Below are 57,137 nucleotides of genomic sequence, written 5' to 3' on the forward strand. Positions count from 1 at the left end.
GTGTCAGTGGAACTTTGGCAGCAGTGCGTGGAGCTTTTGCGCGAAGAGCTGCCTGCCCAACAATTCAACACCTGGATCCGTCCACTACAGGTCGAAGCCGAAGGCGACGAGTTGCGCGTCTACGCACCGAACCGTTTTGTGCTGGACTGGGTAAACGAAAAGTACCTGGGACGTGTCCTTGAACTGCTGGATGAGCACGGCGATGGCGTGGCGCCTGCGCTTTCCTTATTAATAGGCAGCAAACGCAGCTCGGCACCGCGTGCCGCACCCAATGCGCCGCTGGCGGCAGCGCAAGCTTCCCAGGCGCAGACCAATGCTGCGCCGGTGAACACGCCCGCCCCTGCGCAGACATCCGCACCGACAGCCAAGCGCTCGACGCAAAAAAGTCCGGAAGTCAGCGATGAACCGTCTCGCGACAGCTTCGATCCGATGTCCGGCGCCGCTTCGCAACAGGCCCCGGTTCGCGCCGAACAGCGCACCGTGCAGGTCGAAGGTGCGCTCAAGCACACCAGTTACCTGAACCGCACTTTTACTTTCGAGAACTTCGTCGAAGGTAAGTCCAACCAGCTCGCCCGCGCAGCGGCCTGGCAGGTGGCGGACAATCCCAAGCACGGTTACAACCCACTCTTCCTTTATGGTGGCGTTGGCTTGGGTAAGACCCACTTGATGCACGCAGTGGGTAACCACCTATTAAAGAAGAACCCGAATGCCAAGGTTGTGTACCTGCATTCCGAGCGCTTCGTGGCCGACATGGTCAAGGCACTGCAACTGAACGCGATCAACGAGTTCAAGCGCTTCTACCGTTCGGTGGATGCTTTGCTGATCGACGACATTCAGTTCTTCGCCCGTAAAGAGCGTTCGCAGGAAGAGTTTTTCCACACCTTCAACGCCCTGCTTGAAGGTGGCCAGCAGGTCATTCTCACCAGTGACCGCTACCCGAAAGAAATCGAAGGCCTTGAAGAGCGCCTCAAATCCCGCTTCGGCTGGGGCCTGACGGTCGCCGTCGAGCCGCCGGAACTGGAAACCCGTGTGGCGATCTTGATGAAGAAGGCCGACCAGGCCAAGGTCGACTTGCCGCACGATGCCGCGTTCTTCATCGCCCAGCGTATTCGTTCCAACGTCCGTGAGCTGGAAGGCGCGCTGAAACGCGTGATCGCCCACTCGCACTTCATGGGTCGCGACATCACCATCGAGCTGATTCGCGAATCCCTGAAAGACCTGCTGGCGTTGCAGGACAAACTGGTCTCTGTGGATAACATTCAGCGCACCGTCGCCGAGTACTACAAGATCAAGATCTCCGACTTGCTGTCCAAACGCCGTTCGCGTTCGGTCGCTCGTCCGCGTCAGGTGGCCATGGCGTTGTCCAAGGAACTGACCAACCACAGCCTGCCGGAAATCGGCGACGTGTTTGGCGGCCGCGATCACACCACCGTGTTGCACGCCTGCCGCAAGATCAACGAACTTAAGGAATCCGACGCGGACATCCGCGAGGACTACAAGAACCTGCTGCGTACACTGACCACTTGATGAACTCCAGCGCAGCTTATTAAGGCAAGGGACTAGACCATGCATTTCACCATTCAACGCGAAGCCCTGTTGAAACCCCTGCAACTGGTCGCAGGCGTCGTCGAGCGCCGACAGACCTTGCCGGTACTCTCCAACGTGCTGTTGGTAGTTGAAGGCCAGCAACTGTCGCTGACCGGTACCGACCTTGAGGTCGAGCTGGTCGGTCGTGTGCAACTTGAAGAGCCGGCAGAAACAGGTTCCATCACCGTGCCTGCGCGCAAGCTGATGGACATCTGCAAAAGCCTGCCCAACGATGCGCTGATCGACATCAAGGTCGATGAGCAGAAGCTGGTGGTGAAGGCTGGTCGCAGCCGTTTCACCCTGTCGACTCTGCCAGCCAACGATTTCCCGACCGTTGAAGAAGGCCCGGGCTCGCTGACCTGCAGCCTTGAGCAAAGCAAACTGCGTCGTCTGATTGAACGCACCAGCTTCGCCATGGCTCAGCAGGACGTGCGTTACTACCTCAACGGCATGCTGCTGGAAGTGTCTGAAGGCATCATCCGCGCTGTCGCCACCGACGGTCACCGTCTGGCCATGTGCTCGATGAAAGCCGATATCGGCCAGCCGGATCGCCATCAGGTCATCGTGCCGCGCAAAGGTATCCTTGAACTGGCGCGCCTGCTCACTGAGCCGGACGGCAACGTCAGCATCGTGTTGGGCCAGCACCACATCCGCGCGACCACTGGTGAATTCACTTTCACCTCGAAACTGGTCGACGGTAAATTCCCGGACTACGAGCGCGTGCTGCCGAAGGGCGGCGACAAGTTGGTATTGGGCGATCGCCAAGCGTTGCGTGAAGCGTTCAGCCGTACTGCGATTCTGTCCAACGAGAAGTACCGTGGTATCCGTCTGCAACTGGCCAGCGGTCAGTTGAAGATCCAGGCCAACAACCCGGAGCAGGAAGAAGCGGAAGAAGAAGTCGGCGTTGAATACAACGGCGGCTCGCTGGAAATCGGTTTCAACGTGAGCTATTTGCTCGACGTGCTGGGCGTGATGACCACCGAGCAGGTTCGCCTGATCCTGTCCGACTCCAACAGCAGTGCGCTGGTGCAAGAGTCCGACAACGACGATTCGGCTTACGTTGTCATGCCGATGCGTCTGTAATCAGCTGACTCTGGATGTCCTTAAGTCGTGTTTCGGTCACCGCGGTGCGCAATCTGCACCCGGTGACCTTCTCCCCCTCCCCCCGCATCAACATTCTTTACGGCGCCAACGGCAGCGGCAAAACCAGTGTTCTGGAAGCCATTCATCTGCTGGGGCTTGCCCGTTCGTTTCGTAGCACGCGGCTTTTGCCGGTCATCCAGTACGAACAGCTCGCTTGTACCGTGTTCGGTCATGTCGAATTGGCCGAGGGTGGCCACAGCGCTTTGGGCATTTCCCGTGATCGCCAAGGCGAGTTCCAGATTCGCATCGACGGCCAGAACGCCCGTAGCGCTGCGCAACTGGCGGAGATCCTGCCGCTGCAGTTGATCAACCCCGATAGCTTCCGCTTGCTCGAAGGTGCGCCGAAGATTCGCCGACAGTTTCTCGACTGGGGCGTGTTCCACGTCGAGCCACGGTTCATGGCCACTTGGCAGCGTTTGCAGAAGGCCTTGCGCCAGAGAAACTCATGGCTGCGGCATGGTACACTTGACGCCGTTTCGCAAGCGGTTTGGGACAGGGAACTGTGCCAGGCCAGCGCTGAAATCGATGAATACCGCCGCGCTTACATCAAAGCCTTGAAACCAGTCTTTGAACAAACCTTGAGCGAACTGGTTGAGCTTGAAGGTTTGACGCTCAGCTATTACCGAGGCTGGGACAAAGACCGGGAATTGAGCGCCGTACTGGCCGGTTCCGTGCAACGGGACCAGCAAATGGGTCACACCCAGGCCGGACCGCAACGTGCTGATTTGCGTCTTAGATTGGGCGCACACAATGCCGCGGACATTTTGTCCCGGGGTCAGCAGAAGTTGGTGGTCTGTGCACTGCGGATTGCCCAAGGGCACCTGGTCAGTCAGGCCCGACGCGGTCAGTGTATTTATCTGGTGGATGACTTGCCGTCCGAGCTGGACGAGGGCCACCGTCGTGCGCTGTGCCGCTTGCTGGAAGACTTACGCTGCCAGGTGTTCATCACCTGTGTAGATCACGAATTATTGAGGGAAGGCTGGCAGACGGAAACGCCAGTCGCTCTGTTCCACGTGGAACAGGGCCGTATCACCCAGACCCACGACCATCGGGAGTGAAGGCATTGAGCGAAGAAAATACGTACGACTCAACGAGCATTAAAGTGCTGAAAGGCCTGGATGCCGTACGCAAACGTCCCGGTATGTACATTGGTGACACCGACGATGGCAGCGGTCTGCACCACATGGTGTTCGAAGTGGTCGACAACTCGATCGACGAAGCCCTCGCCGGCCACTGCGACGACATCAGCATCATCATCCACCCGGATGAGTCCATCACCGTTAAAGACAACGGTCGTGGCATCCCGGTAGACGTGCACAAAGAGGAAGGCGTTTCCGCTGCCGAGGTCATCATGACCGTCCTCCACGCTGGCGGTAAGTTCGACGACAACTCCTACAAAGTATCCGGCGGTCTGCACGGTGTAGGTGTGTCGGTAGTGAACGCACTGTCCGAAGAGCTGGTACTGACGGTTCGCCGCAGCGGCAAGATCTGGGAACAGACCTACGTCCACGGCGTACCGCAGGCACCGATGGCCATCGTTGGCGACAGCGAAACCACCGGTACCCAGATTCATTTCAAGGCTTCCAGCGAAACCTTCAAGAACATTCACTTCAGCTGGGACATCCTCGCCAAGCGCATTCGTGAACTGTCCTTCCTCAACTCCGGTGTCGGCATCGTCCTCAAGGATGAGCGCAGCGGCAAGGAAGAGCTGTTCAAGTACGAAGGCGGCCTGCGTGCGTTCGTTGAATATCTGAACACCAACAAGACTGCGGTCAATCAGGTGTTCCACTTCAACATCCAGCGTGAAGACGGCATCGGCGTGGAAATCGCCCTGCAGTGGAACGACAGCTTCAACGAGAACCTGTTGTGCTTCACCAACAACATTCCGCAGCGCGACGGCGGCACTCACCTGGTGGGCTTCCGTTCGGCACTGACGCGTAACCTGAACAACTACATCGAGCAGGAAGGTCTGGCGAAGAAGCACAAAGTCGCCACAACCGGTGACGATGCCCGTGAAGGCCTGACCGCGATCATTTCGGTGAAAGTGCCGGATCCGAAGTTCAGCTCGCAGACCAAAGACAAGCTGGTCTCTTCCGAAGTGAAGACCGCGGTCGAACAGGAAATGGGCAAGTACTTCTCCGACTTCCTCCTGGAAAACCCGAACGAAGCCAAGCTCGTTGTCGGCAAGATGATCGATGCTGCGCGTGCTCGTGAAGCGGCGCGCAAGGCCCGTGAGATGACCCGCCGCAAAGGCGCGCTGGACATCGCCGGCCTGCCGGGCAAGCTCGCTGACTGCCAGGAAAAAGACCCGGCGCTGTCCGAACTGTACCTCGTGGAAGGTGACTCCGCGGGCGGCTCTGCCAAGCAGGGACGTAACCGCAAAACCCAGGCGATCCTGCCGTTGAAGGGCAAGATCCTCAACGTCGAGAAAGCCCGTTTCGACAAGATGATCTCTTCCCAAGAAGTGGGCACCTTGATCACCGCGCTGGGCTGCGGTATCGGTCGCGACGAGTACAACATCGACAAGCTGCGCTATCACAACATCATCATCATGACCGATGCTGACGTCGACGGTTCGCACATCCGTACCCTGCTGCTGACCTTCTTCTTCCGTCAGTTGCCGGAGCTGATCGAGCGCGGCTACATCTATATCGCCCAGCCGCCGTTGTACAAGGTCAAGAAAGGCAAGCAAGAGCAATACATCAAAGACGACGACGCCATGGAAGAGTACATGACGCAGTCGGCCCTGGAAGATGCGAGCCTGCACCTGAACGAAGAAGCCCCGGGCATTTCCGGTGAAGCGCTCGAGCGTCTGGTGAACGACTTCCGCATGGTAATGAAGACCCTCAAGCGTCTGTCGCGCCTGTATCCGCAGGAACTCACCGAACACTTCATCTACCTGCCGGCCGTGAGCCTGGAAAAGCTCGGCGACCACGCAGCGATGCAAGAGTGGCTGGCCCAGTACGAAGCGCGTCTGCGTACCGTTGAGAAGTCCGGCCTGGTCTACAAGGCCAGCCTGCGTGAAGATCGTGAACGTGGCGTGTGGCTGCCAGAGGTCGAACTGATCTCCCACGGCCTGTCGAACTACGTCACTTTCAACCGCGACTTCTTCGGCAGCAACGACTACAAAACCGTCGTCACCCTCGGCGCTCAACTGAGCACGCTACTCGACGAAGGCGCGTACATCCAGCGCGGCGAGCGCAAGAAAGCGGTCACCGAGTTCAAGGAAGCACTGGACTGGCTGATGGCTGAAAGCACCAAGCGCCACACCATTCAGCGATACAAAGGTCTGGGCGAAATGAACCCGGATCAGCTGTGGGAAACCACCATGGACCCAAGCGTGCGCCGCATGCTGAAAGTCACCATCGAAGACGCCATTGGCGCAGACCAGATCTTCAACACCCTGATGGGTGATGCGGTCGAACCTCGTCGTGACTTCATCGAGAGCAATGCGTTGGCGGTTTCGAACCTGGATTTCTGATCCCGGTCTGCGTCAAACAAAAAAGGCCAACGCATTGCGTTGGCCTTTTTTAATGGCTGGGATCTTTGATTTTTATTCTGACGCCGTCGCCACACTCTCCAACCGATACCCATACCCATAAATCGTCAGCAACTGCCAACCCCGATCCGCCGTCAGCCCCAGCTTGTTGCGCAGACGATAGATATGCGTATCCAGCGGTCGTGACGAGGCGATTTCCTCGTGTGGCCAAAACCGCTCATACAGATAGTCCCGTGACAACGGCCGACCCAGATTGCTGAACAGGCACCGCGCCAGTCGATACTCGCGTTCAGTCATGACAATCGGCTTGCCTTCGCGAGTGACGGTCAGTTCGGCGTCGTCGAAGGTCAAGTCGTTGAAGCTCAGCACTTCCGTCGCCGCCGCACGTTGCTGGCTGTGTCGACGCAGTACCGCAGTCACCCGCGCCTTTAACTCATTCGGCCGAAACGGTTTGCTCACATAATCATCAGCCCCCGCATTCAACGCCTGCACGATGTCACTCTCACCATCGCGACTGGTAAGCATGATCGCCGCGGGTGGCGCTTCCATATGCTCGCGAGTCCAGCGCAGCAGGGCCAGGCCGGTGAGGTCGGGCAGTTGCCAATCGAGGATCAGCAGGTCGAAGGTTTCCCGACGCAATTGCCGCAGCAGATCCTCACCGCGTTCGAAGCTGTGCAGTGACCACGGCTGCTCGCCGGCATCGGCCATTTGCTGCAGGGTTTGCTCGACCCGGCGCAGTTCGGCGGGTTCGTCGTCCAGTATCGCAACGCGCATTCGCGGTGATTCCTTGTTGCTTGGGCAGTTGGGCGTCAACCATAGTCGCTTGATCATCGCCTTGAAAGTAAGCAGCCCGCCATTGGTCGACGTCCGCTATGATTCTTCGGTCTACGTCTCAGACCTGTGGCCTATGAAACCATTCACACTGCCCTGCCCTTTTTCCTCATGAACCATGATCGTCGGCGGGAAAGCCGAGAACCGAGTCAGGTGCAGCGCCTGTTTCGTCAGTTGGTGCGCGAGTGGTTGTGGATAAGTCTAGTGCTGTTGCCACTGACTGCACTGCTGTCTTATCGCGCGCAGATCAACTTGCATGATGCGACGCCGCCAGCGGGCGCTCTGTTGTCGGTGGTGCTGGTTGCCGGGATTCTCGGGCTACTGCTCTGGCGCCCGCGCTGGGCGCTGTGGATTACATTGATCGGCATGGCCTGCGCGCTGCTCGCCAGTGCCGGCTTAGCAGAGATGCGCCTATGGTGGTCGCCGACGCCGGCGGTGCTGGGCATGTTGTTCGGTTATCTGATCTGGAACTGGCGGCGCTTGAGTGTGGTGCTGACCTATTTCGGTTGGGAGCTGGCACGGCTCGACAGCGAACCGAAGGTATTCCCTGAACGCCGTCGCTCGCAATTCACCGGCGCTGATCGTTTGCAGGGCCAGATCATGGCGCTCGAGCAGGCCATGAGCCGAACCCGTGATACCCGGCGTTTCATCGCAGATGGTCTGGAGTACTTGCCTGTCGCCACGCTGATCAGTGATCCCAAAGGCCAGATCCTGCTGGGCAACCGCAAGGCTCGCGCGCTGTTCGATGACCCTCTGGTGGGCGACGATGTGCTGGGTCAACTCGCCCGTCTCGGCTATCCGGAATTATCCACAGAGCAGCGCCCGCCACTGTCAGCCCTGCCGCTATTGGAGTTTCGCGATTACAAGGAACGCAGTCTGCGTCTGGAACGTGCTGCGCTGCTGCCGGTTGACGGCGACACGCCGATTGGCTGGCTGTTGAGCCTGACCGACCTCAGCGCTGAACGTGCGGCCGAGGAACAACGCAGCGTTTTGCTGCGCTTTCTCTCTCATGATTTGCGTGCACCGCACTCGGCAATCCTCGCTTTGCTCGATGTGCATCGGCATCAGGCCGGCGCCGACGCACCGCTGTTCGAACAGATCGAACGGCAGGTACGCCGCGCGCTGGATCTGACCGACGGGTTTGTTCTGCTGGCACGGGCCGAATCCGAGGCGTACCACTTTCAGCCGACGCTGTTCGCGATGCTGGTGCTGGACGTGTTGGATCAGGCGTTGCCGATTGCCCAGCAAAAACGCATCGAGCTGTCGCATGACATGGACGAGCCATCCCAGGAGCGCCTGATCAATGCTGACCAAGGTTTGCTGACCCGCGCCCTGTTCAACCTGCTGGAAAACGCGATCAAGTACAGCCCGCCTGACACCACGATAGAGCTGCGTGTCAGCTGCGGTGAAGAATGGCTGCGCTGTGAACTGACCGATGAGGGTAAAGGCATCGCTGCCGAAGAACTGCCTGACCTGTTCACCCAGTACCGGCGCTTTTCCTCTGCCCAAGGCATCGATGGCGTGGGGCTGGGTCTGTCGATGGTCAAAGCGGTGGTTGATCACCATGGCGGCGTCATCGAATGCCGCAGCGTGGTTGATCAGGGCACCACGTTCCTGCTCGAATTACCGCTGATCCCCGAGTGAACAGGCACAAAAAAACCGGCTATATCAGCCGGTTTTTTTACATCCGAAAAAAACTTATGCACGTTTTACAAGGTTTTATGAGCTTGAGAAATATATAAGCAGATCAATCACTTAAGATAAAAACTCAAGCCTATTCAACAAAACCGTACACAGGTTATCCACAAAATGTCAGGCCGGCACTTGCTCATCTGCAACGGGGGCCTGCGGGGTCGGTGGCAGCGAGCCCATTTCACGCTGAGTCTTCTCGTTCCAGGCTTGTACCCGGTCGTTCAACTCGGCGATGGCGCGCGGGCCCGTGCCTTCGGCATACATCGGCTCACCGATCACCACGGTGATCACTCCGGACTTCTTGCCCCAGCCGACTTTCGGCCAGAACTTGCCGGCATTGTGTGCAATCGGCAGTACCGGAAGCGCCGCATTTACCGCCAAAGCGCTGCCACTGCGGGAGAACTTGCCGACAGTGCCGAAAGGAACGCGTGTGCCTTCCGGAAAGATCAGCACCCAGACATTGTCCTTGAGCAGCTCATCACCTTTGGCCGCGACTTGTTTCAACGCAGCCTTCGGGTTGTCGCGGTCAATTGCGATCGGCCGCAGCATGGCCATGGCCCAGCCGAAGAACGGCACGTACAGCAGTTCGCGTTTGAGCACTTGGCTCAACGGCGAGAAATAAGCGGAGAGAAAGAACGTCTCCCAGGTGCTCTGGTGGTTCGATTGAATCACGCAGGGCCGGTCAGGCACGTTTTCCGCGCCTTTGATTTCGTAACGGATACCGAGAAACACCTTGGTCAACCACAAGGCGCAGCGGCACCAGTACACGTTGATAAACCGATAACGCGCCTTGAACGGCAGAAACGGCGCGATAAAAAAACTCAAGCTGCACCACAGCAGGGAGGTGGTGCCCAGCAGCAGGTAAAAGAGAAAAATTCTGATGGCCCGCAGTATCGACATAGTGACGTTTACCGTTACGGGGCAATGCCCGAGTGTTCAAGCGCACTCCCGATCAATCCCTGGTCAGGAATTTCAGAAGTACTCTAGTTGTGGATAAGTTCTGCGGCAATCGCCGCCAGATCGTCAAAAATCAGAGTGCCAACCGGCAGGGTTTTGCCCTGAGTCTTTTCGCCTTTTCCGGTCTTTACCAAAACTGGCTGTGAGTCGACGGCTTTGGCGGCCTCCAGGTCACCAAGGCTGTCGCCGACGAACCAGACATTGGCCAGCTCAACGTGGTAATGCGCCGCGATGGTTTTCAACATCCCCGGTTTCGGCTTGCGGCAATCGCAGCCTTCGTCCGGCCCATGCGGGCAATACACGATCAGCCCGACCTCACCGCCCTGTTCCGCCACCAGCTCGCGCAAGCGCGTGTGCATGGCATCGAGGGTGGCGAGGTCGTAATAGCCGCGAGCAATCCCCGACTGGTTGGTGGCGACCGCCACCGTCCAGCCGGCCTTGCTCAACTGCGCAATCGCTTCGATCGAGCCGGGCAACGGAATCCACTCCGCCACTGACTTGATGTAAGCGTCGGAGTCGTAATTGATCACTCCGTCCCGATCGAGAATCAGCAGTTTCAACAGCAGTCCCTCAACCCAGCAGCGAAATGTCGGCAACACCGAGGAACAGACCACGCAGACGCGCCAGCAGCGCGTAACGGTTGGCCCGCACATTGGCGTCGTCGGCATTGACCATTACCGCGTCGAAGAACGCATCCACCGGCTCACGCAATGCCGCCAGGCGTGCCAGCGATTCGTTGTACTGACGCGCTGCCGCCATCGGCTGTACAGCCTGATCCGCTTGCTGGATCGCCGAGTACAGCGAGAACTCGTTGGCGTTGTCGAAGTACTTGGCTTGGACCTCGGTCGGCACCGCGCCTTCGACTTTGCTCAACAGGTTCGATACACGCTTGTTCACGGCGGCCAACGCTGCCGCTTCCGGCAGTTTGCGGAAGGCTTGCACCGCTTGCACACGCTGATCGAAGTCCAGCGCCGAACCCGGCTTCAGGGCACGTACCGACAGGTAAGTGGCCACTTCAACGCCTTCGTCTTCGTAACGCGCACGCAGACGGTCGAAGATGAATTCCAGCACGGCTTCGTTGAGGCCGGCAGCCTTGACCTTGGCACCGAACGCGGCCACGGCGAAAGCCACGGCGTCGTTCAGGTCCAGATCGAGTTTCTTCTCGATCAGGATACGCAGCACGCCGAGTGCCGCACGGCGCAGGGCATACGGGTCTTTGCTGCCGGTTGGCAGCATGCCGATACCGAAGATGCCGACCAGGGTGTCGAGCTTGTCAGCGATCGCAACGGCTGCGCCGGTCAGGGTCGCCGGCAGTTCTGCACCGGCACCGCGAGGCATGTACTGCTCGTTCAGCGCCAGCGCGACGTCTTCCGGCTCGCCGTCATTGAGGGCGTAGTAATAACCGGCGACACCTTGCATCTCCGGGAACTCGCCGACCATTTCGGTGGCCAGGTCGCACTTCGACAGCAGGCCCGCGCGGGCAGCCCACGAAGCGTTGCCGCCAATGCGTGCGGCGATGTACGCAGCCAGTTTCGATACGCGTTCGGCCTTGTCGTAGACGCTGCCGAGTTTTTCCTGGAACACCACGTTCTTCAGGCGATCGTTGAACGCTTCGAGCTTCTGCTTCTTGTCTTGCTTGAAGAAGAACTCGGCGTCGGTCAGGCGTGGGCGAACCACTTTCTCGTTACCGGCGATGATCTGCTGCGGGTCTTTGCTTTCGATGTTGGCCACAGTGATGAAACGTGGCAGCAACTTGCCGTCGGCATCCAGCAGGCAGAAGTACTTCTGGTTGTCCTGCATGGTGGTGATCAGCGCTTCTTGCGGCACGTCGAGGAAGCGTTCCTCGAACGAGCACACCAGCGGCACCGGCCATTCAACCAGCGCGGTCACTTCGTCGAGCAGTGCCGGCGGAACGATTGCCGTGCCTTCCTGACGGGTGGCCAGCTCTTCGGTGCGCTTGCTGATGATTTCGCGACGCTCGTTGGCATCGGCGAGTACGTAAGCGGCACGCAGGTCAGCGAGGTAGCTCGACGGCGAACCGATGCGCACGCTTTCCGGGTGATGGAAGCGGTGACCACGGGAGTCACGGCCAGCCTTCTGCGCGAGGATGGTGCAGTCGATGACCTGGTCACCGAGCAGCATCACCAGCCATTGGGTCGGACGCACGAACTCTTCCTTGCGTGCACCCCAACGCATGCGTTTCGGGATCGGCAGGTCGTTCAGCGAATCTTCGACGATGGTTGGCAGCAGGCTCGCGGTCGGCTTGCCGGCGATGCTCTGGCTGTAACGCAGTTTCGGGCCGCTCTGATCAATTTCGCTCAGATCGACGCCGCACTTCTTGGCGAAGCCCAGAGCTGCCTGCGTCGGGTTGCCGTCAGCGTCGAACGCCGCCTGACGTGGCGGGCCGTCGAGGTTGATGCTGCGATCCGGTTGCTGGGTGGCCAGCGCGGTAATCAGCACAGCCAGACGACGTGGCGCGGCGTAGACGGTTTTGGTTTCGTAGCTCAGGCCAGCGGCTTGCAGGCCCTTGTCGATACCGGCGAGGAACGCGTCAGCCAAGGTGTTCAGGGCTTTCGGTGGCAGTTCTTCGGTGCCCAGTTCAACCAGAAAATCTTGCGCACTCATTGTGCAGCCTCCAGCTTGGCCAGTACTTCGTCACGCAGGTCCGGGGTCGCCATCGGGAAGCCCAGCTTGGCGCGGGCCAGCAGGTAGGCTTGCGCAACGGAACGCGCTAGGGTGCGTACGCGCAGAATGTATTGCTGACGCGCGGTCACCGAGATCGCCCGGCGCGCATCCAGCAGGTTGAAGGTGTGCGAGGCCTTCAACACCATTTCGTAGCTCGGCAACGGCAGCGGCTGGTCGAGTTCGATCAGGCGCTTGGCTTCGCCTTCATAGAAGTCGAACAGTTCGAACAGTTTGTCGACGTTGGCGTGTTCGAAGTTGTAAGTGGACTGCTCCACTTCGTTCTGGTGGAACACGTCGCCGTAGGTGACTTTGCCCATCGGGCCGTCAGCCCAGACCAGGTCGTAGACTGAATCGACGCCTTGCAGGTACATGGCCAGACGCTCGAGACCGTAAGTGATCTCGCCGGTCACCGGGTAGCATTCGATGCCGCCCGCTTGCTGGAAGTAAGTGAACTGAGTCACTTCCATGCCGTTCAGCCAGACTTCCCAGCCCAGACCCCAGGCGCCGAGGGTCGGCGATTCCCAGTTGTCTTCGACGAAGCGAATGTCGTGGACCAGTGGGTCCAGGCCGACATGCTTGAGCGAGCCCAGGTACAGCTCCTGGAAGTTGTCCGGGTTCGGCTTCAGCACGACCTGGAACTGATAGTAGTGCTGCAGACGGTTCGGGTTTTCGCCGTAACGGCCGTCAGTCGGACGGCGGCTTGGCTGCACGTAAGCGGCGTTCCAGGTTTCCGGGCCGATGGCGCGCAGGAAGGTCGCGGTGTGGAAAGTGCCGGCGCCTACTTCCATATCGTAGGGCTGAAGTACCACACAACCTTGCTCGGCCCAGTATTGCTGGAGCGCGAGGATCAAGTCTTGGAAGGTACGCACGGCTGGCGTAGGCTGGCTCACGAAATTCACCTGTTTCTTGGGCTGCGATTTAAAGAGCGGGAGTATACCCGATTCATTGCTGCGCACGCCCCCTGGAGCCTTATGCCACGCTGCTTTTGGTGTACCGAAGATCCGCTGTACATGGCTTATCACGACCAGGAGTGGGGCACGCCGCTACGCGATGCGCAGGGTTTGTTCGAGTTGCTTTTGCTCGAAGGGTTCCAGGCCGGGCTGTCGTGGATCACCGTGCTGCGCAAACGCGAGCGTTATCGCGAAGTGTTATTCGGCTTCGACGTACAACGCGTGGCGCAGATGAGCGACGCCGAAATCGACGAATTGATGCTCGATCCGGGGATCATCCGCAACCGCCTCAAGCTCAATGCCGCCCGGCGTAATGCCCAGGCCTGGCTGGCGCTGGAGGATCCGGTGGCCTTCCTCTGGTCGTTCGTCGGTGACCAACCGATCATCAATCATTTCAAGGATCGCAGCGAAGTCCCGGCGATCACCCCCGAAGCGCTGGCGATGAGCAAAGCCCTGAAAAAGGCCGGTTTCACGTTCGTCGGCCCGACCATTTGCTACGCGCTGATGCAGGCCTCGGGCATGGTCATGGATCACACCCAGGACTGCGACCGCTACGCGCAGCTCGCCTTCGGCGGTTAGAATGGCCGCCTCGCGCACCGCACAAGATCAGGAGTGACCTGTGGAAAAGTTTAAAGGCGCCTTGCTGGTAGGCGCTCTGCGGCTGTTTGCCCTGCTGCCATGGCGGGCCGTGCAGGCCGTGGGTTCGGCGATCGGCTGGATCATGTGGAAAACCCCCAACCGCTCCCGTGACGTGGTGCGGATGAACCTCGCCAAATGTTTTCCACAGATGGATCCGGCCGAGCGTGAGCGTCTGGTCGGGCAGAGCCTGAAAGACATCGGCAAGTCGCTGACCGAAAGCGCCTGCGCGTGGATCTGGCCGGCCCAGCGTTCGATTGACTTGGTGCGCGAAGTCGAAGGCCTCGACGTGCTGAAAGACGCGCTCGCCTCGGGCAAAGGCGTAGTCGGCATCACCAGCCACCTCGGCAACTGGGAAGTGCTCAACCACTTCTATTGCAGCCAGTGCAAACCGATCATTTTCTACCGTCCGCCGAAGCTCAAGGCTGTGGATGAATTGCTGCGCAAACAGCGCGTGCAACTGGGCAACAAAGTCGCTGCTTCCACCAAGGAAGGCATCCTCAGCGTCATCAAGGAAGTGCGCAAAGGTGGTGCAGTGGGCATCCCCGCCGACCCGGAACCGGCCGAATCCGCCGGGATCTTCGTGCCGTTCTTCGCCACTCAGGCACTGACCAGCAAATTCGTGCCGAACATGCTCGCCGGTGGCAAAGCGGTCGGCGTGTTCCTGCATGCGCTGCGCCTGCCCGACGGTTCTGGCTACAAAGTGATCCTCGAAGCGGCGCCCGAAGCCATGTACAGCACCGATACTGCCGAGTCCTGCGCGGCGATGAGCAAAGTCGTCGAGCGTTATGTCGCGGCGTATCCGAGCCAGTACATGTGGAGCATGAAGCGCTTCAAGAAACGTCCGCCGGGCGAAGAGCGCTGGTATTGAACTGATTGGCATGATCTGTGGATAACCTCACTGGCAAGGTTATCCACAACCGTTCATCAAAGGGCGCAACAAGATGTCCGAACAACGCAAATCCTTCCGCATCAAGATCACCCACGACAGCTTCGGCGAATGCCTCGGGCAAACACGCAACCTGTCGCCTACCGGGGTGTTTGTGCAGCATCCGACCTTGGCATCGTTGCCCAAAGGCGCGGTGGTCTATGGCCAGGTGCAGGGTTTACCCACAGGCGCACCAAGCGTACGAATGGAAGTGGTGACGGTGGATGCCGACGGTATCGGTCTTCGTTACCTCTGAATCACTGCGCCTGACGATCGAGCTTCTTCAAAAACACCGTCATTTCCTTCTCGGCCTGCTTATCGCCATGGGCACGGGCTGCTTCCAGGCCTTGTTCCCACGCATTACGCGCGGCGGCGAGATCGCCCAGCGCCAGCTGCGCCTTGCCCAACAATTTCCACGCCGCTGAATACTTCGGGTCGAAACCGACACAGCGCTGGAAATGCTCGGCGGCCTTGGCGTTTTCGCCCAGATTCATATATCCCTTGCCCAGACCGAAGCGCAAAAGGGAGTTATCCACACCCTTGGCGAGCATTTTTTCCAGGGATTCGAGCATTGGTGGATTCCTTTTCGGTGTTTCAGGGGAGATTTGTGGCGCCGCCATCGCTGGCAAGCCAGCTCCCACAGGGTTTTGGGTTGTTCACAAATGTGATGTACACCGAAGATCCATGTGGGAGCTGGCTTGCCAGCGATGAGGCCATAACAGACACAGAAAATTCCGCATCAGAAGAAGCTCAACCCCACATGGAACAGCTTCTCCACATCGCGAATATGCTTTTTATCCACAAGGAACAGAATCACATGGTCGCCCGCTTCGATCACCGTGTCGTCGTGGGCGATGATCACTTGTGCGTTGCGGATCACCGCGCCAATCGTGGTGCCCGGGGGCAGGCCGATCTTTTCGATAGGCTTGCCGATGACCTTGCTCGACTTCGCATCACCGTGGGCAATCGCCTCAATGGCTTCCGCCGCACCGCGCCGCAATGAGTGCACGCTGACGATATCGCCACGGCGCACGTGGGCCAGCAGCGTGCCGATGGTCGCCAGTTGCGGGCTGATGGCGATGTCGATGTCGCCGCCCTGAATCAGGTCGACGTAGGCCGGGTTGTTGATGATCGTCATGACCTTCTTCGCGCCCAGCCGTTTCGCCAGCAGCGAAGACATGATGTTGGCTTCGTCGTCGTTGGTCAGCGCAAGGAAGATGTCGGCGTCGGCGATGTTCTCTTCCAGCAGCAGGTCGCGGTCGGACGCGCTGCCCTGCAATACCACGGTGCTGTCGAGGGTGTCGGAGAGATAGCGGCAGCGCGCCGGGCTCATCTCGATGATCTTCACCTGATAACGGCTTTCGATGGCCTCGGCCAGACGCTCGCCGATTTGCCCGCCGCCAGCAATGACGATGCGCTTGTAGGTTTCGTCGAGACGGCGCATTTCGCTCATCACCGCGCGAATATTCTCACGGGCAGCGATGAAGAAGACTTCGTCATCGGCCTCGATCACCGTGTCGCCCTGCGGCAGGATCGGCCGGTCACGACGGAAAATTGCGGCGACGCGGGTTTCGACATTCGGCATGTGCTCGCGTAACTGGCGCAGTTGCTGACCTACCAACGGCCCGCCGTAATAGGCACGCACCGCCACCAGTTGCGCCGTACCTTCAGCGAAGTCGATCACCTGCAACGCACCGGGATGCTGGATCAGACGCTTGATGTAGTTGGTCACCACTTGCTCGGGACTGATCAGCACGTCGACCGGAATCGCTTCGTTCTGGAACAGCTGTTCCTCGCGATTGAGGTATGACGCTTCGCGCACCCGGGCGATCTTGGTCGGGGTGTGGAACAGCGTGTGGGCGACCTGGCAGGCGACCATGTTGGTTTCGTCGCTGTTGGTTACCGCCACCAGCATGTCGGCGTCGTCGGCACCGGCCTGACGCAACACCGATGGCAGCGAGCCACGGCCCTGCACGGTACGAATATCGAGGCGGTCGCCGAGGTCGCGCAGGCGTTCGCCGTCGGTGTCGACCACCGTAATGTCGTTGGCTTCACTGGCCAAATGCTCGGCCAGCGAACCGCCGACCTGTCCCGCACCGAGGATGATGATTTTCATCCAGTCACTCCGTTGAATCCGTTTAGCCGCGCGCGGCAGCGATCTTGATCAGCTTGGCGTAGTAGAACCCGTCATGCCCGCCCTGCTGGGCCAGCAATTGGCGACCATGGGGCTGTTTGATGCCGGCCGTGGTGGCCAGATCCAGTTCACGGGCGCCGGGTGTGCGCTCAAGGAACGCGGCGATGACCTCGGTGTTCTCTGTCGGCAGCGTCGAGCAGGTGGCGTACAGCAGGATGCCGCCGACTTCGAGGGTCTTCCACATGGCGTCGAGCAACTCGCCTTGCAGATGCGCGAGGGCGACGATGTCGTCCGGCTGACGGGTCAGCTTGATGTCCGGATGGCGGCGGATCACGCCGGTGGCCGAGCAAGGCGCGTCGAGCAGGATGCGCTGGAACGGTTTACCGTCCCACCATTTCTCGGTATCGCGACCGTCGGCGGCGATCAGTTCGGCGTTCAGACCGAGGCGTTCAAGATTCTCTTTGACCCGCACCAGACGCTTGGCTTCCAGATCCACCGCGACTACGCCGGCCAGCGCCGGTTCGGCTTCGAGGATGTGGCAGGTCTTGCCGCCGGGCGCGCAGCAAGCGTCGAGCACGCGTTGGCCCGGCGCCAGATCGAGCAGGTCGGCGGCCAGTTGCGCGGCTTCATCCTGCACGCTGATCCAGCCCTCGGCGAAACCCGGCAGGCTGCGCACGTCGGCAGCGGCTTCGAGGATGATGCCGTCGCGGCTGTACACGCACGGTGTCGCAGCGATACCCGCTTCAGTCAGCAGACCGAGGTAAGCGTCGCGGCTGTGGTGCCGGCGATTGACCCGCAGGATCATCGGCGGATGCGCGTTGTTCGCCTCGCAGATGGCTTCCCACTGTTCTGGCCAGAAGGCTTTCAGGGATTTTTGCAGCCAGCGCGGGTGAGCGGTGCGCACCACCGGATCACGCTCCAGCTCGGCGAAAATCGTTTCGCTTTCGCGCTGAGCGTTACGCAGCACGGCGTTGAGCAAACCTTTGGCCCAGGGCTTTTTCAGCTTGTCAGCGCAACCCACGGTTTCGCCGATGGCGGCGTGGGCCGGCACGCGGGTGTAGAGCAATTGGTAGAGACCGACCAGCAGCAGCGCTTCAACATCGGCGTCGGCAGCCTTGAACGGTTTCTGCAGCAGCTTCTCGGCCAACGCCGACAAGCGTGGCTGCCAGCGCGCGGTGCCGAACGCCAGATCCTGAGTGAAACCGCGATCGCGATCCTCGACCTTGTCCAGTTGCGTCGGCAGGGAGCTGTTCAGCGAGGCTTTGCCGCTGAGCACGGCGGCGAGTGCCTTGGCGGCGGCCAGACGCGGATTCATTGCGCGTCCACCGCTGCGCCGAGCACCGTGCCGACAGCGAATTTCTCGCGACGGCTGTTGAACAGGTCGCTGAAGTTCAGCGCCTTGCCGCCCGGCAATTGCAGGCGGGTCAGGCACAGCGCTTGTTCGCCGCACGCGACGACCAGGCCCTCCTTGCTGGCGCCGAGGATTTCACCCGGCGCGCCTTTACCGTCAGCGATGGTTGCCGCCAGCACTTTCAGCGCTTCACCGTTGAGGGTGCTGTGAGTGATCGGCCATGGATTGAAAGCGCGCACCAGTCGTTCCAGCTCAATCGCCGGGCGACTCCAGTCGATGCGTGCTTCGTCTTTGTTCAGCTTGTGTGCGTAGGTGGCGAGTTCATCGTTCTGCACTTCGCCTTCCAGCGTGCCGGCGGCCAGGCCGGCAATCGCTTGCACCACGGCCGGTGGGCCCATCTCGGCGAGACGGTCGTGCAGCGTGCCGCCAGTGTCTTCGCCAGTGATCGGGGTGACGACCTTGAGCAACATCGGCCCGGTGTCGAGGCCGGCTTCCATACGCATCACGGTCACGCCGCTTTCGGCATCACCGTGTTCCACGGCGCGCTGGATCGGCGCCGCACCGCGCCAGCGTGGCAGCAACGACGCGTGGCTGTTGATGCAGCCCAGACGCGGAATATCCAGCACCGCTTGCGGCAGGATCAAGCCGTAGGCGACCACCACCAGCAAGTCTGGCTTCAACTCGGCCAGCTCGGCTTGAGCGTCAGGGTTGCGCAATGTCGGAGGCTGCAACACCTGGATATTATTTTCCAACGCTAACTGTTTAACCGGGCTCGGCATCAGTTTTTGCCCGCGACCGGCCGGACGATCCGGTTGGGTGTAGACCGCAACGATCTCATAAGGGCTGCTCAGCAGGGCCTTGAGGTGCTCGGCGGCGAATTCCGGGGTGCCGGCAAAAACGATGCGCAGTGGCTCAGTCATGAAGGGAGTCTCATAAAAAGAAAAAGGCTTGCCGCAGCAAGCCTTTGAAGAGGGGCATCAAGCGTTCTGGCGGTGCTGCTTTTCCAGTTTCTTCTTGATCCGGTCGCGTTTGAGCGTGGACAGGTAATCGACGAACAATTTGCCGTTGAGGTGGTCGCATTCGTGCTGGATGCACACTGCGAGCAGGCCTTCGGCGATCAGTTCATAGGGCTTGCCGTCGCGGTCCAGCGCCTTGATCCTGACCTTTTGCGGGCGATCGACGTTTTCGTAGAAACCCGGCACCGACAGGCAGCCTTCCTGATATTGCTCCATTTCTTCGGTCAGCGATTCGAACTCGGGGTTGATGAACACCCGTGGCTCGGTGCGGTCTTCGGAAAGGTCCATCACGACGATACGTTTGTGCACGTTGACCTGGGTCGCGGCAAGGCCGATGCCCGGCGCTTCATACATTGTTTCAAACATGTCATCGACCAACTGACGCACTTCGTCGTCCACTACAGCCACAGGCTTGGCGATAGTGCGCAGACGCGGGTCCGGGAATTCGAGGATGTTTAAAATGGCCATAGGCTTTGATTGCTGCACACGTTGAGTAAAGTCGGGCGATGGCCTGGCAGGTCCGAAGATGCAGGCTACCGTTGTGAAGCGTAGCTTGTGCATTTTGCACAAGCGAGCCACGGGGGCTCTGACGGTTCACGCGAATGCACATGATAAAGGGATTCACTGCATGAGGAAAACACTACTCGCCCTGCTGCTGTTGGCTTCGGCTGGCGTGGCGCAAGGGCAAGTGCAACTCAGGGAAGGTTTTCCACAGCAATACACGGTGGTTTCGGGGGACACACTCTGGGACATATCCGGCAAATACCTGCGCGAGCCCTGGCAGTGGCCACAGCTGTGGCGGGCCAATCCGCAAATCGAAAACCCCAACCTGATCTATCCCGGCGACACGCTGACCCTCAGCTACGTCAACGGCCAGCCACAGTTGATGCTCAATCGCGGCGCGTCGCGGGGCACCATCAAGCTCTCGCCACGGATCCGCACCAGCCCGGTGGCCGAGGCGATTCCGAGCATTCCGCTGAAATCGATCAACAGTTTCCTGCTGAGCAACCGCATCGTCGACAAGGCCGAAGACTTCGACAAGGCGCCGTATATCGTCGCCGGCGATGCCGAACGGGTGCTCAGCGGCACTGGCGACCGCATCTTCGCCCGCGGCCATTTCGACCCGAATCAACCGGTTTACGGCATCTTCCGTCAGGGCAAGGTCTATACCGATCCCGAGACCAAGGAGTTTCTCGGGATCAACGCCGACGACATCGGTGGCGGTGAAATTGTCGCGACCGAAGGCGACGTCGCCACCCTCGCCCTGCAACGCACCACCCAGGAAGTGCGCCTCGGCGACCGCTTGTTCAGCGGCGAAGAGCGTTCGATCAACTCGACCTTCATGCCCAGCGCACCGACCAGCAAGATCAACGGCGTGATCATCGACGTGCCGCGTGGTGTCACCCAGATCGGCGTCATGGACGTGGTCACCCTGAACAAGGGCAAGCGCGATGGTCTGGCCGAAGGCAACGTGCTGGTGGTGATGAAAACCGGCGAAACCGTGCGCGACCGCATCACCGGTCAACCGCTGAAGATTCCCGATGAACGCGCCGGTTTGCTGATGGTGTTCCGCACCTACGACAAACTCAGCTACGGCCTCGTGCTCAACGCATCGCGCTCGCTGGCGGTGCTCGACAAGGTGCGAAATCCGTAAGCAAGCTTCACAAGTTACCAACAGAGTTATCCACAGCTTGTTCCGAATGGTTCGGGGCTTATAACGGTCAAGGATGATCCATGATGATGTCTGCCTGCACACCGCTTTCCCCGGCGGAACTGGAAGCGCGCCTGCGCCTGCACCGCTTGCCGGAAATCGGCCCCAAGCGTTTTAGCAAATTGCTCGAAGCCTTTGGCTCGGCCTCGAAAGCCATCAGCGCCCCGGCCACGGCCTGGCGTTCGCTGGGAATGCCGGCGGCGAGTGCCGAAGCGCGGCGCTCTCCCGAAGTACGCGATGGCGCCAGCCACGCAATGCGCTGGCTAGAGCGCCCGGAGCATCATTTGTTGATGTGGGATCAGCCGGATTACCCGGCGCTGCTGGCGCAGATTCCCGATCCGCCACCGTTGTTGTTCGTGGCCGGCGATCCACTGATTCTGGAAAATCCGCAACTGGCGATGGTCGGCAGTCGCCGTGCTTCGCGTCCCGGAATGGACACGGCCGCGGCGTTTTCCCGCAGCCTCGCCGGCGCCGGTTTTGTCATCACCAGTGGTCTGGCGCTGGGCATCGATGCCGCTGCGCATCAAGCCGCGTTGGATGTCGGCGGCTTGACTGTCGGTGTGTTGGGCACCGGGCTGGAAAATTTTTATCCACAGCGCAATCGTCGGCTGGCTGACGCGATGATTGCCTCTGGCAGCGCGGTGGTTTCGGAGTTTCCGCTGGACGCCGGGCCGACGGCGAGCAACTTCCCACGGCGTAACCGGATCATCAGCGGTTTGTCCCTCGGCGTGCTGGTGGTCGAGGCCAGCGTCGCCAGCGGTTCGCTGATCACGGCAAGGCTGGCGGCAGAACAGGGGCGCGAGGTTTACGCGATCCCCGGTTCGATCCATCACCCCGGCGCGCGGGGCTGTCACCAGTTGATTCGGGATGGCGCGGTGCTGGTGGAAACCATCGAACACATCCTCGAAGCGTTGCGTGGCTGGCAGCATTTACCGTTGTCCACAGACACACCCAAAGCCGAACACCCTTTGCTTGCCCTGCTCCACGCCGCGCCACACACCAGCGAAGCGTTGGCCGACAGCAGCGGCTGGGTGCTGCCCAAAATGCTGGCGGCGCTCACCGAACTGGAAATGGATGGCCGCGCCGTGTGCGAAAACGGTCGCTGGTTGGCCAGGACGAGCTAGGTTTTACAAGGAAGATCGGTAAACTGCGCGAAACCTGTTTGCGGAGAGTTTTTTCATGGTCAACAGTTGGCGTGTGCAACAAGCCGCGCGAGAAATTCGCGCCGGGGCGGTGATTGCCTATCCAACCGAAGCCGTCTGGGGGCTGGGTTGCGACCCGTGGAACGAAGAAGCGGTCGATCGGTTGCTGGCGATCAAGAATCGCTCGGTGGTCAAAGGGTTGATTCTGGTCGCCGACAACATTCGCCAGTTCGATTTCCTGTTCGAAGACTTCCCGCAAGAGTGGATCGACCGCATGGCCAGCACCTGGCCGGGGCCGAACACCTGGCTGGTGCCGCATCAGGGCTTGTTGCCGGAATGGGTGACGGGCATGCACGACACCGTGGCGCTGCGCGTCAGCGATCATCCGCAGGTGCGGGACTTGTGTTCGATGGTTGGGCCGTTGATTTCGACCTCGGCCAACCCACAGGGACGCCCGGCGGCGCGCACGCGGTTGCGCGTCGAGCAGTATTTCCGTGGGCAGATTGATCTGGTGCTGGGCGGGGAATTGGGTGGGCGCAAGAATCCGAGCCTGATTCGTGATCTGGCCACAGGCAATATCGTGCGCCCGGCTTAGAACCGAGTTGCTCCCATCGCTGGCAAGCCAGCTCCCACAGGTTCGGCGTTGTACATAAAATCTATGTCCACCGAAGATTCTTGTGGGAGCTGGCTTGCCAGCGATGGCGTCCTCAAGGCAACAGAATGGTCGAACCTGTGGTGCGGCGAGCCGACAACTCGGTCTGGGCCTTGGCCGCCTCAGCCAGTGAATAGCGCTGACTGATATCCGCCTTCAACTTGCCACTGATGATCATCTCGAACAGCTCATCGGCCATTCGCTGCAAATTCTCAGCGTTATTGGCATAAGTCGCCAAGGTCGGTCGGGTCACGTACAGCGAGCCCTTCGCCGAGAGAATCCCCAGATTCACCCCGTCCACCGCGCCCGAAGCATTACCGAAACTGACCACCAGACCGCGCGGCGCAACGCTGTCCAGCGACGTCAGCCAGGTGTCCTTGCCCACACCGTCATACACCACCGGGACTTTCTTGCCATCGGTCAGCGCCAGCACGCGTTCGGCGACGTTCTCGTGGCTGTAATCGATGGTCGCCCAAGCGCCGTTGGCCTTGGCCAGCTCAGCTTTTTCTTTGGAGCTGACGGTGCCGATCAACTTCACGCCCAGCGCCTTGGCCCATTGGCAGGCCAGCGAACCAACGCCACCGGCAGCGGCATGGAACAAAATGGTTTCGCCACCTTTCAGTTCATAGGTCTGGCGCAGCAGATACTGCACGGTGAGGCCTTTGAGCATCACCCCGGCAGCGGTTTCGAAACTGATTTCATCCGGCAGGCGCACCAGATTGGCCTCGGGCAGTACGTGCTGTTCGCTGTAAGCACCCAACGGGCCGCTGCCGTAGGCCACGCGATCACCGACCTTGAAGCGGGTCACGCCGCTGCCGACTGCGTCCACCACGCCCGCACCTTCGGCACCGAGGCCAGACGGCAACGCGGGCGGCGCATACAGACCGCTGCGGAAATAGGTGTCGATGAAGTTCAGGCCGATCGCCTTGTTCGCTACGCGCACTTGATTGGGGCCGGGCGCGGCGGGCTCGTAGTCAACATATTCGAGCACTTCGGGGCCGCCGTGGGCGCGGAACTGGATACGCTTTGCCATCTGCCTGCTCTCCTTGGGTCTTTCGTGAGCCCCCTATCCAACTCCCATGCTTGATCTTCGTCAACTGCGGCGCGTTAGTCTGCGGTGTTATGCTACGCGCCCATTTGCGTCGCCCGCCTGCGGGGCGCCGCCCGATTCAAGGTGAAGCCATGACGACCCGCACCGACGCCGTAAAGGCCTATCTGCTCGATCTGCAAGACCGCATCTGCGCCGCACTCGAACTCGAAGACGGCGGCACGCGCTTCGTCGAAGACGCCTGGACCCGGCCTGCTGGCGGTGGCGGTCGCACCCGCGTGATCGAGAACGGCACGCTGATCGAAAAGGGCGGCGTCAACTTTTCCCACGTCTTCGGCAGCGGCCTGCCGCCGTCGGCCAGCGCCCACCGCCCGGAATTGGCCGGTCGCGGTTTTGAAGCCCTCGGCGTGTCTCTGGTGATTCACCCACACAATCCGCATGTGCCAACGTCCCACGCCAACGTGCGCTTTTTCATCGCCGAAAAGGAAGGTGAAGAGCCGGTCTGGTGGTTCGGCGGCGGCTTCGACCTGACCCCGTATTACGGCAACGAAGCAGACTGCATCCACTGGCATCGCGTCGCCGAGCAGGCCTGTGCGCCGTTCGGGCCGGACGTCTACCCCCGTTACAAAGCCTGGTGCGACACCTACTTCCACATCAAGCATCGCCACGAACCGCGCGGCATCGGCGGTATGTTCTTCGATGACCTGAACGAGTGGGACTTCGACACCAGCTTCGCTTTCATGCGCGCCATTGGCGACGCGTACATCGATGCTTATCTGCCGATCGTGCAACGGCGCAAAAATGATGTGTTCACCGCGCAGCAGCGTGAGTTCCAGGAATTCCGCCGTGGCCGCTACGTCGAGTTCAACCTGGTGTATGACCGTGGCACGCTGTTCGGCCTGCAATCGGGCGGGCGCACCGAATCGATTCTGATGTCGCTGCCGCCGCAAGTGCGTTGGGGCTACGACTGGAAGGCCGAGCCGGGCAGCGAAGAAGCGCGCCTGACCGAATACTTCCTGCAAGACCGCGATTGGCTGGCCGAGGCCTGAGGATTTCTGATGGATCGTTACGTCGTTTTCGGTAACCCGATCGGCCACAGCAAATCGCCGATGATTCACAAACTGTTCGCTGAGCAGACCGGCCAGAGCCTCGACTACAGCACTTTGCTGGCGCCGCTCGACGATTTTTCCGGCTGCGCCACGGCGTTTTTCCAGGAAGGTCGCGGCGCCAATGTCACCGTGCCGTTCAAGGAAGATGCCTATCGATTGGCCAACAGCCTCACCGCCCGCGCACAACGCGCCGGCGCGGTGAACACCTTGAGCAAATTGGCTGACGGCTCCTTGCTCGGCGACAATACCGACGGCGCCGGGCTGGTGCGGGATCTGACGGTGAACGCCGGTTTCAGCCTGAGCGGCAAACGCATCCTGTTGCTGGGTGCTGGCGGTGCAGTGCGTGGGGCGCTGGAGCCATTGCTGGCGGAGAACCCGGCATCGGTGATCATCGCCAATCGCACGGTCGACAAGGCTGAATTGCTGGCGGAGTTGTTCTGCGATCTGGGGCCGGTGTCGGCCAGTGGTTTCGACTGGTTGCGCGAGCCGGTGGACGTGATCATCAACGCCACGTCGGCGAGCCTCACCGGTGATGTACCGCCGATTGCGCCGAGCCTGATCGAGCCGGGTAAAACCCTGTGCTACGACATGATGTACGGCAAGGAGCCGACCGCGTTCTGCCGCTGGGCCAGCGAGCATGGCGCTGCGGTGTCGATGGATGGTTTGGGGATGTTGGCTGAGCAAGCCGCCGAGGCGTTCTTTTTGTGGCGCGGTGTGCGCCCGGATACAGCGCCAGTATTGGCCGAACTACGCCGCCAACTGGCCCTTTAAGAGCATCGCTGGCAAGCCAGCTCCCACAAGGATCACCTAAATCCCTGTGGGAGCTGGCTTGCCAGCGATTGAAGTCGATACCGATATCAGATCAATCCTCAAACCGGATCGGACATTTCTCCGGGCCTTCAAGCTTCCTCAATTCCTCCACCACCTGCGGCCGCGCCCCGCGCAGCGTCAAACTGCGATGCTGGCTCAACAACCGCCGCGCCTCCTGATGCAGCATCTCCACCCCCGAATAGTCGATGAAGTTGATCTGCTGCGCCTCGATTACCACCCGCTCGCCGTGCATGCGTTGCAGGCGCACTTGCAGGTAGTGGCTTGCGCCGAAAAAGATCGAACCGCCGACGCGTAAAACATCATCCTCACCATCACGCCAATGCTGCACGCGCGGTTGCGAGGTGCGCTTGAGGTAGAAAAACAGCGACGCCAGCACACCCGCATAAATCGCCGTTTGCAATTCCAGCAGCAACGTCGCCAGACACGTCAGCGCCATCACCACGAATTCGGCACGGCTGACCCGTAGCAACGCACGAATGCCGCGATGATCCACAAGGCCCCAGGCGATCAACAGAATGCTGCCGGCCATGGCGGGAATCGGAATATGCGAAATCAGCCCCGCACCGAAAATCGCAAACAACGCCACCCAGATCGCCGAAAAAATTCCCGCCAGCGGCGAGCAGGCGCCCGCCTCGTAACTCAGTCCGGAACGGGTAAACGATCCGGCCGACAGCGAGCCGGAAAAGAACGCCCCGACAATGTTGGATAAGCCCTGCGCCCGCACTTCTTGATTGGCATCGAGCAACTGCTGCGACCGCGCCGAAATCGAGCGCGCGATCGACAGACTGGTGACCAGCCCGAGCATGCCCACCGCCACGGCGCTCGGCAGCAGACGCAGGATCAAGTCCAGGTCCAGTGGCAACGCACTGAACGGCGGCAATCGCCCAACGAACGCGCTGACCAGATGCACATGGCCAAACATCGTGGGCCACAGCCACACCAGCAGGCTGGCCAAGACTAGGGTTATTAACAGCGTCGGCCAGCGCGGCAGCAATTGTTTCAACACCACCCCGACGACCACTGTCGCCACACCGAGCAGCAGCGACGGTTTATCCACAGCCCGGAGGTGTTGCAGCAGATCCATCAGACTCGCCAGCGCCGTAGCCTGCGCCGGCAGGTCCAGCCCCAGCAGGTTCGGCAACTGCCCGATGGCAATCACCACCGCCGCACCGAGGGTGAAACCCAGTACCACCGAGTGCGAGACGAAATTCACCAGCGCGCCGAAGCGCAGCAAACCGAGCAGCCACTGGAAAATCCCGGCGAGGAAGGTCAGCAGCAGGATCAGGGTGATGTAGTCCTGCGATGCCGGCACCGCTAAAGGGCTGACGCTGGCGTACAACACAATCGAAATCGCTGCGGTCGGGCCGCAGATCAAATGCCACGACGAGCCCCACAGGCAAGCGATCAACACCGGGATGATCGCAGCGTAGAGGCCGTATTCAGGTGGGAGACCGGCGATCAGCGCGTAGGCAATCGACTGAGGTAACGCGAGAATCGCACCGCTGAGGCCGACGATCAGATCCCGTCCGACGCTGGCGCGGGTCTGTCGCGGTAGCCAGGTGAGAAAGGGCAAGAGTGAGCGGCGACTGGGGAAGGCCATGGGTCCTCGCGGTTGAAATTTTCAGCTAGGGTATCAGCCCTTCATGCGGATCGTTCCCACGCTCCGCGTGGGAATGCGGCCCGGGACGCTCCGCGTCCCATTCAAAGCCGAACGCGTCCGTCGAGGCATTCCCACGCAGAGCGTGGGAACGATCATCAGCGCCCGCTAAATCAGAGCTTGGCCTTGACCGCCGCCAACGCATCCTTGCCGTCAGCCGTCTTCACGCCATCGAGCCACTTATCCAGCACCGCCGGGTTCGCCTTGATCCACGCCTTGGCCGCCGCGGCGTTGGTGATCTTCTTGTTCACCACCTCAGCCATGATGCTGTTCTCCATCTCCTGAGTGAACGAAAGATTGGTCAGCAATTTACCCACATTCGGACAGGCCTCGGCGTAACCCTTGCGCGTCAGCGTAAACACGCTGCCGGTGTCGCCAAAGTATTTCTCGCCACCCTTGAGGTAATGCATCTTCAGTTGCACGTTCATCGGGTGCGGGGTCCAGCCGAGGAAGGTGACGAATTTCTGCTTCTTCACCGCCCGTGACACTTCGGCGAGCATCGCCTGTTCGCTGGACTCGATCAGCTTCCACTGACCCATGTCGAAATCGTTTTTCTTGATGATTTCCTGCAACGAGATATTCGCCGGCGCGCCGGAGCCGATGCCGTAGATCTTCTTGTCGAACTTGTCGGCGTACTTGTTCAGGTCGGAAAAGTTATGCACACCCGCGTCCCACACGTAGTCGGGCACGGCGAGGGTGAACTCGGTGCCGTCGAGGTTCTTCGCCAGTTGCGTGACGTCACCGGTGGCGACGAACTTGTCGTAGAAGCCCTGCTGCGCTGGCATCCAGTTGCCGAGGAACACGTCCACTTGGCCATCCTTCAAACCGCCAAAGGTGATCGGCACCGCGAGGGTGTCGACCTTGGCCTTGTAGCCCATGCCGTCCAGCAGAAACCCGGTGATGGCGTTGGTCGCGGCGATGTCGCTCCAGCCCGGGTCGGCCATTTTCACCGTGTCGCAGCTCTGCTCGGCGAATGCCGAGGCGCTGCTCAGGGCGAGCAGGCCGACCGTCACTACTGTGGATAACTTACGCATGGACTTCCCCTTAACATTATTGGTTTTGGCAGGGTTGTGGATAACGTGCTTTGCGTTCCAGATCATCGAGGTCGATGTGGTTGCGCATGTACTGCTGACTGGCATCCACCAGCGGCTGGTGATCCCAGCTCTTCAGCTTGCCGATGGTTAACGCGTCGGCAACAAATCGGCGGCGACGTTGGCTGGCCAGCACTTCCCGATGGATCGCCGGAATGTCCCATTTGGTCCGCGCTTCGGCGAGAAAATCGTCGAACAGCTGGCGATGTTGCGGCGATTGACTGAGTTCTTCCAGTTCCCGCGGATCGTTGCTTACATCGAAGAGTAGGCAAGGGTCGCTTTCACTGTAGATAAATTTGTAGGGGCCGCGACGGATCATCATCAACGGGCTGACCGTGCCTTCTGCCATGTATTCGCCAAACACTTCGTCGTGACCGCCCTGCCCTTGCAGATGCGCAACCAGCGAGCGGCCATCCAGCGGCAGGCCTGGCTCCAGTGTGCCCCCGGCCAGTTCAACGAAGGTCGGCAACAGATCGGCCGTCGACACGGCAGCGCTGACCCGGCCGGATTCGAACTGCCCCGGCGCGCTGATCAACAGCGGCACACGGGCGGCCATCTCGTACCAGTGCATTTTGTACCAGAGGCCTTTCTCGCCGAGCATGTCGCCGTGGTCACCAGAGAACACGATGATGGTGTCATCGATCAGCCCGGTTTCTTCAAGGGTTTGCAGAAGTTTGCCGACGTTGGCGTCGATATAGCTGCACGCACCGAAGTACGCCCGACGCGCATCGCGAATCTTATCCACAGGCAGCGGCTTATCCCACAGGTCGTAAACCTTGAGCAGGCGCTGCGAGTGTGGATCGAGTTCGTGTTGATCCGGTGTTGTGGGCAAAGGGATATCGGCATCGTCGTACAAATCCCAGAACGCCTTGGGAATCGTGTACGGATCGTGTGGGTGGGTCATCGAGACGGTCAGGCAAAACGGCTGATCACCGTCCTCGCGGATGTGATCGAACAAGTATTGCTGCGCCTTGAACACCACTTCTTCATCGAAATCGAGTTGGTTGGTGCGCACGCACGGCCCGGCCTGCAGCACCGAGGACATGTTGTGATACCAGGTCGGCCGCACGTCCGGCTCATCCCAATTCACCGCCCAACCGTAGTCGGCGGGATAGATGTCGCTGGTCAGGCGTTCTTCATAGCCGTGCAACTGATCGGGGCCACAGAAATGCATCTTGCCCGACAGCGCGGTGCGGTAGCCGAGACGGCGCAGGTAATGCGCGTAAGTTGGCACATCGGCAGGGAAATCGGCGGCGTTGTCATAGGCGCCGATCTTGCTCGGCAACTGGCCGCTGACCAGGGTAAACCGCGACGGCGCGCACAACGGGCTGTTGCAGTAAGCGGCGTCGAACACCACGCCTTGGGCGGCGAGGCGGGAAAGATTCGGCAGTTTGATCGGCGAAGGGCCGTAGAAAGGCAACATTGGCGCGGCCATCTGATCGGCCATGATGAAAAGAATATTCTTGCGCTTCATGTGATCGCGGCATTCCATAGTGAATATTTATGCGACATTGCTGCGACCGAGCATGGAGTCCATGCTGTATCCGGTAAAGCCCGCGCCGGACAATGACTAGGATAAGCACTGCTTATGTATGAAGCCTTGGGTGATTTGTCGCTCGACCTGTTGCGCGCCTTCGAAGCGGCGGCACGGCACCGCAGTTTTACTGCCGCGTCTGTAGAGCTGGGTACCACGCAACCGGCGATCAGCCAGCAGATCAAACGGTTGGAAGAACAACTCGGTACGCGCTTGTTTGATCGCATCTACCGGGGCATCGAGCTGACCGAGGTCGGTGTGATCCTGTTTGAACAAGTTACCCTCGGTTTGCAGAATATCGACGCCGGATTGAGCGCGATCAGCGCACAGCAGCAACATGAGGTGTTGCAAGTCGCCACCGATTTTGCCTTCGCCGCCTATTGGCTGATGCCGCGTTTGCACCGCTTCCATGAAGCCAATCCCCACGTCGACGTCAGCCTCGTCACCAGCGAGCGCAATCACAACATGCTGCGTACGGATATCGATGTAGCGATTCTGTTCGGCGATGGGCGTTTCAAGCAGGGCGAGAGTCACTGGTTGTTCAGCGAAGAAGTGTTCCCTGTGTGCAGTCCGCAATTGCTCAAGGATCGTCCCGCGCCCCTGCCCGCTCAAGCGCTGTTGGATTTGCCCCTGCTGCACCTGCGCGGGGAGAACAGCAGCAACTGGTTCGACTGGAGCGGTCTGTTTCGCGAATTAGGCATCACCACCCCGCCAGCACCGGGGCAGTTGCGTTTCGACAATTACACATTGTTGATTCAAGCAGCGATTGGCGGTCAAGGCGTGGCCATCGGCTGGCGGCACCTTGTGGATAACTTGCTGAGTCAAGGATTGCTCTGCCGGCCGATAGCCGAAACGATCCTGTCGCGATTGGGGTATTACGTGGTGTTGCCGCAACGCAAACGCCGGGGCGCGCTGATTCAACTGTTTGTTGATTGGTTGATGGCGGAGCAGGCGAGCAGCGCTGAGTCGCTTAATGGACTCGCACTGCCTTCGATCGCGGTTTGAAAGTCAAAGATCGCAGCCTGCGGCAGCTCCTACATTTGGAACGAAGTCCCCTGTAGGAGCTGCCGAAGGCTGCGATCTTTTACGAATCTGCAGCCGCGACAAAATTCACATGCTGCCCAACATGCAGATTCAGCCGCAGTTCATCGGCAATCCCCACCGCCACGCGATTCAGTCGCTCCAGCGGTTCGGCCAGGCCCGGCTCCAGATTGCCGCCGACTTGGCTGAAATGCTCAATCGTCAGCCCGGCCACACCGTGCGGGGCATTGACCAGCGTCCACTGCAGCGGACTGCTTTGCAGCGCTTCGCGGATTTCCTCGGCGGCGTGGCGTTGCAGGCGATCATCCAGGTCCGGCTCATCGAGTACGGCAAAATCGCCCACCAGAAACAGCCGCGACACATTGGCCAATTGCAGGCCATCGACCAACGCATCAACTGCCAGCACCTGTTCGACCGGCCCGAGCACGATGGCCCGCTCCACGTGATCGCTGCTGAATGGCAAACCTGGCGCATCCAACAGGCAAATCACTGCCGAGCTTCCCGCTACGCTTTGATTGACCCGCTCGACATCGAACAGATCACCACTTTTAGTACGCAGACCCGGACGCGGCGCGAGTGCGGTCAAATCGTCGAGAATGGCGATGACTTCATGCTGGCGGCGCAGCAACTCAGCCATCAACGCACCGCCCAGGCTGGCCATGGCACCATAGAGCACCACTTTCACCGTTGGGGTTTCGGCATTTTTCATGGCTGTTTTCCTTATTTTTGTCCTATATGGCGTGTGACGATGGAAAACGCCGAGGGTTCGAACCGATTCAGAGGGTTTCAGATGCAAGCGATCAAGGGCTACCACGCCCACGTCTATTTCGACGCCGACACCATCGATCAAGCGCGCGCGTTGTGTGAACAAGCCGCGCAGTTGTTTCCACTGAAAATGGGCCGCGTCCACGAACGCCCGGTCGGCCCGCACCCGGACTGGAGCTGCCAATTGGCCTTCGGCCCCGAGCTGATCAGCGATGTGCTGCCGTGGCTGGCGCTTAATCGCAACGGCCTCGTGGTGTTCCTGCACCCGGACACTGGTGATGATTTGCTCGACCATACCGAGCACGCGATCTGGATGGGCGCGATGCGGCCGCTGAATTTGTCTGTTTTTTGATCACAGCGTTTCTTCGGCTTCGCCCGGCAAATGCTCGTCCAGATGCAGCCACGGCAACTGACTGTCAGTCCAGATATGCCGCTCGGCGGTCGCCAACTCAGGCTGATCAAGGGTGGCGATGGTCACGTCGATACTGTCGGGGCTGAGCAACGTGATCAGTGCCAGTTGCGCGCCGCAGTTCGGACAGAAGAACCGCGCGCAACTCTGCGACGAGTCATAACGCGACGGCGTCCCGGCCAGCCATTGGAAATTCGCTGCGGGAACGGTGATCCACGTCGTGACAATACCGCCGCTGACCTTGCGGCAAATCGAACAATGGCAATGGGCGATGTCGTGCAACGGCCCGCTGAACTGATAACGAATGTGTCCGCAATGGCAGCCGCCGCGGTGCAATTGGCTCATGGCTGAAGTCCTCCCGCCCGTATTCATTGACTCGAATTCGCATCCGACGGTCGGTTGACCGTTCATTCAAAGCTTTCTACAGCGAAAGGTAGCTGAAAGCTTCCCCGATTAGGATCGCCTCACTTCCGGCAACAGACCGGTTGGCCAATGCGTGTGATGCCTCGCACGAACGGCCCAATTAACAACAACAATGGTGATTCTGATGTCCTCTGTAGCCCGCCTTCTCGCTCTGACTCCGCCCGTACGCCTCGTGCTTCCCGTTCTGCGCTGATCCCGCCCGATCCGCTCACTCAACTAGCCGCGCTACGCCTGGAGTATTCCCATGCTGACTTTCCTTGGCTTCGCCATGGTCATCCTGTTCATGTTCCTGATCATGACCAAGCGCCTGTCCGCGCTGATCGCTTTGATCATCATCCCGATCGTCTTCGCCCTGTTCGGTGGTTTCGCGCCGAAGATCGGCCCGATGATGCTTGAAGGCATCACCAAGCTTGCGCCGACCGGCGTGATGCTGATGTTTGCCATTCTCTACTTCGCGTTGATGATCGACTCGGGCCTGTTTGACCCGGCCGTGCGCAAGATTCTCAAACTGGTCAAGGGTGACCCGCTGAAGGTTTCGGTCGGCACCGCCGTCCTGGCGTTGGTGGTTTCCCTCGATGGTGACGGCGCGACCACTTACATGATCTGTGTGGCCGCCATGCTGCCGCTGTACAGCCGCATCGGCATGAGCCCGCGGATCATGGCCGGCCTGATCATCCTCGCCGGCGGCGTGATGAACATGACCCCATGGGGCGGCCCGACCGCCCGTGCGGCGAGTGCGCTGCATGTCGATCCGTCGGACATTTTCGTACCGATGATCCCGGCCATGGCTGCCGGTGTCGTGGCGATCCTGCTGATTGCCTACTTCTACGGTAAACGTGAGCGTGCGCGTCTCGGTGAACTGCACCTGGCTGGCGACGAGATCGACCACAGCGAAATCAGCGTCTCGCAATTCCCGGATGCGCGTCGTCCGAAGTTGATCTGGTTCAACGGCGCGTTGACCTTCGGCCTGATGTGCACCCTGATCGCCGGCCTGCTGCCATTGCCAGTGCTGTTCATGGTCGCGTTCAGTATTGCCATGATCGTCAACTACCCTTGCCTGCAGATGCAGAAGGATCGCGTCGCGGCTCACGCCGGCAGCGTGCTGGCAGTGGTCGGGCTGATCTTTGCGGCGGGTATCTTCACCGGTATCCTGTCGGGCACCGGCATGGTCGATGCGATGTCGAAAAGCCTGTTGGCGGTGATCCCGGATTTCCTCGGCCCGTACCTGGCCGTGATCACGGCGCTGGTGAGCATGCCGTTCACCTTCTTCATGTCCAACGATGCGTTCTACTATGGCGTGTTGCCGGTGTTGGCCGAAGCCGCCAGCCACTATGGGATCACCGCAGTGGAAATGGCCCGTGCCTCCATCGTCGGTCAGCCCGTCCACTTGCTGAGCCCGTTGGTGCCATCGACCTATCTGTTGGTGGCCCTGGCCGGTATTGATTTCGGTGACCACCAGCGTTTCACCCTGAAATGGGCGATCCTGGTGTGCATCTGCATCCTGATTGCTGCACTGCTGTTGGGGACTTTCCCGGTGTTCAGCACTCTATAAGCCCAAGACTCACCGTTTCGGGTCCTGGCTTCGCGGTTTGAAGCCCGGACCTTTTTCGGTTAAACAATTGCTCAAAGGAATACACATGGAATGGCTGACCAACCCCGAAATCTGGGTTGCCTTCTTCACCCTGACCGCCCTGGAAATCGTCCTCGGCATCGATAACATCATCATGATTTCGATCCTGGTCAGCCGCATGCCCAAACACATGCAGCAGCGCACCCGGATCTTCGGTCTTGGCCTGGCCATGATCACCCGCATCCTGTTGCTGCTGTCGATCACCTGGGTCATGCGCCTCACCGCCGACCTGTTCGAAGTGTTCGGCCAAGGCATATCCGGTCGCGACCTGATCCTGTTTTTCGGTGGTCTGTTCCTGCTGTGGAAGAGCTCGCAAGAGATGTACCACGCGCTGGAAGGCGAAGACGAAAGCGACGACACGCCTGGCGGCAAGGGCGGCAACTTCCTCTACACCATCATCCAGATCGCGATCATCGACATCGTCTTCTCGCTGGATTCGGTGATCACTGCAGTGGGCATGGTTTCCCACGTGCCAGTGATGGTAGCGGCGATTGTCGTGGCAGTGCTGGTGATGATGCTGGCGTCGGGCAAGATCAGCGAATTCATCGACAAGCACCCGTCGCTGAAAATGCTCGCGCTGTCGTTCCTGCTGGTGGTCGGTACGGTGCTGATTGCCGAGTCGTTCGACGTGCATGTGCCGAAAGGCTACGTCTACTTCGCCATGGCGTTCTCGCTGGCAGTTGAGGCGATCAACATCAAACTGCGCGGCGCAATGGCCCGCAAGAAGAAACAGCAAGACCCGGTGAAACTGCGCAAGGACGTACCGGGCCAATAATCCGGTAGTCCAGCAGCAATACAAAACCTGTGGGAGCTGGCTTGCCAGCGATAGCGTCGGGTCAGCGACATGAATGTTTGCTGACCCGACGCTATCGCTGGCAAGCCAGGCTCCCACAGGTTTTTGTGTTTATGCAGGAGGCACAAGATTGTCGAGGACCCGATTCACCGCCAACTCACCCAACATGATCACCTGCGCAATCCCCAACAACGAACTGCGCTGCGGCCCGTCGATAAACCCCGCCAGATCACTGGCCATGATGCCCGCCGACGCCAGTGACTCGCAGGCATGCACCAACAGGGTTTCGTTATCCACGGCGGGATCGATGAGGAAAATGTGGCTCGGTCTACGCGTTGCGGCGGGGTCTTGTTTGAGGCCGGGACAGAGATAGAAATCGAGGGCGCGGTCGGCGGCTTCTTTCATGCGTTGGGCTTCGAGGGCGGGGTCGTGCTGGGAGGGATCGGTGTTTGGTGGATCTGGCGTTATCTTCGACACGGGCTCAAACCTCTAAAGGTGAGGCTGCAACCAACTCGCTGCTAAACGATGAGGGTGGCAGCTGTACGCAGGTTAGCAGACCGATGAGCCACGCAATCGGCGCACCCGAAGGTGCCCTGCGCACAGCCACCATCAAGTGCAGGAACGGATACCTGACTGATAGAGACTTGTGCGGCGTGGAATCAGCGAGCTGCTAAACCCGACCACTGATGAGCAGTGGCCAGCCAACGATAGAACCCCGCCCCAAGGCGCACAAGCCGGCGGATTCTGGCGTAGCCGTAGGCAACGGCGCAAGGTTTTGTAGCCTTTCGGACGTAACACCGCGTGTGCTTAAACACCCAGCAAAATCCGCGTTTAAAACCTTCCAAGACATCACCACAAAACCTGTGGGAGCTGGCTTGCCAGCGATAGCGGAATATCAGCCAACATCAATGTCGACAGTGCCGCCGTCATCGCTGGCAAGCCAGCTCCCACAGGGTTTTCAGCGCTCCCACAGTGGCACATCGAAACCCTTTGAAACGGGATTCAAAGGTTGACGCCCCCCGCTCCGCTCGTTAGCTTCCCCGCTCGCCTCAAACGACAAACAAGGAGTGTTCATGTCTGGAAAACCCGCCGCGCGCGTCACCGACCCGACCACCTGCCCCATTCCCGGCCACGGCACCAACCCGATTGCCAGCGGCTCCGGCGACGTCTTCTTCAACGGCCTCGCCGCCGCCCGCCTCGGCGACACCTGCACCTGTGGCCAAGCCCTCAATGGCGGCTTCTCCGCCACGGTGTTCATCAACGGCAAGAACGCCATGACCCTCGACAGCACGGCCAGCCATGGCGGCGTTGTGGTCGGCGGCTCCGGTGACGTCATCATCGGCAGCTCGCACACGCCCGCGCCGTTTATCCCGCCGCTGCCGATCATTGGCCAGCCGCTGATCGAATTCAAAGCCGTCAGCGCCGGTAATGGCGAACCCATCGCCGCACAAGGCTACGAAATCGAAACCGCCGAAGGCCGCATCGTCAAAGGCCAGACCAACGAAAAAGGCATGACCCAAAGCGTCGCCACGCGCCAGCCAGACCTGGCCATCGTGCGCTGGACAGCCTGACTTTCAAGGAAGAACCATGACCGGACAATGCATCGCTCCAGACGACCTGGACATGAAAAAACTCTGGGACAGCACCTGCGAGCTCCCCACCTGCAAACGCGAAACCAACACCGCCGGCCCCAACCCGAAAACCCGCGTCGAAGTTCCGCTACTGACCTGCAACTGCCTGTGGCGCCGCTTCCAGAAAGAAGCCGAAGACTGGGTCGCCCCCGGGGGCGTCCTCATCGCCGACCCCCAAGCCCGCAACCGCAAAATCAACGCCGCTTACGCGCAGCTGTGGCTAGCGGATAACCGCTTTCAGTGGGCGGGATTGGCGGCGTTTGCTTCGAAGCAGGTGGGGTGTGGACTCGTGCATGCGGCCACTCTGGACCAACGAATCGAAGCGGAAAAGAAGGCTTACCGAACCCTTAAAGACAGCCAACCCAAGGATTTGTATGAGCGCATAGTGGTGAACAGATTGCGCTCTGACCCTGAGCTGTGGCGGCAGTGGGATGAGGCCAAGCAACAGAACCCGGTTCCTTTGGCGAGTGATCCTTTGTCTGGCGATGCGATTGCCTTTCTTCAAGAAGAATTGAAGTATGTTCACGAGATGCTGGCGCTAGGGAACACAGCACTCTTTTTAGACGTGTATCCGTTGCATCGTTTTTTTATGGTGCGCGGATTCAAGGAAATGGAAAAATGTCTGCCCGATCGCATCAAGCTCAAAAATGAAGTGCTCTGGCCCATCGCAGATAAAGTCGAGTTCGGTATTAATCACTCCGAAATCTCCGAAACGTTTCAGGCGATTGATGTCGGTGACGTTAGCGAGAGTGTCAGGTCGATGGCACGACATGAGCAGTTGAATATTCTTCAACCAGCTATGTACGACGTGCAGCATTTTGCATTGCTTATGAGAGGGACTCAGGCAGGTGACGTAGCCTCTGTAGTAACAGGCCTATTTTCCGGACTGCCGGAAGAAATTCAGTTAACGCTGGCAAGCCAGTGCAAAGCTCCTGACAGTCGAAAGGTAGCTTTCAGTCGCAACCCAGTCGCTGACTTGGCAGACAAGGATCAGCGAATGGAGTTTGTGTTACGTGCAGCAACGCAGTTCGACGCTCTGCTGAAAAATCCCATTACGCATGCTCAACTGAAAACCTCCATTTCGGAAATTGCCAGTGGGGGAGGAGTCAAGTGATGCGCAAATTGCCTTGGGGTTTGGCGATTGTTTTGTGTCTGGGGTTGATTGCTTACGCTTTGAGCGGGCCAAGACCCGTGGACATCATTTCCGTCCATATTGGGAAACCCTACGTAAATGTTGAGCGTGACTCGACATTTTCGGTCAAGGCAAAAACAGCTGTATACCCAAGTGATCCACCTGAGGTGGACTCCACTTGGATCAGCAGCCCTGTGGTGGTGAAATTTGACGACCCACAATATGGCTTCACCTTGCCGCCTACTAAGTTCGGCGCAGTGGGTTACAGAAAAGAAAAAGTCTCGACCATCACAACCTCTCCAATGTTGGAGACCGTCTCATTCGACCAGTTGGTGCCGTTGATTGAGCAGTTACAAGCAACACTGAAAGAAGCTGGGTGGCAGCCGCGAGATCGCGAAGACAATGCATGGCTCTCAGTCGATAACGAAGCGGATAGAAGCGCTCTGCAGAAGTTGCTATTCGATCAAGTCGTCCTCGTGATGCTGCTGGTGCCCCATAAATATGGTTTGGCACTCAACGTCAAATGCTACGCCCGGTGCGACGAGCGTGATCCGAAAACGGCGAAATATCTGATCGATGTCAGCGTAGGAAAGGATTACTACAGCGAATGAGGATCCGCTATTCGACTCGCCGGAGCTTTTGGAAGAGACCGCTGTTTTTTGCGCTGCTTCTCTGCATCACATCGTTTCATTATCCGATGGACGTCTTACGCGTCCACATCGGCAAGCATTACCAAAGCGTTGAAAGGGACTCGACCGCCGACCTGGAAAAAAATACTGCGATTTATCCCAGCGAACCTCCCCACCCGAGCTCCACCTGGATAAGCAGTCCCACAGTCGTTGAGTTTGACGATCCTGTTCATGGCTTCACCTTGCCACCTACCAAGTTCGGTGCAGTGACATACCGGAAAAGCCAAGTAGCAACCGTGACTACTTCACCAATGCTTGAAACCCTACCGTTTGAAGAGCTGGTGCCTCTTTTAGAGAGGCTTCAGCTCATGCTGAAAGCAGGAGGATGGGCTCCCCGAGATGCCGATAAACATGCTTGGGTGGAAGTACCAAGTGATGGCGAAAGAAGTGCGCTGCAAAGAAAGCTGTTCGATCAGGTCGTCATCGTGCTGCTACAGATCCCTCACAAATACACCCTGGCGCTAAACCTCAAATGCTACGTTCGCTGCGACGAGCGCGATCCAGACACCGCAAGGTATTTGATCGATGTCAGTATTGGCTCGGATAACTACAACAGATGATTTCTCGCATCACGGAATGGCGCTGCTATGGGCGCTGGCCGGCACTTTTCCTGCTGTACGTAACCCTGACGTCTTTTCACTATCCGCTGGATTTTCTGGTCGTTCACATCGGCAAGCCTTACGAAAGCGTTGTGCAAGATTCGACGTTTCCTGTGACATGGAAAACAGCTGTTTACCCAAGTGACCCACCTCACCCAAGTTCGACTTGGATCAGTAGCCCAGTGATCATCACGTTCGATGACGAACTACATGGGTTCACGTTGCCCGTCACAAAATTCGGTGCGATTGGCTGGTCTGACTTCAGAGCAATTACTCTTTCTACGTCACCTATGCTGGAGACGTTGCCGTTCGAGCAAGCAGTGAATCTGATGGGAGAGCTGCAGCAGATGTTCAAAAAGTCAGGTTGGTCGCCCGAAGCTGTTGAAGGGAATGATTGGCTCAAGACTGAAACCCAAGAGGACAAGGTGCGTCTTCAGACCAAGCTTTTTGATCAAATGGACGGTGTCATTCTGTTGATCCCACATAAGTACAGCCTGTTCCTCCACATCAAATGCTATGCACGTTGCGACGAGCGTAATCCAGAGACGGCGAAATATTTGATTGATGTAGGTTTTGGTGAAGATCATTTCAGCGATTGATTCGGCCACACCCTCAACCCCTGTGGGAGCTGGCTTGCCAGCGATAGCGGCATATCAGCCAACACCAATTTCAACAGTGCCGCCGTCATCGCTGGCAAGCCAGCTCCCACAGGGATTTTTGGTGATTGTGGAAGGGGGTGGATGAAGTGCTTTTCATGACACTTTTGTTTCAATCCACTCTTTAGCTGTGCAATGCTGGCGCCCAGTCCGTTAGCCAACTACAGCTTAAGTATCAAAAACGTAGAAACCGCGCGGTACCGTCAACTTGCTCCTCTGGGGCGCTGCTAATACAGGGGGTTTGCATGCTCACCCTGCTCAATCTGCTTTCTGCCGTGGCCTTGCTGATCTGGGGCACGCACATCGTTCGAACCGGCATCCTGCGGGTGTACGGCACCAATCTGCGCCATGTGATCGGCCAGAACATGTCCAAGCGCTGGCTCGCGTTCGTTGCCGGCATCGTCGTCACCGCGATGGTGCAGAGCAGCAACGCCACGGCCATGCTCGTCACCTCCTTCGTTGGTCAGGGCCTGATGGCGCTGACCCCGGCGCTGGCGACCATGCTCGGCGCTGACGTCGGTACCGCGCTGATGGCGCGGGTGCTGACGTTCGACTTGTCGTGGCTCTCGCCGCTGCTGATTTTCCTCGGGGTGATTTTCTTTCTGTCGCGCAAACAGACGCGGCTCGGGCAGATGGGCCGGGTGTCGATCGGGCTCGGGCTGATCATTCTCGCGCTGCAATTGATCGTCGAGGCCGCCGCGCCGATCACCCACGCCCAAGGGGTGAAGGTGATTTTCGCCTCGCTGACCGGCGACATCCTCCTCGACGCCTTGGTCGGCGCGCTGTTCGCGATGATTTCCTATTCCAGCCTCGCCGCCGTGCTGCTCACCGCGACCCTCGCTGGCGCCAGCGTGATCAGCCTGCCGGTGGCGATCGGTCTGGTGATCGGCGCCAACATCGGCAGCGGCATTCTTGCGTTCATGAGCACCAGCATGCAGAACGCCGCTGGCCGGCAAGTCGCGCTGGGCAGTCTGTTGTACAAACTGATCGGCCTGCTGCTGATCATTCCGGTGCTGGATCCGCTGGTGCACTGGATCGACGGCCTCGATTTCAGTCCGCAGGAAATGGTCATCGGCTTCCACCTGCTCTACAACACCGCACGCTGCCTGATTCTGCTGCCGAGCGTTGGGCCGATGGCGCGCTTGTGCGCGTGGCTGCTGCCGGAACGCCCGGAGGTCAACGGCACCGCCAAACCACGGCATCTCGACGCCACCGCGCTGGTCACGCCGAGTCTGGCACTGGCCAACGCCGCGCGGGAAACCCTGCGCATGGGCGATCTGCTGGAAAACATGCTCGACGCTACCCTCGATGTGCTGCGCGGCAAACAGACCGCCCTCACCCAGGAAATGCGCCGGCTGACCGACGACGTCGAGTCGCTGTACAGCGCGATCAAGCTGTACTTGGCGCAGATGCCCCGCGAGGATCTGGGCGAGCAGGACAGTCGGCGCTGGGCCGAGATCATCGAATTGGCGATCAATCTGAAACTGGCCGCCGACCTGATCGAACGCATGCTGCGCAAGATCCAGCAGCAGAAGACTTCGCAGCGCCGCTCGTTTTCCGAAGAAGGTCTGGAGGATCTGGCCGGGTTGCAGCAGCAATTGATCGCGAACCTGCGTTTGGGCCTGTCGGTATTCCTTAGCGGCGACCGGGAAAGCGCTCGCCAGTTGCTGCGTGAGAAACGCCGTTTCCGCGCACAGGAACGGCGTCTGGCCCATGCCCATGTCAGTCGTTTGCAACGCAAGATCGTGCAGAGTATCGAGACCAGTTCGCTGCATCTTGAGTTGATTGCTGACATGAAGCGCTTGAATTCGCTGTTTTGCGGCAGTGCCTATGTGGTGCTGGAAACGGCGGACACCGGGGCACTGGCGGCGGATGATATTGCCGACATTACGCATTCGCCTTGAACGTCTGGGGCTGGGGTCAGTCAGTAACTTTGATTCAGCCTTCAGGCCGCTATCGCGAGCAGGCTCACTCCTACAGGGGGACGCATTCCAAATGTAGGAATGAGCCTGCTCGCGATGGGGCCCTGACTGACGACACGGATCTCCAAATCAGCCGTATGGAAGCCTGTTATGCGTTGCCTGTTGTTCGCCTGTCTGTTGATCGGTTCCCTGCCCGCCTTTGCCCTGGATCGCTTTCAGGTCGAAGGCTATGCGCTGCCCAACGGCTTGCAGTTGCTGCTCAAGCCCGGCACCGAGCGTGGGCATGTGGCGATCCGCTTGGTGGTCGGCGTAGGGCTCGATGACTTCGATTGCGATGACAAAGAGCTGCCGCACCTGCTCGAACATCTGCTGTTCAGCGGCATCGACGCCACTGGCGAGGGTGGTCTGGAAGAACGCATGCAGGCGCTGGGCGGCGACTGGAATGCCTTTACCAGCAACGCCGACACCACATTTGTTATCGAAGCCCCGGCGAAAAACCAGCGCAAGGTCCTCGACCTGCTCCTCGATCTACTTACGCAAACGCGCATCGACGACAACGCGATCAACGCTGCCAAGCGCGTAGTCGAGCGCGAGGACGGCGGCCATTACACGCGTCTGCAGCGCTTTCTTGACCGCCAGGATCTCGGCCACACCGCGAGCAATCAGCTCGCCGTCGAGCTGGGCCTGAAATGCCCGCAACGCGCCGAGGTCGGTCACCTGACCCAAGAGCAACTGGAGAAGGTGCGCAAGGCCTGGTATGCGCCGAACAACATGACCCTGATCGTCGTCGGTGAACTCGACAAACTGCTGCCGGCCTATCTGGAACGCACTTGGGGCGCCCTCGAAGCGGTCGACCCCAGCGAGCATCGGCCGCTGCCGGACATCCGCACCAGTGCCGCCCATGAGCGCACCCTCACCCGTGGTTTCATCGGCGACAGCGCCAAGCTGCACTGGCTGGTGCCGGAACCAGTAATCGATGATCAATACGACCAGACCTTCGACATCCTCAAGGATTACCTCGACTGGGCGCTGTACCGACAGATCCGCCTCAATCACGGTTTGTCCTACGGGCCGTGGGCCGAGCGCGAAGTGTTTGGTGGCGTCGGCTTCATGAGCCTGAATGCCGACCTGGATCGTGATGACGTCGACGAGGCGATCCAGGTGCTCGAAGACCTCAAGGCTGACCTGCTGAAAAACGGCCTCGATCCGTCTACGTTTGCCCGGATCAAACAAGCTTCCATCGCCCATCAGGCGTGGGCGGTGCAAGGTAATAGCGCCATGGCGGATTATTACTGGAGCGCGCTCGGCGACTACGAGGACGGCCGCTTCGCCAACCCGGCGCGGGAGCTGCAAGGCGTGACGCTGGAAGCGGCGAACAAGGCCATGCGCGAGTTGCTGTTGCAGCCGGGGTATTTGCGGATTGAAAAGCCGTTGATCAGTGATGATCAGGTGTTGTGGTTGAGTGCGGGTGGTTTGGGCTTACTGCTGCTCATCCTGATCGGCTGGCGTTTGCATCGTAAGCGGGGTTGAAGATCAAAAGATCGCAGCCTTCGGCAGCTCCTACAGGAGGTTGCATTCCAAATGTAGGAGCTGCCGAAGGCTGCGATCTTTTGAGGCCCTGAAATACACCGAATAAGTGACCGGCAGCCTCGCCACATCGCCCGGCGGGCGCTACTCTGTCGAGGATTTTTCCTACAGCGTTGTGAACCCCGACATGCCGAAAATACAGCTCCTGATCCAGCGCATTCTCGAACTGATGAAGCGCTATCCCGGGGTCATTGCGCTCGGCGGTTTTATTTCCGGGGTCGGCAGTTTCATCATGGTCGATCGTCAGCAAGGGCTGGCGAGCTGGATCACCGTGATCATGCTGCTCAGCTGGATCTGGCTGATGCTGGAAAACACCCTCACCGGCCTCTTCACACGTATCTTCAAACGCGAGATTCCCCAGCCGCTGCTGCGTTACGCGACGCAGATGATCCATCAGGAAAGCCTGTTTTTCGTTCTGCCGTTTTTCTTCATTACCACGACGTGGAACAGCGGCCAGCTGTTCTTCACCGGCCTGCTCAGCGTCGCGGCACTGATCTCCATCGTCGATCCGCTCTATTACAAATGGCTGGCGCCCCGGCGCTGGGCGTTTCTCGCGTTGCACACGCTGACCCTGTTCGCCGCCCTGCTCACCGCATTGCCGGTGATCATGCACCTGACCACCTCGCAGAGCTTCAAATGGGCGCTGGGCATTGCCGTGCTGTTGTCGTTCCCGAGTCTGGCCTCGATCTTCCCGATCCGCACGGTGCGCAACGCCGTGGCGATCCTGTGCATCACCGTCGGCATTGGTGGCGTCGGCTGGGCGCTGCGTTCGTGGGTGCCGCCGGCAACGTTGTGGATGACCGACGTGGCGATCAGTACGCAAATGCAGGATCGCACCCCCGGCGCCAGTCTCGACGAAGTCAGCGCCGAGCAGATCCGCAACGGCGGGCTCTACGCCTACACCGCGATCAACGCGCCGCGTGGGCTCGATGAGCGGATTTATCATGTCTGGCAGTTCAACGGCAAAGAGGTCGACCGCATTCCGCTCGACATCCACGGCGGGCGCAAGGAAGGCTACCGCGCGTGGACGCACAAGCAGAATTTCCCCGGCAACCCAGCGGGTAAATGGCAAGTGCGGGTGCTGACCGAGGATGGCCAAGTGATCGGCGTGCTGCGCTTCGAAATCACGGACAGCACAGCGATCAAAGAAAAGTAATCCGGTTCGTGCTATTACGTTAGTTCGCATAAAGGCCGAACAAGCACGGAGCTTATGACCAGCAGCTCGATCAGCGGCAATGCCCAACTGGACACGTCGATCAGCCCTGCCCGCTTGCGGGTCACCGGGGACTGGACGCTTGCCCATTACGCCGAGCTCAAGACCCTGAGCGAAAAGCTTCACGGCCAGTACGACACCAATACCCAAATTGACCTCAACAGCCTCGGCGCCCTCGACACTGCTGGCGCGTCGTTGCTGGTCGAACTGCTCGGCTCCGAGCGCCTCGGCAAATCCGCCGAACACCCCGATTGCACCCTGACCTCCGCCGACCGTGCGCTGCTGCAAACCGTGTACTGCTCGATGAGCGACTTCTGCGTGCCGATCAAGGAACCGGAAATCAGCGTCAGCGTGCAGCTGCTCACGCGTATTGGCCGCGCCGTCGACACCGTCTGGCAAGACACCCTGCAACTGCTCGGCTTCGTTGGCCTGATTCTGGAAACCATCGCTCGCAACCTGTTCCGGCCCAAGCGCTGGCGCATCACGCCGATGATCGCGCACATCGAACAGACCGGCCTCGACGCCGCGCCGATCGTGGCGCTGCTGACCTTTCTGGTCGGCGCGGTGGTGGCGTTTCTCGGCGCTACGGTGCTGGCCAGTTTTGGCGCGACGATTTTTACCGTGGACCTGGTGGGTTTCTCGTTCCTGCGTGAGTTCGGCGTGCTGCTCACGGCGATCCTGATGGCCGGACGCACCGCCAGTGCTTTCACTGCGCAGATCGGCTCAATGAAGGCCAACGAAGAAATCGACGCGATCCGCACCCTCGGCCTCGACCCGATGGAGTTGCTGGTGGTGCCGCGTGTGCTGGCGATGCTGGTGGCGCTGCCGATGCTGACGTTTCTGGCGATGCTCTGCGGGATCATTGGTGGCGGCGTGGTCTGCGCGGTGTCGCTGGATATCTCGCCGGCGATGTTCCTGACGTTGTTGCAGTCGGACATCGGCGTGCAGCACTTTCTGGTGGGCTTGGTGAAGGCGCCGATCTTCGCCTTCATCATTGCCGCGATTGGTTGCCTGGAAGGCTTCAAGGTCAGCGGCAGCGCCGAGTCGGTCGGCGCCCACACGACGTCCGCCGTGGTGCAGTCGATTTTCGTGGTGATCGTGCTCGACGCGGTGGCCGCACTGTTCTTCATGGAGATGGGCTGGTGAGTCGTCTACCCCGCGTGTCCTCCGAGGCGGTGATCGAAGTCCGTGGCCTGTGCAATCGCTTCGGCAGCCAGAGCGTGCACGAGAACCTCGATCTGGATTTGTACAAAGGCGAAATCCTCGCCGTGGTCGGCGGTTCCGGCAGCGGCAAATCGGTGCTGCTGCGCAGCATTGTCGGTTTGCGCCGGCCCAGCGAAGGCATGGTCAAAGTGTTCGGCAAGAACCTGCCGAGCCTGTCCGAGCATGAGCGTTCGCTGGTCGAACGTCGCTTTGGCGTGCTGTTTCAGAAAGGCGCGCTGTTTTCCTCGCTGACGGTGACCGAGAATGTCGCCCTGCCCCTCATCGAACACGCCGGCCTGAGCCGCAACGATGCCGAGCACCTGGCTGCGGTGAAGCTGGCGCTGGCCGGGCTACCGCTGTCAGCGGCGGACAAATACCCGGCGTCGCTGTCCGGCGGCATGATCAAACGCGCGGCTCTGGCGCGGGCCTTGGCGCTGGATCCGGACATTCTGTTTCTCGACGAACCGACTGCCGGCCTCGATCCGATTGGCGCGGCGCAGTTCGATCAATTGATCCTGACCCTGCGCGATGCCCTCGGCCTCAGCGTGTTTCTGGTGACCCACGACCTCGACACGCTCTACACCATCACCGACCGCGTGGCGGTGCTGGCGCAGAAAAAAGTCCTGGTCGCCGGCCCGATTGACGTCGTCTCGGAAACCGACGACGCGTGGATTCACGAATACTTCCATGGCCCGCGCGGCCGCTCGGCGCTGGACGCCGCCAAATTGCTCAACGAGGTCTGACATGGAAACCCGAGCGCATCATGTATTGATCGGCCTGTTCACCGTGATTGTGGTGGCAGGCGCCCTGCTCTTCGGTCTGTTTCTGGCCAAGTCCAGCGTCGACACCGAGTTCAAGGACTACGAAGTCGTCTTCAACGAGGCGGTCAGCGGTCTGTCCAAGGGCAGTTCGGTGCAATACAGCGGGATCAAGGTCGGCGATGTGATCAGCCTGCGCCTCGACCCGCTGGACCCTCGCCGGGTGCTGGCGCGGATTCGTCTGGCCGGTGACACCCCGGTCAAGGAAGACACCCAGGCGAAACTGGCGCTGGCCGGGATCACCGGCACGTCGATCATCCAGCTCAGCGGTGGCACGCCGCAGAGCGCGAAGCTGCGCGGGCATGACGGTAATCTGCCGCTGATCGTAGCGTCGCCCTCGCCTATTTCGCGTTTGCTCAATGACAGCAACGATTTGATGACCGGCATTACCGCGCTGTTGCAGAACGCCAATCAGATGTTCTCCGCTGAAAACGTCGAGCGCGTGAGCAAGACCCTCGCGCATCTGGAGCAGACTACCGGGACCATCAACGATCAGCGCGGTGACATCAAACAGGCCATGCAGCAACTGGCAACCGTCGGCAAACAGGCCGGCAGCATGCTCGAACAGACCTCGCTGCTGATGCGCAACGCCAACGGTTTGATCAACGATCAGGGCAAACAAGCGTTGGGCAGCGCCGAGCAGGCGATGAAGTCGCTGGAGCAAAGCACGACGACGATCAGCAGCCTGCTCAACAAAAACGAAAACGCCCTCGACAACGGCATGCAGGGCCTCAATGGCCTGGCCCCGGCGATTCGCGAACTGCGTGAAACGCTGACCTCGCTGCGCGCCATCTCGCAACGGCTTGAGGCCAACCCCAGCGGCTATCTGCTGGGCCGCGACAAGAACAAGGAATTCACGCCATGAAGCTGACTCGCCTCGCCCTCCTCGCAGGCTTCACGCTGATCAGCGCCTGCTCGATTCTGCCCAAGTCCGAGCCATCGGACGTGTATCGCTTGCCGACCGCACAGGCGCCCACCTCGGCCAGTTCGGCGACTCAATCGTGGTCGCTGCGCTTGAACAAATTACAGGCCAGCGAAGCGTTGAACCGGCCGACGATTGCGGTGATTCCGCAGGGTGATGTGATCAGCAGCTACAAAGGCTCGCGCTGGAGCGATCCGGCACCGGTGCTGGTGCGTAATCGTTTGTTGGACGGCTTTCAGCGCGATGGCCGAGTGACGTTGCTCAGTACCGATGACAGCAACTTCGCGGCGGATCTGGAATTGGGCGGGAGTTTGCAGGCGTTTCAGACCGAGTATCAGGGCACGCAGGCCAGCGTCGTGGTGCGGGTCGATGCGTTGCTGGTGCGCGGTTATGACCAGCGGATTCTCGCCAGTCGGCGCTTTGAAGAGCGCCAGCCGCTGAACGATGTGCAGGTGCCGGCGGTGGTGACCGGGTTTGGTCAGGCCAGTGATCGATTGACCGCGAAAGTCGTCGCGTGGGCCGTCGACCAAGGCCAGAAACTGGCCCCCAAAAAACCTTAAGCCCAACACAGTCCCTGTGGGAGCTGGCTTGCCAGCGATAGCGGCGTGTCAGGCAACGTCAATGTTGGCAGTACCGCCGCCATCGCTGGCAAGCCAGCTCCCACAGGGTTTTCTATCAGCCGAAGAACCAGTAGCAGACCGCGATAGCGCCGACCACCCCGGCAAACTCCGCCAACAACGCACACCCCACCGCATGCCGCGCCCGTTGAATCCCCACCGCGCCGAAATACACCGCCAACACATAGAACGTCGTTTCAGTACTGCCCTGCACGGTCGCCGCGACCAGTGCCGGGAAGCTGTCGACGCCCGAGGTCTGCATCGTTTCGATCAACATCGCCCGCGCTGCACTGCCGGAGAACGGTTTGACCATCGCCGTCGGCAGCGCATCGACAAATCGCGTGTCCCAACCGGCCCACTCGACCAGATGGCGAATGCCGTCCAGGCCAAAGTCCAGTGCCCCGGACGCGCGCAACACGCCCACCGCGCAGAGCATCGCCACCAGATACGGCAGCAGATTCTTTGCGACGTCGAAGCCCTCTTTGGCGCCTTCAACGAACGCTTCGTAAACCTGCACTTTCCTTAACGCACCGATGATCAGAAACAGCATGATCAGCCCGAACAGCGTGAGATTGCCGAGGATCGACGACAATCCTGCCAAAGCCGTTGCCGAAAGGGTGCCCAGCAGCGCCATGAAGCCACCGAGGAGCAACGCGCCGGGAATCAGATAGGCCAACACCACCGGGTCCCAAATCCGCAGGCGCTGCATGAACGCCACCGAGAGGAAGCCAACAATTGTCGAGCAACTGGTCGCCAGCAGAATCGGCAGGAACACCAGTGTCGGATCCGGCGCGCCTTGCTGGGCGCGGTACATGAAGATCGTCACCGGCAGCAGGGTCAGCGAGGAGGCGTTGAGCACCAGGAAGAGGATTTGCGCGTTACTGGCCACGGTGGCGCTGGGATTGAGCTCCTGCAGCGCCTTCATGGCTTTCAGGCCGATCGGCGTGGCGGCGTTGTCGAGGCCCAAGCCGTTGGCGGCAAAGTTCAGGGTGATCAGGCCAAGGGCAGGGTGACCGGGCGGCACTTCCGGCATCAGCCGCAGGAACAGCGGGCCGAGGACTTTCGCCAGCCACTCGACGATCCCGGCCTTCTCGGCAATCCGCAGAAAGCCCAGCCACAAGGTGAGGGTGCCGAACAGCAGCACCATGACTTCGACCGAGAGCTTGGCCATGGCGAAAATGCTTTCCACCATCGCCGCAAAGATCCCGGCGTTGCCGCCGATCAGCCACTGCGCCAGCGCCGACACGGCTGCGACGATAAAGAAGCCAAGCCACAGGCCATTAAGCATCAGTCAAATCCCCCGAAGAATGCCGCGAATGATAGCGGGGTCACCAGAAACGACAAACCCCGGATTTCTCCGGGGTTCGTTGGTAGGCCTTGCATCAATCACTGTGGGAGCGGGCTTGCCCGCGATGGCGGTGTGTCATTCAGCGAATAGGTTGAATGTGCCGCCCTCATCGCTGGCAAGCCAGCTCCCACAGGGTTTTGCATTAATTTTTCGAGATTTCGCCCGCTGGCAGTTTTTCCTTGCTGCGCCAGTGCGGCAGGGAGTTCCAGTAGCGCTCGCCCTTGGCGTCGTCGTACATGCCTTCCCAGCGCGAGATAACCAGCACGGCCAGCGCGTTGCCAATCACGTTCAGTGCGGTACGGGCCATGTCCATGACGCGATCGACACCGGCGATGAACGCCAGGCCTTCCAGCGGAATACCGACGCTGCCCAGCGTGGCCAGCAGCACCACGAAGGACACGCCCGGTACACCGGCGATGCCTTTGGAGGTGACCATCAGGGTCAGCACCAGCAGCAGTTGCTGGCTGATCGACAGGTCGATGCCGTACAGCTGAGCGATGAAGATTGCGGCGATCGACTGATACAGGGTCGAACCGTCGAGGTTGAACGAGTAACCGGTCGGCACCACGAAGCTGCAGATGGCTTTCGGCGCGCCGTAGGCTTCCATCTTCTCGATCACACGTGGCAGCACGGTTTCCGAAGAGGCGGTGGAGTAGGCCAGGACCAGCTCATCCTTGAAGATGCGCATCAGCTTGAATACCGAGAAACCGAACATCTTGGCGATCAGGCCCAGCACCACGAAGGCGAAGAAAGCGATGGCGAAGTAAACCAGGATCACCAGTTTGGCCAGCGGCAGCAGCGAAGCGAAACCGAAGTTGGCCACGGTCACCGCGATCAGTGCGAATACGCCGATTGGGGCGTAGTTCATGATCATGTGGGTGACTTTGAACATGCTTTCCGATACGCCCTGGAACATCTTCACCAGCGGCTCGCGCAGGTCCGACTGCAGGCTCGACAGACCGAGACCGAACAGCACGGAGAAGAAGATGATCGGCAGCATTTCGCCGCGAGCCATGGCCGCGAAGATGTTCGACGGGATCAGGTTGAGGATGGTCTCGATGAACGCGTGTTCATGCTGTACTTCGGCGGCGGTCGCTTGGTACTTGGAGATGTCCACCGTGCCGAGGGTGCTCATGTCGATGCCGGAACCCGGATGGACCAGGTTGGCCAGCAGCAGGCCGACGACGATGGCGATGGTGGTGACGATCTCGAAATAGATGATCGTCTTCAGGCCGATACGCCCGAGCTTCTTGGCGTCGCCCACGCCGGCAATGCCGACAATCAGGGAAGAGATGACGATCGGGATCACGATCATCTTGATCAGACGGATAAAGATATCGCCTGCCGGTTGCAGGACGTTGCTGATCCACCAGGCTTTTTCGGCACTGAAGTGGTTGAGCAACGCACCGATTGCAATACCCAGAACCAGACCGATGAGGATCTGCCAGGCGAGGCTAATTTTTGCCTTCTTCATTATCTTTACCCTTACTTGCGTTTGACTCAGGCACATGCAGGAACTGGAACGCTCATTAGCGGAAAAGTCTGTGCATCTGCCTCCGTATAAGGTGCCCCGAAGCGCGTATTTACGGCTCTCCGGCAGGCGAAAAAAGGCGCAACTATTCCGATGCAAGGTTGCGCCGTCTAATGCCGTAAACGCCTACCCTATGCCGAATCGGCATGAGCTTTTTTAAATGAAACTGGCGTCCCAACCGGTTCGATTACGACATTTCAGCCGGCATAAGTGCCGTGAACCGGCCATTTCCGCGTAGGTTGGTTATTTTCTAAACGAGAAAATTCGACAAAAATTTGAGGAAAAAGCCTACGCAGGAAGACTAGAAGTCCTCTTGCTCAACAGGTTTCTTTCTCGATATACGGTCGCCAGGAAACACCGCGAAATGTTTTCGCGCGCAGTGTCAGCGATAAAAAGGATGAGCTGGACGCTCTGGATCAATATTTTCTTCAATTGAAAGCTCAGCGCAGATCCGTCGAACCACTGAGGGTCGGCGAACCTGCGACGCAGCTTTTACCCTGACCCGGCCCTTGCGCAGGCACTCCCTGTACCCGTAGGTCACTCCGACCCAGTAACAGTCAGAACGTCCCGGCCCCTTGGTCATGCGCCTGCCTTCCTCAGGTGGGCGCAATGGAAAGCAGCAGGGCTGCTGCCTTCGTGTTCAGATCAGTACCACTTTGGATCTTTCTTCAAGGTTTCCATCAGAAGATCCTGCATGCCCTGGTCGGGTTTGCCGAGGAAGCGGTAGGTGGCATGTCGCGTTGGCGACTTGTCCGCCGGCAATCCCTCGGGAACATCAACGAGCATGGCGTATGCATCTTTCTTGTCGAAACTGAAGGCGACGATCAAGCGGTGGTTCAGGCACTTGTCTGCGGATTCGCAGAGCGGCCCAACCAGATACTGGTCGCCGTCTTCAGTCACGGCATTCATCTGTTGGTCAGGCGTGCCGGACAGGTTCATCACCCATTCCGGCAGGCGCTCTTCCTTCTTCACCACGCCTTCCCAGGTTTCCCGATACTGCGGGTCGGAACTCAACAGTTCATTGACCCGCGCCTGGCCATCATTGGCCGCCATTGCCATGGCACTACCGCCCAGTAGCAGGGCGGCTGCCAATGTCTTCAAGACAGTCATCGTTAACCTCGGCCGCGACGGCCAAAGAAGAAGGAAGCGATGAACATCACCAGGAACACGACAAAGAGAATCTTGGCGATACCCGTGGCGGTGCCCGCGATACCACCGAAGCCCAGTACTGCAGCGATGATGGCAATGATCAAGAATGTAATTGCCCAGCTCAACATGGTGATTCTCCTTACTTCTCTATTTAGGGGTGTGGCGTGTTCCGGCGCGTAGCGCCCGAATTCATTCAATCAGTCAGAAAACCCAACGCTCTTCACGTGGCATTTGATCCAGTGGCTGCGCCTGATCGACATCCATCATGCGCATCGACGCGCTTTCGGCCTGGCTGCTGCTCACTGCGCTGAAGTGCGTTTGCGTGTTGTGCTGGATCGAGATCAGCGGCTCAACCTTCTGACTGTGTTCCCAGCTCAGGTATTGCTGGCAGGCAATCAGGGTGATCAACAGCGCCAATACGCTAAACAGACCTTGCTGGATGTGCAGTGGCGAGATACGCACTTGGGCGGCACGTGGGCGAGTCATCCTGGGTTCCTCACTCTTATTCGGTTGGGGCAGTTCATTGTCTGCCCGGGCTGTAAGAGATATTGCAGCCTGCATGCCAGTTTTTTGTTTGAAAAAAAGCTAATAAAATCAGTTAGTTAGAGGCGTGAGGAAAAGTGTTCGCGACGCATCCTGCACGATGGCTCATTTGGCATCGTGCGCAATGCACGATTTTTTCGTAGGAGAATTCATTCTTATGGAATTGAGAGCAGGGCGCAGATGTCAGAAAAGGACGCAGGTAATGCCCTGCAAATCGGTGATTGTTTAAATAACCAACAAAATCAATGTATTGGCCGTAATGGCAGGAGAGGGCTACCCTCCTATGGCTGGCATCGTTCAGAATCAACCATGCAACTTGCCCGATTTTTCCGGGACTAACCTCAGACCAATCACTATGGAGCGTAGGAAAAATGGAATCTGCCACTGAGCATCAAGGCCGCATTCTGCTGGTGGACGACGAATCCGCCATCCTGCGTACCTTCCGTTATTGCCTCGAAGACGAGGGCTATACGGTCGCCACGGCAAACAGCGCGGCGCAAGCCGACGCCTTACTGCAACGCCAGGTCTTCGACCTGTGCTTCCTTGATTTGCGCTTGGGCGAGGACAACGGCCTCGACGTACTGGCGCAAATGCGCATTCAGGCGCCATGGATGCGCGTGGTGATCGTCACCGCGCATTCGGCGGTCGATACTGCCGTTGATGCGATTCAGGCCGGCGCCGCCGATTACCTGGTCAAGCCGTGCAGTCCTGATCAATTGCGTCTGGCCACCGCCAAGCAACTGGAAGTGCGCCAACTGTCAGCGCGCCTTGAAGCCCTTGAAGGCGAAATTCGCAAACCCAAGGATGGCCTCGATTCCCACAGCCCGGCGATGAAAGTCGTACTGGAAACCGCCCGCCAAGTGGCGAGTACCGACGCCAACATTCTTATCCTTGGTGAGTCCGGCACCGGTAAAGGTGAGCTTGCCCGTGCGATTCACGGCTGGAGCAAGCGCGAGAAGAAATCCTGCGTGACCATCAACTGCCCGTCGCTGACGGCGGAATTGATGGAAAGCGAACTGTTCGGTCACAGCCGCGGCGCGTTCACCGGCGCCAGCGAAAGTACCTTGGGTCGAGTTAACCAAGCTGACGGCGGCACGCTGTTTCTCGACGAGATCGGCGACTTTCCCCTGACATTGCAACCCAAGTTGCTGCGTTTTATTCAGGACAAGGAATACGAGCGCGTAGGGGATCCGGTCACCCGCCGCGCCGATGTGCGCATCCTTGCGGCAACCAACCTCAATCTGGAAGACATGGTGCGTGACGGCCGCTTCCGTGAAGATCTGCTCTATCGCCTCAACGTCATCACCCTGCATTTGCCACCCCTGCGCGAACGCGCCGAGGACATCCTGACCCTGGCCGACCGCTTCCTCGCCCGTTTCGTCAAAGAATACGCACGTCCGGCGCGGGGCTTCAGCGATGAGGCTCGCGAGGCACTGCTCGGCTATCGCTGGCCGGGCAACATTCGGGAGCTGCGCAACGTGGTCGAGCGGGCGAGCATCATTTGCCCGCAAGAACGCGTCGAGATCACCCACCTGGGCATGGCCGAGCAACCGGCCAACAACGCACCGAGAGTCGGCGCGGCACTGAGTCTGGATGAGCTGGAAAAAGCCCATATCGGCGCGGTTCTCGCTACCGCCGGCACCTTGGACCAAGCGGCGAAAACCTTGGGCATCGACGCCTCGACCCTGTATCGCAAGCGCAAGCAGTACAACCTGTGAGCGTGCCGCGATGAAACTGGCGATGAAGTTGCGAACGCGGTTATTCCTGAGTATTTCCGCCTTGATCACCGTGGCCTTGCTCGGGCTTTTGCTCGGGCTGGTCAGCATGATGCAAATGGCCGGCTCGCAGGAAATGACGCTGCGCAACAACTTCGTCACCCTCGATTTAGGGCTGAAACTTCGGCAAACCCTGGGTGATCAACTGGTCCTCATGCTCGCCGAAAAGCCCGATCCGGTCGCCTTCGAAGCGTCCAAGCAGCAATACCTCAAGTTGCTCGATGACGGTATCGCCCAAGAGCAAACAGGCGATGGTCGTCAGTATGGTTTCAGTCAGGCCAAGGCGGATTACCTGAGTTTTCTTCAAGCCTTCGATGTGTCCCGTGATCCAGCGGCTGCGTTGAGCAGCAACGCCAGCCTGAGGGAGCGCTTTAACACGCTGCGTAATGGCTTGATCACCGAACACAAGCATGCGCTGGACAACATCAACGCGGTTCAGCATCAAGCACGCGACCGGGCATTGTTGATCGCCGGTCTGCTGGGGGTTGTCGGACTGGCGGTGCTGATCATCGGTTTCATCACGGCCCACGGGATTGCCCGGCGTTTCGGGGCTCCGATCGAGGCGCTGGCGCAAGCGGCGGACAACATCGGCCAAGGCAATTTTGAAGTGACCCTGCCGATTTCTTCGGCGATGGAAATGAATCAGCTGACCAAGCGTTTCGGCATGATGGCTGAGGCGCTGCGCGAGCATCAGGCAACTAACGTCGATGAATTGCTTGCAGGCCAACAGCGTTTGCAAGCCGTGCTCGACAGTATCGACGACGGCCTGCTGATGATCGACCGTCAGGGGCAACTGGAACACCTCAACCCGGTGGCCCAGCGGCAATTAGGCTGGGAGGACGATCGTCTCGGTCAGGGTCTGGGCACGGCACTGGAGCGCCCGGAGCTGGATGCGCAGCTGCAACTGGTGCTGCGCGGCGGCACGCTTGAGCGCGCGCCGGAGGATTTGAGTATCGAGGTCGACGGCGAATCGCGCCTGCTGACCTACAGCCTGACGCCGGTGAGTAATACACAAGGGCACATCCTTGGTGCGGTGATGGTGTTGCACGACGTCACCGAGCAGCGCGCTTTCGAACGGGTGCGCAGCGAGTTCGTCCTGCGCGCCTCTCACGAACTGCGCACGCCGGTCACTGGCATGCATATGGCGTTCGGCTTGTTCCGCGAGCGGGCGAAGTTTCCAGCGGAGTCGCGTGAGGCGGACCTGCTCGACACCGTCAATGAAGAAATGCAGCGCCTGATGCAGTTGATCAATGACCTGCTCAACTTCTCGCGCTATCAGAACGGTCTGCAGAAACTGACCCTGGCGCCGTGTTCCATCGAAGACCTGCTGGAACAGGCGCGACTTCGCTTTGAAGATTTTGCGCTGGGCAAAGGCATTGCCCTGAATGTCGAAGTGCAGGGGCCATTGCCTCGATTGCAAGCCGATCAGGCCCAACTCGACCGAGTCCTCGACAACCTCATCGACAACGCCCTGCGTCATACCGCCCGCGACGGTCAGATCCGTTTGCAGGCGCGACGCCATGGCGAGCGAGTGATCATCAGTGTTGAAGACAATGGCGAAGGCATTGCCTACGGCCAGCAGGGACGCATCTTCGAGCCGTTCGTGCAGGTCGGACGCAAGAAGGGCGGCGCTGGGCTAGGCCTGGCGCTGTGCAAGGAAATCGTGCAGTTGCATGGCGGGCGGATGGGCGTCTATTCGCGACCCGGACAGGGCACGCAGTTTTATATGGCGCTGTCGGTCTAGCTCAGGCTTCGTCGTCGAGTCGGCGCCCGGCGAGGCGTCGGCCTCGGGTGATCAATTCGATGAATTGCACCGCACTGAGGGCATGGGCGAACAACCAGCCCTGACCAAACTTCACACCCTCACTGCTGAGCAACTGAGCTTGTGATTCGAGCTCGATGCCTTCGGCAATCACCTTCAGGTCCAGCGCCTGCGCCATGTGAATGATGTGCGGGGCGACGCCGCTGCTTGCCGCATCGTGGCCGAGCGCATCAATAAAAGCCTTGTCGATTTTCAGGCAGTCCACCGGCAGGGTTTGCAGGTAGGCGAGGCTGCAATAGCCGGTGCCAAAGTCATCGATCAGCACCTGATGGCCCACATCGCGCAGGGCTTGCAGGTTTTCCCGCGCCACCACTACATCAATCAGACCCCGTTCGGTGACTTCGAAGGCGATTTGCCGGGCGGCGACCCGGTGCAACTTCAGCAGGCGCGCCATGACCAGACCGATGCGCGGTACCGTCACATCGCAGGCGGCGAGGTTCACCGAGATGTATAGCTGCGGATTGGCCCGAAGCAACTGGCCCAATTGCTCCAGCAAGCGCTGGAGGACGAAGTCGGTCATCTGGCGAATCTGCCCGGTATTCTCCGCCATCGGGATGAACAGGTCGGGACTGGTCAGCGTGCCATCTGGGCGACGCCAGCGCAGCAGGGCTTCGGCGCCAACGCAGTTGCGGCTGTCGAGGTCGAAGATCGGTTGGTAGAGCACCTGCAGCTCGCCACGGCGGATGGCACCGTGCAATTCGGCATCCAGCGACTGGCGCTGGCGAACCAGCAGGA

The 57,137-nt window shown here is 59.6% G+C and carries 54 protein-coding genes (1 of these 54 running past the window's edge); 31 read left to right on the forward strand and 23 right to left on the reverse strand.

Going from position 1 to position 57,137, the window contains the following annotated elements; translation table 11 throughout:
• From dnaA to gyrB, 4 genes are read left to right on the forward strand one after another with little or no spacing between them, the layout of a single operon-like run.
• A complete protein-coding gene (gene dnaA, locus AC3Y64_RS00005) occupies positions 1-1,527 on the forward strand; it encodes a chromosomal replication initiator protein DnaA (RefSeq protein ID WP_489985986.1) in 1,527 nt (508 codons plus the stop codon).
• A 39-nt stretch (positions 1,528-1,566) separates the two neighbouring features.
• A complete protein-coding gene (gene dnaN / locus AC3Y64_RS00010) occupies positions 1,567-2,670 on the forward strand; it encodes a DNA polymerase III subunit beta (RefSeq protein ID WP_007911887.1) in 1,104 nt (367 codons plus the stop codon).
• A 14-nt stretch (positions 2,671-2,684) separates the two neighbouring features.
• Entirely contained in the window at positions 2,685-3,788 is a 1,104-nt protein-coding gene (recF, locus tag AC3Y64_RS00015; protein ID WP_489985987.1) for a DNA replication/repair protein RecF, read from the forward strand.
• Between the two features lie 5 nt (positions 3,789-3,793).
• Entirely contained in the window at positions 3,794-6,211 is a 2,418-nt protein-coding gene (gyrB, locus tag AC3Y64_RS00020) for a DNA topoisomerase (ATP-hydrolyzing) subunit B (protein WP_007911885.1), read from the forward strand.
• A 72-nt stretch (positions 6,212-6,283) separates the two neighbouring features.
• Here the strand turns inward: gyrB and AC3Y64_RS00025 are convergent, their stop codons facing one another.
• Complete coding sequence (locus AC3Y64_RS00025) at positions 6,284-7,003, reverse strand: response regulator transcription factor (RefSeq protein WP_489985988.1); 720 nt, start codon at positions 7,001-7,003, stop codon at positions 6,284-6,286.
• A 168-nt stretch (positions 7,004-7,171) separates the two neighbouring features.
• Here AC3Y64_RS00025 and AC3Y64_RS00030 point away from each other — a divergent pair, with 168 nt between their 5' ends.
• Positions 7,172-8,704 carry a sensor histidine kinase gene (locus tag AC3Y64_RS00030; protein ID WP_489985989.1) on the forward strand — a complete coding sequence of 511 codons (1,533 nt, stop codon included), beginning with the start codon at positions 7,172-7,174 and terminating at the stop codon, positions 8,702-8,704.
• 168 nt (positions 8,705-8,872) lie between these two features.
• Here the strand turns inward: AC3Y64_RS00030 and AC3Y64_RS00035 are convergent, their stop codons facing one another.
• The 4 genes from AC3Y64_RS00035 to glyQ form a co-directional block, all read right to left on the reverse strand.
• Complete coding sequence (locus AC3Y64_RS00035; protein WP_489985990.1) at positions 8,873-9,652, reverse strand: lysophospholipid acyltransferase family protein; 780 nt, start codon at positions 9,650-9,652, stop codon at positions 8,873-8,875.
• Positions 9,653-9,735: 83 nt separating this feature from the next.
• Entirely contained in the window at positions 9,736-10,275 is a 540-nt protein-coding gene (gene gmhB / locus AC3Y64_RS00040) for a D-glycero-beta-D-manno-heptose 1,7-bisphosphate 7-phosphatase (RefSeq protein WP_489988039.1), read from the reverse strand.
• A gap of 4 nt (positions 10,276-10,279) precedes the next feature.
• Complete coding sequence (gene glyS / locus AC3Y64_RS00045; RefSeq protein ID WP_489985991.1) at positions 10,280-12,334, reverse strand: glycine--tRNA ligase subunit beta; 2,055 nt, start codon at positions 12,332-12,334, stop codon at positions 10,280-10,282.
• Complete coding sequence (gene glyQ, locus AC3Y64_RS00050) at positions 12,331-13,284, reverse strand: glycine--tRNA ligase subunit alpha (RefSeq protein WP_034152298.1); 954 nt, start codon at positions 13,282-13,284, stop codon at positions 12,331-12,333. The genes glyS and glyQ overlap by 4 nt, the downstream gene beginning before the upstream one ends.
• Positions 13,285-13,365: 81 nt before the next feature.
• Between glyQ and AC3Y64_RS00055 the strand changes: the two genes are divergently transcribed.
• The 3 genes from AC3Y64_RS00055 to AC3Y64_RS00065 all read left to right on the forward strand — a co-directional run bounded on the left by AC3Y64_RS00055 (position 13,366) and on the right by AC3Y64_RS00065 (position 15,164).
• The gene (locus tag AC3Y64_RS00055) at positions 13,366-13,923 is read left to right on the forward strand and encodes a DNA-3-methyladenine glycosylase I (RefSeq protein ID WP_489985992.1); all 558 of its coding nucleotides are present in this window, start codon (positions 13,366-13,368) and stop codon (positions 13,921-13,923) included.
• Between the two features lie 40 nt (positions 13,924-13,963).
• Complete coding sequence (locus AC3Y64_RS00060) at positions 13,964-14,851, forward strand: lysophospholipid acyltransferase (protein ID WP_489985993.1); 888 nt, start codon at positions 13,964-13,966, stop codon at positions 14,849-14,851.
• A 73-nt stretch (positions 14,852-14,924) separates the two neighbouring features.
• Positions 14,925-15,164 carry a PilZ domain-containing protein gene (locus AC3Y64_RS00065; RefSeq protein WP_397483819.1) on the forward strand — a complete coding sequence of 80 codons (240 nt, stop codon included), beginning with the start codon at positions 14,925-14,927 and terminating at the stop codon, positions 15,162-15,164.
• Position 15,165: 1 nt separating this feature from the next.
• On the opposite strand, the gene AC3Y64_RS00070 is transcribed toward AC3Y64_RS00065, so the two are convergent.
• From AC3Y64_RS00070 to def, 5 genes are all read right to left on the reverse strand, one after another.
• Positions 15,166-15,480 (reverse strand): tetratricopeptide repeat protein, encoded by a 315-nt coding sequence (locus AC3Y64_RS00070; protein WP_489985994.1) that lies wholly within the window; start codon positions 15,478-15,480, stop codon positions 15,166-15,168.
• A gap of 167 nt (positions 15,481-15,647) precedes the next feature.
• Positions 15,648-17,024, reverse strand: a complete 1,377-nt coding sequence (gene trkA, locus AC3Y64_RS00075) for a Trk system potassium transporter TrkA (protein ID WP_489985995.1) — start codon at positions 17,022-17,024, stop codon at positions 15,648-15,650.
• Positions 17,025-17,046: 22 nt separating this feature from the next.
• Entirely contained in the window at positions 17,047-18,357 is a 1,311-nt protein-coding gene (gene rsmB, locus AC3Y64_RS00080) for a 16S rRNA (cytosine(967)-C(5))-methyltransferase RsmB (RefSeq protein WP_489985996.1), read from the reverse strand.
• Positions 18,354-19,313, reverse strand: a complete 960-nt coding sequence (gene fmt / locus AC3Y64_RS00085; RefSeq protein ID WP_489985997.1) for a methionyl-tRNA formyltransferase — start codon at positions 19,311-19,313, stop codon at positions 18,354-18,356. The genes rsmB and fmt overlap by 4 nt, the downstream gene beginning before the upstream one ends.
• Before the next feature lie 57 nt (positions 19,314-19,370).
• A complete protein-coding gene (def, locus tag AC3Y64_RS00090; protein ID WP_122855361.1) occupies positions 19,371-19,877 on the reverse strand; it encodes a peptide deformylase in 507 nt (168 codons plus the stop codon).
• A gap of 160 nt (positions 19,878-20,037) precedes the next feature.
• Here def and AC3Y64_RS00095 point away from each other — a divergent pair, with 160 nt between their 5' ends.
• The 3 genes from AC3Y64_RS00095 to tsaC all read left to right on the forward strand — a co-directional run bounded on the left by AC3Y64_RS00095 (position 20,038) and on the right by tsaC (position 22,857).
• Positions 20,038-21,063, forward strand: a complete 1,026-nt coding sequence (locus AC3Y64_RS00095) for a LysM peptidoglycan-binding domain-containing protein (RefSeq protein WP_158954119.1) — start codon at positions 20,038-20,040, stop codon at positions 21,061-21,063.
• An 80-nt stretch (positions 21,064-21,143) separates the two neighbouring features.
• Complete coding sequence (gene dprA, locus AC3Y64_RS00100) at positions 21,144-22,244, forward strand: DNA-processing protein DprA (RefSeq protein ID WP_489985998.1); 1,101 nt, start codon at positions 21,144-21,146, stop codon at positions 22,242-22,244.
• Positions 22,245-22,299: 55 nt separating this feature from the next.
• Complete coding sequence (gene tsaC, locus AC3Y64_RS00105; RefSeq protein ID WP_158954124.1) at positions 22,300-22,857, forward strand: L-threonylcarbamoyladenylate synthase type 1 TsaC; 558 nt, start codon at positions 22,300-22,302, stop codon at positions 22,855-22,857.
• 112 nt (positions 22,858-22,969) lie between these two features.
• Here the strand turns inward: tsaC and AC3Y64_RS00110 are convergent, their stop codons facing one another.
• A complete protein-coding gene (locus tag AC3Y64_RS00110) occupies positions 22,970-23,947 on the reverse strand; it encodes a quinone oxidoreductase family protein (protein ID WP_489985999.1) in 978 nt (325 codons plus the stop codon).
• A 149-nt stretch (positions 23,948-24,096) separates the two neighbouring features.
• Here AC3Y64_RS00110 and hemF point away from each other — a divergent pair, with 149 nt between their 5' ends.
• Together hemF and aroE are read left to right on the forward strand one after the other, a co-directional pair.
• Complete coding sequence (gene hemF / locus AC3Y64_RS00115) at positions 24,097-25,011, forward strand: oxygen-dependent coproporphyrinogen oxidase (RefSeq protein ID WP_489986000.1); 915 nt, start codon at positions 24,097-24,099, stop codon at positions 25,009-25,011.
• A 9-nt stretch (positions 25,012-25,020) separates the two neighbouring features.
• Positions 25,021-25,842: a shikimate dehydrogenase gene (gene aroE, locus AC3Y64_RS00120; RefSeq protein WP_489986001.1), complete on the forward strand. Its 822-nt coding sequence runs from the start codon at positions 25,021-25,023 to the stop codon at positions 25,840-25,842.
• Between the two features lie 91 nt (positions 25,843-25,933).
• Here aroE and AC3Y64_RS00125 read toward each other — a convergent pair whose 3' ends face one another.
• From AC3Y64_RS00125 to betC, 3 genes are all read right to left on the reverse strand, one after another.
• Positions 25,934-27,502 (reverse strand): SulP family inorganic anion transporter, encoded by a 1,569-nt coding sequence (locus AC3Y64_RS00125; protein ID WP_489986002.1) that lies wholly within the window; start codon positions 27,500-27,502, stop codon positions 25,934-25,936.
• 170 nt (positions 27,503-27,672) lie between these two features.
• A complete protein-coding gene (gene choX / locus AC3Y64_RS00130; protein ID WP_489986003.1) occupies positions 27,673-28,593 on the reverse strand; it encodes a choline ABC transporter substrate-binding protein in 921 nt (306 codons plus the stop codon).
• A gap of 16 nt (positions 28,594-28,609) precedes the next feature.
• Positions 28,610-30,124 (reverse strand): choline-sulfatase, encoded by a 1,515-nt coding sequence (gene betC, locus AC3Y64_RS00135; RefSeq protein ID WP_489986004.1) that lies wholly within the window; start codon positions 30,122-30,124, stop codon positions 28,610-28,612.
• 114 nt (positions 30,125-30,238) lie between these two features.
• On the opposite strand from betC, the gene AC3Y64_RS00140 reads away from it, so the two are divergent.
• A complete protein-coding gene (locus AC3Y64_RS00140) occupies positions 30,239-31,189 on the forward strand; it encodes a choline sulfate utilization transcriptional regulator (RefSeq protein WP_489986005.1) in 951 nt (316 codons plus the stop codon).
• Positions 31,190-31,268: 79 nt separating this feature from the next.
• On the opposite strand, the gene AC3Y64_RS00145 is transcribed toward AC3Y64_RS00140, so the two are convergent.
• Positions 31,269-31,934: an NAD(P)-dependent oxidoreductase gene (locus tag AC3Y64_RS00145; protein WP_489986006.1), complete on the reverse strand. Its 666-nt coding sequence runs from the start codon at positions 31,932-31,934 to the stop codon at positions 31,269-31,271.
• An 81-nt stretch (positions 31,935-32,015) separates the two neighbouring features.
• Here AC3Y64_RS00145 and AC3Y64_RS00150 point away from each other — a divergent pair, with 81 nt between their 5' ends.
• Complete coding sequence (locus tag AC3Y64_RS00150; protein ID WP_489986007.1) at positions 32,016-32,342, forward strand: DOPA 4,5-dioxygenase family protein; 327 nt, start codon at positions 32,016-32,018, stop codon at positions 32,340-32,342.
• Here AC3Y64_RS00150 and AC3Y64_RS00155 read toward each other — a convergent pair whose 3' ends face one another.
• Positions 32,343-32,744, reverse strand: a complete 402-nt coding sequence (locus tag AC3Y64_RS00155) for a GFA family protein (RefSeq protein WP_489986008.1) — start codon at positions 32,742-32,744, stop codon at positions 32,343-32,345.
• Positions 32,745-33,066: 322 nt separating this feature from the next.
• Here AC3Y64_RS00155 and AC3Y64_RS00160 point away from each other — a divergent pair, with 322 nt between their 5' ends.
• Positions 33,067-34,374: a CitMHS family transporter gene (locus AC3Y64_RS00160; RefSeq protein ID WP_489986009.1), complete on the forward strand. Its 1,308-nt coding sequence runs from the start codon at positions 33,067-33,069 to the stop codon at positions 34,372-34,374.
• A gap of 85 nt (positions 34,375-34,459) precedes the next feature.
• Complete coding sequence (locus AC3Y64_RS00165; protein ID WP_158959417.1) at positions 34,460-35,227, forward strand: TerC family protein; 768 nt, start codon at positions 34,460-34,462, stop codon at positions 35,225-35,227.
• A gap of 129 nt (positions 35,228-35,356) precedes the next feature.
• Here AC3Y64_RS00165 and AC3Y64_RS00170 read toward each other — a convergent pair whose 3' ends face one another.
• Complete coding sequence (locus AC3Y64_RS00170) at positions 35,357-35,722, reverse strand: DUF6124 family protein (RefSeq protein WP_489986010.1); 366 nt, start codon at positions 35,720-35,722, stop codon at positions 35,357-35,359.
• Positions 35,723-36,318: 596 nt separating this feature from the next.
• On the opposite strand from AC3Y64_RS00170, the gene AC3Y64_RS00175 reads away from it, so the two are divergent.
• The 12 genes from AC3Y64_RS00175 to AC3Y64_RS00230 all read left to right on the forward strand — a co-directional run bounded on the left by AC3Y64_RS00175 (position 36,319) and on the right by AC3Y64_RS00230 (position 48,177).
• Positions 36,319-36,816, forward strand: coding sequence for a PAAR domain-containing protein (locus AC3Y64_RS00175; RefSeq protein ID WP_489986011.1), 498 nt, complete (start codon positions 36,319-36,321; stop codon positions 36,814-36,816).
• A 16-nt stretch (positions 36,817-36,832) separates the two neighbouring features.
• Positions 36,833-37,990, forward strand: coding sequence for a DUF2515 family protein (locus AC3Y64_RS00180; RefSeq protein ID WP_489986012.1), 1,158 nt, complete (start codon positions 36,833-36,835; stop codon positions 37,988-37,990).
• Positions 37,990-38,619: a hypothetical protein gene (locus AC3Y64_RS00185; RefSeq protein ID WP_489986013.1), complete on the forward strand. Its 630-nt coding sequence runs from the start codon at positions 37,990-37,992 to the stop codon at positions 38,617-38,619. Before AC3Y64_RS00180 ends, AC3Y64_RS00185 begins: the two co-directional genes overlap by 1 nt.
• Positions 38,616-39,257, forward strand: coding sequence for a hypothetical protein (locus AC3Y64_RS00190; RefSeq protein WP_489986014.1), 642 nt, complete (start codon positions 38,616-38,618; stop codon positions 39,255-39,257). The genes AC3Y64_RS00185 and AC3Y64_RS00190 overlap by 4 nt, the downstream gene beginning before the upstream one ends.
• Positions 39,254-39,895 (forward strand): hypothetical protein, encoded by a 642-nt coding sequence (locus AC3Y64_RS00195; protein WP_489986015.1) that lies wholly within the window; start codon positions 39,254-39,256, stop codon positions 39,893-39,895. Before AC3Y64_RS00190 ends, AC3Y64_RS00195 begins: the two co-directional genes overlap by 4 nt.
• A gap of 302 nt (positions 39,896-40,197) precedes the next feature.
• Positions 40,198-41,856 carry a Na/Pi cotransporter family protein gene (locus AC3Y64_RS00200; protein ID WP_489986016.1) on the forward strand — a complete coding sequence of 553 codons (1,659 nt, stop codon included), beginning with the start codon at positions 40,198-40,200 and terminating at the stop codon, positions 41,854-41,856.
• 168 nt (positions 41,857-42,024) lie between these two features.
• Complete coding sequence (locus AC3Y64_RS00205) at positions 42,025-43,404, forward strand: M16 family metallopeptidase (RefSeq protein WP_489986017.1); 1,380 nt, start codon at positions 42,025-42,027, stop codon at positions 43,402-43,404.
• Positions 43,405-43,588: 184 nt separating this feature from the next.
• Positions 43,589-44,617, forward strand: a complete 1,029-nt coding sequence (locus tag AC3Y64_RS00210; RefSeq protein ID WP_489986018.1) for a DUF5924 family protein — start codon at positions 43,589-43,591, stop codon at positions 44,615-44,617.
• A gap of 54 nt (positions 44,618-44,671) precedes the next feature.
• Positions 44,672-45,820 carry an ABC transporter permease gene (locus AC3Y64_RS00215; RefSeq protein ID WP_489986019.1) on the forward strand — a complete coding sequence of 383 codons (1,149 nt, stop codon included), beginning with the start codon at positions 44,672-44,674 and terminating at the stop codon, positions 45,818-45,820.
• The gene (locus AC3Y64_RS00220; RefSeq protein ID WP_489986020.1) at positions 45,817-46,620 is read left to right on the forward strand and encodes an ABC transporter ATP-binding protein; all 804 of its coding nucleotides are present in this window, start codon (positions 45,817-45,819) and stop codon (positions 46,618-46,620) included. Before AC3Y64_RS00215 ends, AC3Y64_RS00220 begins: the two co-directional genes overlap by 4 nt.
• A gap of 1 nt (position 46,621) precedes the next feature.
• Positions 46,622-47,560: an MlaD family protein gene (locus AC3Y64_RS00225; protein ID WP_489986021.1), complete on the forward strand. Its 939-nt coding sequence runs from the start codon at positions 46,622-46,624 to the stop codon at positions 47,558-47,560.
• Entirely contained in the window at positions 47,557-48,177 is a 621-nt protein-coding gene (locus AC3Y64_RS00230) for an ABC-type transport auxiliary lipoprotein family protein (protein ID WP_489986022.1), read from the forward strand. Before AC3Y64_RS00225 ends, AC3Y64_RS00230 begins: the two co-directional genes overlap by 4 nt.
• A gap of 115 nt (positions 48,178-48,292) precedes the next feature.
• Here the strand turns inward: AC3Y64_RS00230 and AC3Y64_RS00235 are convergent, their stop codons facing one another.
• The 5 genes from AC3Y64_RS00235 to AC3Y64_RS00255 all read right to left on the reverse strand — a co-directional run bounded on the left by AC3Y64_RS00235 (position 48,293) and on the right by AC3Y64_RS00255 (position 52,748).
• Positions 48,293-49,522 (reverse strand): nucleoside recognition domain-containing protein, encoded by a 1,230-nt coding sequence (locus AC3Y64_RS00235; RefSeq protein ID WP_489986023.1) that lies wholly within the window; start codon positions 49,520-49,522, stop codon positions 48,293-48,295.
• A gap of 202 nt (positions 49,523-49,724) precedes the next feature.
• Entirely contained in the window at positions 49,725-51,056 is a 1,332-nt protein-coding gene (gltP, locus tag AC3Y64_RS00240; protein WP_489986024.1) for a glutamate/aspartate:proton symporter GltP, read from the reverse strand.
• Positions 51,057-51,758: 702 nt separating this feature from the next.
• The gene (locus tag AC3Y64_RS00245) at positions 51,759-52,223 is read right to left on the reverse strand and encodes an inhibitor of vertebrate lysozyme family protein (protein WP_095049547.1); all 465 of its coding nucleotides are present in this window, start codon (positions 52,221-52,223) and stop codon (positions 51,759-51,761) included.
• Between the two features lie 2 nt (positions 52,224-52,225).
• Positions 52,226-52,390 (reverse strand): DUF1328 domain-containing protein, encoded by a 165-nt coding sequence (locus AC3Y64_RS00250; protein ID WP_003177151.1) that lies wholly within the window; start codon positions 52,388-52,390, stop codon positions 52,226-52,228.
• Between the two features lie 73 nt (positions 52,391-52,463).
• Positions 52,464-52,748, reverse strand: a complete 285-nt coding sequence (locus AC3Y64_RS00255) for a hypothetical protein (protein ID WP_489986025.1) — start codon at positions 52,746-52,748, stop codon at positions 52,464-52,466.
• A gap of 428 nt (positions 52,749-53,176) precedes the next feature.
• Between AC3Y64_RS00255 and algB the strand changes: the two genes are divergently transcribed.
• Both algB and AC3Y64_RS00265 read left to right on the forward strand, forming a co-directional pair.
• Positions 53,177-54,523: a sigma-54-dependent response regulator transcription factor AlgB gene (gene algB / locus AC3Y64_RS00260; protein ID WP_064389723.1), complete on the forward strand. Its 1,347-nt coding sequence runs from the start codon at positions 53,177-53,179 to the stop codon at positions 54,521-54,523.
• A 10-nt stretch (positions 54,524-54,533) separates the two neighbouring features.
• Positions 54,534-56,324 (forward strand): KinB sensor domain-containing domain, encoded by a 1,791-nt coding sequence (locus tag AC3Y64_RS00265; protein ID WP_489986026.1) that lies wholly within the window; start codon positions 54,534-54,536, stop codon positions 56,322-56,324.
• A gap of 1 nt (position 56,325) precedes the next feature.
• Here the strand turns inward: AC3Y64_RS00265 and AC3Y64_RS00270 are convergent, their stop codons facing one another.
• Positions 56,326-57,137, reverse strand: partial view of an EAL domain-containing protein gene (locus tag AC3Y64_RS00270; protein ID WP_489988040.1) — the 3' portion only. It continues 802 nt past the right edge of the window; only the last 812 of its 1,614 coding nucleotides appear in the window; its start codon lies beyond the right edge, outside the window; the stop codon is at positions 56,326-56,328.

The organism is Pseudomonas sp. 4CAES_32.4, from assembly GCF_058136335.1.

Coding starts and splice junctions, on each gene's coding strand:
- dnaN (WP_007911887.1), top strand. CDS start 1,567: ATGCATTTCACCATTCAACGCGAAGCCCTGTTGAAACCCCTGCAACTG.
- recF (WP_489985987.1), top strand. CDS start 2,685: ATGTCCTTAAGTCGTGTTTCGGTCACCGCGGTGCGCAATCTGCACCCG.
- AC3Y64_RS00025 (WP_489985988.1), bottom strand. CDS start 7,003: ATGCGCGTTGCGATACTGGACGACGAACCCGCCGAACTGCGCCGGGTC.
- AC3Y64_RS00030 (WP_489985989.1), top strand. CDS start 7,172: ATGAACCATGATCGTCGGCGGGAAAGCCGAGAACCGAGTCAGGTGCAG.
- AC3Y64_RS00035 (WP_489985990.1), bottom strand. CDS start 9,652: ATGTCGATACTGCGGGCCATCAGAATTTTTCTCTTTTACCTGCTGCTG.
- glyS (WP_489985991.1), bottom strand. CDS start 12,334: ATGAGTGCGCAAGATTTTCTGGTTGAACTGGGCACCGAAGAACTGCCA.
- AC3Y64_RS00055 (WP_489985992.1), top strand. CDS start 13,366: ATGCCACGCTGCTTTTGGTGTACCGAAGATCCGCTGTACATGGCTTAT.
- AC3Y64_RS00065 (WP_397483819.1), top strand. CDS start 14,925: ATGTCCGAACAACGCAAATCCTTCCGCATCAAGATCACCCACGACAGC.
- AC3Y64_RS00070 (WP_489985994.1), bottom strand. CDS start 15,480: ATGCTCGAATCCCTGGAAAAAATGCTCGCCAAGGGTGTGGATAACTCC.
- trkA (WP_489985995.1), bottom strand. CDS start 17,024: ATGAAAATCATCATCCTCGGTGCGGGACAGGTCGGCGGTTCGCTGGCC.
- rsmB (WP_489985996.1), bottom strand. CDS start 18,357: ATGAATCCGCGTCTGGCCGCCGCCAAGGCACTCGCCGCCGTGCTCAGC.
- fmt (WP_489985997.1), bottom strand. CDS start 19,313: ATGACTGAGCCACTGCGCATCGTTTTTGCCGGCACCCCGGAATTCGCC.
- def (WP_122855361.1), bottom strand. CDS start 19,877: ATGGCCATTTTAAACATCCTCGAATTCCCGGACCCGCGTCTGCGCACT.
- AC3Y64_RS00095 (WP_158954119.1), top strand. CDS start 20,038: ATGAGGAAAACACTACTCGCCCTGCTGCTGTTGGCTTCGGCTGGCGTG.
- dprA (WP_489985998.1), top strand. CDS start 21,144: ATGATGATGTCTGCCTGCACACCGCTTTCCCCGGCGGAACTGGAAGCG.
- tsaC (WP_158954124.1), top strand. CDS start 22,300: ATGGTCAACAGTTGGCGTGTGCAACAAGCCGCGCGAGAAATTCGCGCC.
- AC3Y64_RS00110 (WP_489985999.1), bottom strand. CDS start 23,947: ATGGCAAAGCGTATCCAGTTCCGCGCCCACGGCGGCCCCGAAGTGCTC.
- hemF (WP_489986000.1), top strand. CDS start 24,097: ATGACGACCCGCACCGACGCCGTAAAGGCCTATCTGCTCGATCTGCAA.
- aroE (WP_489986001.1), top strand. CDS start 25,021: ATGGATCGTTACGTCGTTTTCGGTAACCCGATCGGCCACAGCAAATCG.
- AC3Y64_RS00125 (WP_489986002.1), bottom strand. CDS start 27,502: ATGGCCTTCCCCAGTCGCCGCTCACTCTTGCCCTTTCTCACCTGGCTA.
- choX (WP_489986003.1), bottom strand. CDS start 28,593: ATGCGTAAGTTATCCACAGTAGTGACGGTCGGCCTGCTCGCCCTGAGC.
- betC (WP_489986004.1), bottom strand. CDS start 30,124: ATGAAGCGCAAGAATATTCTTTTCATCATGGCCGATCAGATGGCCGCG.
- AC3Y64_RS00140 (WP_489986005.1), top strand. CDS start 30,239: ATGTATGAAGCCTTGGGTGATTTGTCGCTCGACCTGTTGCGCGCCTTC.
- AC3Y64_RS00145 (WP_489986006.1), bottom strand. CDS start 31,934: ATGAAAAATGCCGAAACCCCAACGGTGAAAGTGGTGCTCTATGGTGCC.
- AC3Y64_RS00150 (WP_489986007.1), top strand. CDS start 32,016: ATGCAAGCGATCAAGGGCTACCACGCCCACGTCTATTTCGACGCCGAC.
- AC3Y64_RS00155 (WP_489986008.1), bottom strand. CDS start 32,744: ATGAGCCAATTGCACCGCGGCGGCTGCCATTGCGGACACATTCGTTAT.
- AC3Y64_RS00160 (WP_489986009.1), top strand. CDS start 33,067: ATGCTGACTTTCCTTGGCTTCGCCATGGTCATCCTGTTCATGTTCCTG.
- AC3Y64_RS00165 (WP_158959417.1), top strand. CDS start 34,460: ATGGAATGGCTGACCAACCCCGAAATCTGGGTTGCCTTCTTCACCCTG.
- AC3Y64_RS00175 (WP_489986011.1), top strand. CDS start 36,319: ATGTCTGGAAAACCCGCCGCGCGCGTCACCGACCCGACCACCTGCCCC.
- AC3Y64_RS00180 (WP_489986012.1), top strand. CDS start 36,833: ATGACCGGACAATGCATCGCTCCAGACGACCTGGACATGAAAAAACTC.
- AC3Y64_RS00185 (WP_489986013.1), top strand. CDS start 37,990: ATGCGCAAATTGCCTTGGGGTTTGGCGATTGTTTTGTGTCTGGGGTTG.
- AC3Y64_RS00190 (WP_489986014.1), top strand. CDS start 38,616: ATGAGGATCCGCTATTCGACTCGCCGGAGCTTTTGGAAGAGACCGCTG.
- AC3Y64_RS00195 (WP_489986015.1), top strand. CDS start 39,254: ATGATTTCTCGCATCACGGAATGGCGCTGCTATGGGCGCTGGCCGGCA.
- AC3Y64_RS00200 (WP_489986016.1), top strand. CDS start 40,198: ATGCTCACCCTGCTCAATCTGCTTTCTGCCGTGGCCTTGCTGATCTGG.
- AC3Y64_RS00205 (WP_489986017.1), top strand. CDS start 42,025: ATGCGTTGCCTGTTGTTCGCCTGTCTGTTGATCGGTTCCCTGCCCGCC.
- AC3Y64_RS00210 (WP_489986018.1), top strand. CDS start 43,589: ATGCCGAAAATACAGCTCCTGATCCAGCGCATTCTCGAACTGATGAAG.
- AC3Y64_RS00215 (WP_489986019.1), top strand. CDS start 44,672: ATGACCAGCAGCTCGATCAGCGGCAATGCCCAACTGGACACGTCGATC.
- AC3Y64_RS00225 (WP_489986021.1), top strand. CDS start 46,622: ATGGAAACCCGAGCGCATCATGTATTGATCGGCCTGTTCACCGTGATT.
- AC3Y64_RS00230 (WP_489986022.1), top strand. CDS start 47,557: ATGAAGCTGACTCGCCTCGCCCTCCTCGCAGGCTTCACGCTGATCAGC.
- AC3Y64_RS00235 (WP_489986023.1), bottom strand. CDS start 49,522: ATGCTTAATGGCCTGTGGCTTGGCTTCTTTATCGTCGCAGCCGTGTCG.
- gltP (WP_489986024.1), bottom strand. CDS start 51,056: ATGAAGAAGGCAAAAATTAGCCTCGCCTGGCAGATCCTCATCGGTCTG.
- AC3Y64_RS00245 (WP_095049547.1), bottom strand. CDS start 52,223: ATGACTGTCTTGAAGACATTGGCAGCCGCCCTGCTACTGGGCGGTAGT.
- AC3Y64_RS00250 (WP_003177151.1), bottom strand. CDS start 52,390: ATGTTGAGCTGGGCAATTACATTCTTGATCATTGCCATCATCGCTGCA.
- AC3Y64_RS00255 (WP_489986025.1), bottom strand. CDS start 52,748: ATGACTCGCCCACGTGCCGCCCAAGTGCGTATCTCGCCACTGCACATC.
- algB (WP_064389723.1), top strand. CDS start 53,177: ATGGAATCTGCCACTGAGCATCAAGGCCGCATTCTGCTGGTGGACGAC.
- AC3Y64_RS00265 (WP_489986026.1), top strand. CDS start 54,534: ATGAAACTGGCGATGAAGTTGCGAACGCGGTTATTCCTGAGTATTTCC.